Below are 49,076 nucleotides of genomic sequence, written 5' to 3' on the forward strand. Positions count from 1 at the left end.
CGGTGTTGGCGTAGAGCGTGAACTGACTGATCACCAGAATCGGTGCGGCAAGGTCCGACGCAGACTTCTCGCCATCGAGAATCCTTAACTGCCACAGCTTTTCGGCCATCCGGCGGGCCTTGGCCGCATCGTCGTCATGGGTGACCCCGACCAGCGCGAGCAACCCCTGGGTGTCGGGGTCGATGCGCCCGACCACCTCGCCGTCGACGGAGACACTTGCCGAGGACACCCGCTGCACCAGAACACGCATTGGCCCATTGTGCGGTGCCACCCGGCGAGCAGACACAGATGTCCCCGACACGCCGGGCGTGCGGGGACATCTGCGGCTGCTCGGGCTACGAGGTGCCTGACTTACACGTCGTAGTACAGGCTGAACTCGTACGGGTGAGGCCGGATCTGGATCGGCATGATCTCGTTCTCCCGCTTGTAGGAGATCCAGGTCTCGATCAGGTCCTCGGTGAACACGCCGCCCTCGGTGAGGTACTCGTGGTCCTCTTCGAGCTTGTCGATGACGGCGGCCAGCGAGGTCGGGGCCTGCGGGATGTTGGCGGCCTCGTCCGGCGGCAGCTCGTAGAGGTCCTTGTCGACCGGGGCCAGCGGCTCGATCTTCTTCTTGATGCCGTCGATGCCGGCCATCAGCATCGCCGCGAACGCCAGGTACGGGTTACCCGAGCTGTCCGGGCAACGGAACTCCAGGCGCTTGGCCTTCGGGTTGTTGCCGGTGATCGGGATACGCACACACGCCGAGCGGTTGCGCTGGCTGTAGACCAGGTTGATCGGCGCCTCGTAGCCGGGCACCAGACGCTTGTAGGAGTTCACCGTGGGGTTGGTGAACGCCAGCAGCGACGGGGCATGGTGCAGGATGCCGCCGATGTAGTGGCGCGCGATGTCGGACAGGCCGGCGTAACCGGACTCGTCGTGGAACAGCGGCTGGCCGTCCTTCCACAGCGACTGGTGGGCGTGCATACCCGACCCGTTGTCGCCGAACAGCGGCTTGGGCATGAAGGTGACGGTCTTGCCGTTCTGCCAGGCGGTGTTCTTGATGATGTACTTGAACAGCAGCACATCGTCGGCCGCGTGCAGCAGGGTGTTGAACTTGTAGTTGATCTCGGCCTGACCGGCGGTGCCCACCTCGTGGTGACCGCGCTCGAGGGTGAATCCCGCGTTGATCAGGTTGGTCGCCATCTCGTCGCGCAGGTCGACGTAGTGGTCATACGGCGCGACCGGGAAGTAGCCGCCCTTGGGGCGCACCTTGTAGCCACGGTTGGCGCTGCCGTCGGCCTCGAAGGGCTCTCCGGTGTTCCACCAGCCCGACTCCGAGTCGACCTCGTAGAAGGTGCCGTTGATCTTCGAGTCGAACTGCACCGAGTCGAAGATGTAGAACTCGGCCTCGGCCCCGAAGAAGCAGGTGTCCGCGATACCGGTGCTGGCCAGGTAGTTCTCCGCCTTGCGGGCCACGTTGCGCGGATCACGCGAGTAGGCCTCACGGGTGAACGGGTCGTGCACGAAGAAGTTGAGGTTCAGCGTCTTGGCGGCGCGGAACGGGTCGATGCGCGCGGTGTCGGGGTCCGGCAGCAGCATCATGTCGGATTCGTGGATCGACTGGAAGCCGCGGACCGAGGAGCCGTCGAACGCGAGGCCGTCCTCGAAAACGCTCTCGTCGAACGCCGTTGCCGGGATCGAGAAGTGCTGGACGACTCCGGGCAGATCGCAGAAGCGAATGTCGACGTATTCGACGTTTTCGTCCTTGATCAGCTTGAAGATGTCGTCGGACGTCTTTTCTGCCACTTCAGTGTTCTCCTTTACTGGTAACCCGCGGGTTGACGCTAAGGACACGATGTTGCGCAGTCGTCAACCATATGTTGCGCGCAAGTTACGCAATGACGTTCATGTGTGACATGAGCTACCGACGGGCACGTAACCGGTCACGCCTATTCTGACCCTATGGCCCGCACCATGGGAACTTGGCTATCCGGACCCGGTCCGTTCGACGCCGGCGACGGGAATGACGCACCAGACGGCCGCGGTAAATACCCCGGTGAGCGGCTCGGCCTGCCCGAGTCCGGGTCCGGGTCGCTGGCCCGGATGGGGCGGCGCGTCGGCGCGCTCTGCATCGACTGGCTGGTGGCCTACGGGCTGGCCGGGTTGGCCATGGCGATGGGGCTGGTATCGCTTCCCATGCTGTCCACGGCGGTGCTGGTGGTCTGGATGGTGATCGGCACGATCGCGGTGCGGCTGTTCTCGTTCACGCCGGGGCAGCTCGCCGTCGGGCTGGCGGTGGTGCCTGCTGACGGCCGCGACCGGATCGGCATCGTGCGGGCATTCCTGCGGGTGGTGTTGATCGCCCTGGTGATCCCGCCGCTGGTCTCCGACCGCGATCTGCGTGGCTTGCACGACCTGGCGAGCCACACCGCCGTGGTGCGCCGCTAGCGCGACCCGAACGTGAAGAAGATCGCGAGATTCTTCGGAATCCTCGCGATCTTCGTCACACTCGGCAGTGCGAACTGGCTAGCGCCGGCGCGCGGTGCGCTGAACACCGCGCATCTTCGCGCCCGCGGGCATCGGGCCCTTGGGCAACCCGGCGGGGCCGGTCTTGGTGCCGAGCGCCACCAACCGGGACTCTACGGAATCCATCTGCTTGACCGTGATGTTCGCCGGCAGCTTGTTCAGATGACGCTCCAGCTTGGACAGCGGGACCTCGCCCTCGCCGTTGCCGACCACGATGTCGTAGATCGGGATGTCGCCGATCAGCCGCGCGGTGCGCTTCTTCTCCTGGGCCAGCAGAGGTTTGACCCGGTTGGCCGAACCCTCGCCGACGAAGATCACGCCGGGCCGGCCGATCACCCGGTGCACGGCGTCGAAGTGCCCGGTCGCCGCGACGCCCGGCGTGACACGCCACTTGCCGCGCAGGTTGTCCAGCGCCCAGGCGGCCGCGCCGGTCTGGCCTTCGGCCTTGGCGTACACCGACTTCTGGGCCCGGCGGCCGAAGATGATGAACGCCACCAGCGCGCCCAACACCACACCGAGGGGGATCAGGGTGTACATGGTGAACCCACCGATGAGCACACCGGCGACCACCGCGGCAGCCACGATCAGCACGAAGGCGCCGACCATGTACGGCAACAGGCGCTTGTCCTCTTTGCGCTGCATCTGGAATGCCTGCCACAGTTGACTACGCCGCTGCTTGGAGGCCGCCTTACGGGCAGCCTTCGCCTCGGCCTTTGCCGCTTTCGTTTCTGCGGCAGTGCGGGTTTTCGCCATTACTTCAGGATACGGGGGGACGATCCGCGAACCGAACCCGTGCGGCCTGCGCATAGAGCCGGCCCGCACGGTACGACGAACGCACCAGCGGTCCGGCCAGGACGCCGGCGAACCCCAGGCCCTCGGCGTAGCTCGACAACTCCACGAACTCGTCGGGATGCACCCAGCGTTCGACCGGGTGATGCCGCGGGGACGGCCGCAGGTATTGGGTGATGGTGACGATGTCGCAGCCGGCCTCGTGGAGGTCCTGCAATGCCGTCTGCACCTCGTCGATGGTCTCGCCCATGCCGAGGATCAGGTTCGACTTGGTCACCAGGCCGAAGTTGCGGGCCGCGGTGATGACGTCCAGGCTGCGCTCGTAACGGAAGGCCGGACGAATGCGCTTGAATATGCGCGGCACCGTTTCGACGTTGTGCGCGAACACCTCCGGGCGCGACTCGAACACTTCCTCGAGCTGGTCGGGGTTGCCGTTGAAGTCCGGCGCCAGCAGCTCCACGCCGGTGTTCGGGTTGAGCCGCTTGATGTAACGCACCGTCTCGGCATACAGCCAGGCTCCGCCGTCGGGCAGGTCGTCGCGGGCCACCCCGGTGACGGTGGAGTAACGCAAGCCCATCGCCTGCACGCTCTCGGCCACCCGGCGCGGTTCGTCACGGTCCAACTCGGCCGGCTTGCCGGTGTCGATCTGGCAGAAGTCGCAGCGGCGGGTGCACTGCTCACCACCGATCAGGAACGTCGCCTCCCGGTCCTCCCAGCACTCGAAGATGTTGGGGCAGCCAGCCTCCTCGCACACCGTGTGCAGGCCTTCGCGCCGCACCAGACCCTTCAGCTCGGTGTACTCGGGCCCCATCTTGGCCCGCGTCTTGATCCACGGTGGCTTGCGTTCGATGGGCGTCTGCGCGTTCCGCACTTCCAGACGCAGCAGCTTTCGACCTTCTGGAACGACACTCACAGATTCATCCTACGTTCAGGGCAACTTCGAGACGGCCGTCGAGCGCGTCACACACCGCGGCGGCGACGCGATCGGTGACGTCCTCGACCGTGATGTGACGGCCCAACTCGGCCGTCAGCGACGTGACACCCGCATCGGCGATGCCGCACGGCACGATCGAGGAGTACGCGGACAGCTCGCAATCACAGTTCAGTGCGAAGCCGTGCAGCGTCGTGGCGCGGGATACCCGGATACCGATCGCGGCGACCTTGCGGGCCGGCTGCAGTTCATTGCCTGGCACCCAGACCCCGGACCGTCCCTCGACCCGGCCGGTTTTCAGACCGAGGTCTGCGCATACCCGGATGAGTGCTTCCTCAAGGCGCCGAACGAAATTCACCACATCCAGCGGCTCGGTCAGACCGATGATGGGGTAGCCCACCAGTTGGCCGGGACCGTGCCAGGTGATCTTGCCGCCGCGGTCGGTGTCGACGACGGGCGTGCCGTCCACCGGGCGTTCGTGCGGCTCGGTGCGCTTGCCGGCGGTGTACACCGCGGGGTGTTGCAGCAGCAACAGGGTGTCGGGCCCGCCGGCGACTCTGGCGTCGGCGATCTCACGCTGCAGCGCCCAGGCGTCCTGGTAATCGATCACGCCCATCCGCCGCACCTCGACCGGCCCGGCGCTTGAGCGGATGGACGTCACAGCCTCGACCGTACGCCCCTGCTGCGCGGCGACCCCGGTCATGCGTCTTTGGGTGCGGTGGCGTACGTCAGCGCCTCACCCACGGTGTTGTGGTGGAAAGTAAAACCGGCGCGCTCCAATGCGGCCGGGATCGCCCGCTGGCCCACCAGCAGGCCCTCATCGGCGATCTCGCCGACCAGGGCACGCAAGGCGAAACCCGGCACGATCGCCGGAGCGGGCCGGTTGACCGCCCGGCCCAGCGCCGCGGTGAACTCGGCGTTGGTGACCGGCGCGGGGCCGGTGAGATTGACCGGGCCCGAGAGACTTTCGTTCGAGATCGCAAACAGCACGGCACGGACCTCGTCCTCCAGACTGATCCACGGAACGTACTGCCGGCCGTTGCCCAACCGCGCGCCCAGGCCCAGCGAGAACAGCGGCTTGAGGCGGCTCACCATGCCGCCGGAGGGCGACATCACCAGACCGGTGCGCAGCAGCACCACCCGGGCGCCGGCGGCCACGGCCCCAGCGGTGGCCGCCTCCCAGTCCGCGCACAGCCGGGCCAGGAAACCTTGTCCTTCGGGTGCGGTCTCGTCGGTCACCCGGCCGCGGGTATCGCCGTAGTAGCCGACGGCGCTGGCATTGACCAGGACCGGTACCCCGGCGTCGGCGACGGCGCCGGCGAGCACCTCGGTGGGCCCGATGCGGCTGTCGCGCAGGCTCTGTTTGAACGCGCCCGACCACCGCTTGTCGCCGACCCCGATGCCGCAGAGGTTCACCACCGCGTGCACGCCGCGGATGGCGTCGGCATCGAACTCTCCGGTATCGGGGTTCCAGAACAACTCGTCGCCGTTCGATGGTGCCCGGCGAACGATTCGGAGAACCCGGTGATCGGCGGCGCGCAGTGCGGCAACCAGCGCTGAACCGATCAGACCGGACGATCCCGCTATCGCGATGACGGCGTCCGCCACAGTGGGGAGCCCCTCCTAACGGCCCTTACAGCCCGAGGTCGGCCTCGAATGCACCTTCTTCGAGCCGGCGCTTGATGGTGGTCACGAATCGGCCGGCGTCGGCGCCGTCGATCAGTCGGTGGTCATAGGTCAGCGGCAGGTAGCACACCGACCGCACACCGATCGACTCGTTGCCGTACTCATCGGAGATCACCCGCGGGCGTTTGACGATCGCGCCGGTGCCCAGCATCGCCGCCTGCGGCGGCACCAGGATGGGCGTGTCGAACAGCGCGCCCTGGCTGCCGATGTTGGTGATCGTGAACGTGCCACCGGCCAGCTCGTCGGGCTTGAGGTTGCCCGACCGGGCACGGGCCGCGATGTCGGAGATGGCGCGCGCCAGCCCGCCCAGCGACAGGTCACCGGCGTTGTGGATCACCGGGGAGAGCAGACCCTGTTCGGTGTCGACCGCGAAGCCGAGGTGCTCGGCGTCGTAGTAGGTGATCTCCTTGGTGTCCTCGTTGTAGCTGGCGTTGACGTTCGGGTGGGCCTTGAGCGCATCGATGACGGCGCGGGCGATGAACGGCAGATACGTGAGGTTGACCCCCTCGCGCTCGGCGAAGTCGGCCTTCGCCCGGGCCCGCAACGCCACGATCTTGGTCATGTCGACCTCGTGGGTCTGCGTCAGCTGCGCCGTCGCCTGCAGGGATTCGCGCGTCTTCTTGGCTGTGATCTGGCGAATTCGGTTGGCCTTCTGCGTGGTTCCGCGCAGATGCGCCAGCGCCGGGGCCGGCGTGGCCGAGGCCGCGGGTGCGGCGGCGGCAGGGGCCGCAGCGGCGGGCGCCGACGCGGCCGGGGGAGCCTTCTTCGCTTCCGCGGCGGCCAGCACATCCTGCTTGCGGATACGACCACCGACGCCGGTGCCCTTCACCTGGGCGAGGTCGACGCCGTTCTCCGAGGCCAACTTCCGCACCAGCGGCGTGACATACGGCGAGCCGTCACCGGCTGCGGCGGGCTCGGCCTTGGGTTCGGGCTTGGGCTCGGCCTTGGGCTCCGGCTTGGGCTCGGGCTTCGGCTCCGGCTTCGGCTTCGGTTCGGGCTTGGGTTCCGGCTTCGGCTCGGATTTCGGTTCGGGCTTGGGCTCGGGAGCCGGCTCCTGGGCCGCACCGGCCTCCCCGATCTTGGCGAGCTCGCCACCGACGGCGACGGTGTCGTCCTCTTCGGCGGTGATCTCCAGCAGGGTGCCGGCAACCGGGGACGGAATCTCGGTGTCGACCTTGTCGGTGGACACCTCCACCAGCGGCTCGTCCACGCCGACGGAGTCACCGACCTTCTTGAGCCACCGGGTGACGGTGCCCTCGGTGACCGACTCGCCCAACTCGGGCATGGTGACCGTGGTGGCCGATCCCGACGCGGCCGGCTTGGCCGGGGCGGCAGGCTCCGGCGCGGGGGACTCGGACGGAGCGGCCGACGGCTGGGTGGCCTGCGGTTCGGGCTCGGGCTCGGGCTTGGATTCCGGCTCTGCGGACGCCGACGCCCCCGACGATTCGCCGGCCTCGCCGATGACTGCGAGCTCCCCGCCGATCTCGACGGTGTCGTCCTCCTGGGCGACGATCTTGGTCAAGACGCCGGCGGCCGGGGACGGGATCTCGGTGTCGACCTTGTCCGTGGACACCTCCAGCAGCGGCTCGTCGAGTTCGACGGTGTCGCCCTCCTGTTTAAGCCAACGGGTGACGGTCCCTTCAGTGACGCTCTCACCTAGCGCGGGCATCTGGACGGAGATGGCCATGTGTATTGACTCCTCAGACGGTCATGTGACGACTCGAACTCTGGCTTACCACAGCTGGGTGCACTGGGTGCGGCACCTAACTGGATTGTCGGAACCATCCTGTCACTGCAGCACCATTCGCACGCACTCAGGGTTACCGCGAGCTCTGGCACTATCGGATGTAGGTGTGCAGGGCAGTTCGCCGAACTTCCGCAGAATTGAGGAGAGTGTTGCGTTGGGGCTGTTCGACGCGTTTCGCCGCGGTCGCCCGGCGCGCCGATCCGGCGGAGATCGGGCTGAGGATCTGCGATATCTGCAGCAGTGGGTGGCCGATCACGTCGGCGTCGAGGCATTCGTCGAGCCCCGGACCACCGTCACCGAGGTGACCGTCGTCCTCGTCGCCGCCGACGGGGAGTGGACCCGGCGCCGCGCCGGAGGTGAGGCCGGCGCGCGTCGCCTCAGTGACCGGCTGCAGATCCCGGTCTACGACGTGCAGAAGGTCGGTTATCCCCAACGCATGCGCGACTACGACGCGCGGCGACGCATCGAACGGCAACGCGCGCTGCGGCAGGAGCTCGACGACCGTTAGAGTCAAGACAGCCGATACCTGAGGTATTGGATACTGTTAGTCACAGTTACCTCGTGGAGGGGTGGACATGCAGCGCTTCGTCGTCAGCTCGGACGGGACCCGTATCGCGGTTTACGAACAAGGGGATCGGGAGCGCCCCACGTTGGTGATGGCCCACGGATGGCCCGACTCGCACGTGTTGTGGAACGGGGTGACGGGCGAACTGGGCGACCGCTACCGCATCGTCCGTTACGACAACCGCGGTGCCGGCGCCTCGGATGTACCCAAACGCGTCGCCGCCTATCGCATGGACCGCTTCGCCGATGACCTGTCCGCGGTCATCGACGCGGTCAGCCCCGACCGTCCGGTCCACCTGCTGGCGCACGACTGGGGATCGGTGGGGGCATGGGAGTACCTCAGCCGCCCGGGTGCTGCCGAGCGGGTGGCGTCCTTCACCTCGGTGTCGGGTCCCAGCACCGACCATTACGGGTCGTTCGTGCGCCGTCGGCTGGCCCGGCCGTACCGGCCCATCCAGTTCGCCAGGGCGCTGGATCTGGCCTCGCGGTTCAGCTACTGGATCCCGTTCTCGGTGCCGGTGATCGCGCCGGCTCTGATGCGCCGTGGGGCTGCGCGTCGACTGCAGGCCATCGACACCCCCGGCCCCAAGTACCAGTCCGAGACACTCGACACCGATGCGGCGAACTCGCTGAAGATCTACCCCGCCAACGCAATCCGATCGTTCACCACGCTGCGCAAAGATCACTACGTGACAGTGCCGGTGCAGTTGATCTGCAACGACCACGACCCGGTGGTGCGAGGCCACGGCTACGACGAGGAATCCACCTGGGTGCCGCTGCTGTGGCGCCGCGACCTCAAAGCCGGTCACTGGGCACCGTTCTCGCATTGGCGTGCCATCGCCAACGCGACGGCCGAGCTGATCGACCACATCGAGGGGGCCCCGGCGGCCCGCGCATTGCGCCGCGCACAGATCGGGCGGGCCCGCGAACCCTTCGGCGACACACTGGTTTCCGTGACCGGGGCGGGCAGCGGCATCGGCCGGGCCACCGCGCTGGCGTTCGCGGCCCAGGGTGCCGAACTGGTGGTCAGCGACATCGACAAAGATGCCGCAGCGGCCACAGTTGACGAGATCATCGCGGCCGGCGGCGTGGCACACGCCTACCAGCTCGACGTGGCCGACGCCGAGGCGGTCGAGGCCTTCGTCGAACAGGTCTGCATCACCCACGGCGTGCCCGACGTGGTGGTCAACAACGCCGGCATCGGCCATGGGGGAAAATTCCTCGACACCCCCGCCGATCAGTACGACCGCGTGCTGGAGGTGAACTTCGGCGGTGTGGTGAACTGCTGCCGGTCTTTCGCCCGGCGTCTCGTCGAGCGCGGCACCGGCGGCCACATCGTCAACGTGGCGTCGATGGCCGCCTATTCACCGTCGGCGTCGATGAACGCCTACGCCACCAGCAAGGCGGCGGTGTTCATGTTCTCGGACTGCCTGCGTGCCGAATTGGATTCGGCCGGAATCGGTTTGACCACGATCTGCCCGGGCGTCGTCGACACGAACATTATCGACACCACCCGCTTCGACGTCCCGGCCGAGCAGCAGGGCCAGATCGACCAGTTGCGGGCCAGGACCAAGAAGGCCTTCGCCGCGCGGCGCTACGGTCCGGAGAAGGTGGCCAAGGCCATCGTCGCCGCCGTCGTCAAGGATCAGGCGATCCGCCCCGTCACCCCCGAGGCCTATGCGGCCTATGGGCTGGCGCGGCTCGTGCCCTCGGCACTGCGCCGGGTGGCGCGGTCCGGGTCGCTCTAGCCGCTACTGCGGATGGGTGGCGAGGTATTCGCCTACCGGAATGGGTGATTCGGTCGCATACCCGATCGGCAGCAGGACGTCGCCGGCAGTGGTCACGTAGTAGACGTCCCAACGGTAGAACGCGCCGAACGCCGCCGGATCGGCTGCGAGCGCCGCGGCGTAGGCGTGGACCGCACGCACGTACGCGTCGGCGTTGTTGTACCGGAACAGGGCATGGTCCGGATCGTTGGCAAATCCGTTGGCGGCCAGGTAACGACCGGCCGCCAGGATGCTGTCGCGGGGCGCGTTGATGTCGCCGCCCGCGCCGTAGGCCGCGAACGTGGAGGGCATGAATTGCATCGGCCCCTGCGCCCCGGCGAGGCTGGTTCCTCGCACGCTGCCGAAATGCGTTTCGATCAGGTTGATCGCGGCCAGGTAGTTCCAGCCCACGCCGGAGGCTGCCTCGGTCTCGCGGTAACAATCAAGCAGCAGTTCGGCCGGCGGCGGCGGTTCGATGCGCCAGGCGGGCAACGTGTCTCGCGGTTCGGCCAGCGTGGCGAGCTGCCGCCGCGCGTCGACGTTGTGGTCGTAGAACGCGATCAGATCGGCGGGGATACGCGGCCGGATGATGCCGTCCCACTCAGGATGGCGGCCGATGGCCCGGTAGGCCACCTGCTGACGCCGGGCAGCTTGGGTGAGCGCAGGCTCCGGCGTCGACCGATTGCGCAGGGCCCGCTCGTCGGATACCAGATCGTCCGCCAGTTGCGCCGGGTCTGTCGCGAGCCGCGGCTGCGCGCCGCCGGGGGAGGGCTGCGTGGTGGTCGTCGGCGACGGTGCCCTCGAGGAAGCGGGGCTTGCGGTGTCCGACGATTCCGCGCACCCGACGAGACCTACGCCCAACGTGAACACGATGGCGAGATTGCCGAGATATCGCGCCATCGTGTTCACATTCGGCGGGGGCATGGGATCAGCCGTTCACGGCTCAAGCTCAATCAGCCGTTCGCGGCTATATCCTCCAACACGGCGAACATCGTCCGCGTCGGCACACCGGTGCCACCCTTGGGGGTGTAACCCCACGGGCCGCCGGTGTTGTAGGCCGGTGCGGCGATGTCGATGTGCGCCCACTGGACCCCGTCGGCGACGAACTCACGCAGGTAGGTGCCCGCCACCAGCATCCCGGCGAAGCGGGATCCGCTGACGTTGGCCAAATCGGCCACCGTGGACTTGAGCTCATCCTTGAGCTCCTCGGGAAGTGGCATGGCCCAACCGTTTTCGCCCACGGACTGCGACAGCGTCGCGACCCGGTCGCGGAACTCGTCGCTGCCCATCACCCCGGGCGTGCGGGCACCCAGCGCGACTGTCTGCGCGCCCGTCAGCGTCGAGGTCTCGATCAGGTAGTCCGGGTCGTCCTCGCAGGCCCGCACGATCGCGTCGGCCAGGATCAGCCGGCCCTCGGCGTCGGTGTTGAGCACCTCGACCGTGATCCCGCCGTACTGGGTCAGCACATCGCCGGGACGCTGCGCGGTCGACGACGGCATGTTCTCGGCCATCGGCACGGTCGCGATCACCTCGATCGGCAACTTCTGCTTGGCGGCCAGCACCACGGTCGCGATGACCGCCGCCGCGCCGCCCATGTCGGACGTCATGTGGTGCATGTTGGCGGCCGGCTTGATCGAGATGCCGCCGGTGTCGAACGTGATGCCCTTGCCGACGAGCGCGACCCTCTTGGTGCCCGCACCGCCACGATGGATCAACCGGACCAGGCGCGGCGGCCGGGAGGATCCCTTGCCCACCCCGACGATGCCGCCGTACCCGGCCTCGGCCAGGGCCTCGTCATCGAGCACCTCGACCTCGAGACCGGCCGCTTCACCCAAAGCCTTTGCCCGATCGGCGAATTCAGCCGGGAAGAGATGGCTGGGGGGAGTGTTCACGAAGTCCCGGGCCGTCGCGACCGCCGACGCCACATCGACTGCCCGCTGCACGGACTGCTCGGCATTCTCGTCGGCCGTCAGCGCGGTGATGGCGGTCTGGCCGGAATCCTTGGGCGCGGTCTTTTCGCTGCGGAAGTCGTCGAAGCGGTAGGCGCCCAGGATCAGGCCCTCGACGGCGGCCTCGGGATCGATCGCCGACAGCGACGTCACCACCGTGGCGACCTTGTCGAGGGCGCGCGCGGCGGTACCGGCGGCCCGGCGGATCACGTCGGCGGGCCACTCGTCGCGCGGCTTGCCCAGACCCACGGTGAGCACGCTGGCCACCGGAAGCGAGGCGACGACCAGCCGATGCGTCTGGCCTTCACCGCCGGTGGCGCCCAGCGCCTGCAGGCCGGATTCGACTGCCGCCACCGCCTCGTCGTCGAGGTAGGGCTGTGGCGACAGGATCTTCGGGCCCGCCTCGTCACTGACGACGCCGATGACGAGGACGGCCTCGGCCACCCCCTCGCGGGGCAGCGAGGAGCTGACGGTGACGGTGGGTGTCTGGTAACCGGGATCTGCAGGACTCACAGGCCTCAGCCTAGCCACGCCAACCGCGGCTCATGCGGTAGGCGGCGCCCGCTGTAGATCGTAGGCCAGGACCGGTGCATTGAAACCCTTGAGCGTCAACGGGTCCTGCTCGACGGCCGGCCAGTCGGGCAGCTCGTCGCGCAATCCGGCGTCAGCCAGGATCTGGCCCGGCCGGGCCGCGGCGACCAGCCGTGCGGACAGGTTGACCGGGCTGCCGAAGTAGTCCCCGTTGATTGCCAGCATCGCGCCGAACGCCAGGCCCGCGCGCACACCCATCCCGCTCTCGCGGGCACGGGGATGGTTGATCAGGTCGGCCGCGGCCTGGGCCAGCAATTGCGGGGTGGCGCTGACCCACATCACCGCGTCGCCGATGAACTTCACCACCCGGCCGCCGTCGGTCTGGACGACGTCGGTGACGGTGGCGCTGAACTCGCTGAGCAGCATCGACAACTCGGCGGGCGTCAGCAGCTGGGTCAGTGCGGTGAAACCGGACAGGTCGACGAATCCGACACCGCACACGACGGTGGCCGACGGGTCAGGCTGGACACCCTCGAAGTATGTTCGCGCGCCGGACAGATGGTGCCGGTGCACCGCGTCGATCATCGTGCCGATGCGGGGGATTAGCTGGGCGACCGCGTGGTAGGTCCGCGCCGTGGTGAGCTCGTCGTGGCTGTGGGTGATCCAGAGATCGGGCCGGCCGGTGCGAACTACCGCGGATTCGGCCTCGGCCAGTCGGGCCATGGCCGCACCGACCACCCGCAGCAGGCCGGCTGCCGCGTCGTCGCCCAGTCCGTCCCTCATCGCGGCGCACGTCGCCAGCGCCTCGACGTCCGCCTCGCTCAGCGTCCGCTGATCGGGATCGGCGGCCGTGAGCCCGAGCACTGACCAGAAGTGCGTGACGTCGTCCAGCGGCAGCCTTAGCGCGTCGGCAGCCGTCCGCAGGCTGTAGGCCGGCGGGCCGGACCGCTGCAGCGTGTCTCCGGCCAGCCCGAACAGCCGGCCGCGCTTCTCGGCCTCCACCATCTCCTCCGCGGTGAAACCGAGCCCGTCCAGATACTCGATCAGGCCGGCCCGCGCCCGGGCGCCGGCGATCCCGGCGGCCTCAAGGGCATCGAAATCGACCACCAGACAAGTGTGCAGTCCGACGGCCCGGTCCGGCCCGCGGTTTAGGGTGATCTCGTGAGTGACGACCTGCTGCACGGACCCCTGGAAGACCGCCACCGCGAACTGGGCGCCAGCTTCGCCGAATTCGGCGGCTGGTTGATGCCGGTGTCGTACGCCGGGACCGTCGCCGAGCACAACGCCACCCGCGATGCCGTCGGCCTGTTCGACGTGAGTCACCTCGGCAAGGCGCTGGTCAAAGGACCCGGTGCGGCGGCCTACGTGAACTCGGCCCTCACCAACGACCTGAACCGGATCGGCCCCGGCAAGGCGCAGTACACGCTGTGCTGCAAAGACAACGGAGGCGTGGCGGGGGTTATTGATGACCTGATCGCCTACTACGTCTCCGACGACGAGATCTTCCTGGTGCCCAACGCCGCCAACACCGCGGCCGTGGTCGCCGAACTGCGCAAGCACGCCCCGGACGGGTTGACCATCACCGACGAGCACCGGTCCTATGCGGTCCTGGCTGTGCAGGGGCCGAAATCCGCCGAGGTGCTCGCCGCGCTCGGGTTGCCCACCGAGATGGACTACATGGGGTATGCCGACGCCGAATACGACGGCGTCTTCGTTCGGGTCTGCCGTACGGGCTACACCGGCGAGCATGGCTATGAGCTGCTGCCGGCTTGGGACCGCGCCGGCGTGGTGTTCGACGCGCTGCTGGCGGCGGTGCGCGAGGCCGGGGGAGAACCCGCGGGCCTGGGCGCCCGTGACACGCTGCGCACCGAGATGGGCTATCCGCTGCACGGCCACGAGCTGTCGCTGGACATCTCGCCGCTGCAGGCCCGCACCGGTTGGGCGGTCGGGTGGAAGAAGGACGCCTTCTGGGGACGCGAGGCACTACTGGCCGAGAAGGAGGCCGGGCCGGCCCGGGTGTTGCGCGGGCTGAAGGCGGTCGGTCGCGGGGTGTTGCGTGCGGATCTCGCGGTGCTGGGTCCTGGGGTAACGGAGGACGTCCGGATCGGCACCACGACGTCGGGGACGTTCTCGCCCACCCTGAAAGTCGGTATCGCGCTGGCCCTCATCGACACCGACCACGACATCGCCGACGGGCAGCGGGTGAGCGTCGACGTGCGCGGCCGCGCCGTCGAATGCGAGGTGGTCAAGCCACCGTTCGTGACCCCGCACACCCGCTGAGGCCCCGCTCCCGCGGGTAAATCGGCTGGCGCTCGGGCGATACAATCGCTGCATGACTAGCGGCCAGCTCGAGTTCACGGTTTCTGCCAACGCGAATCCGGCGACCGATGCGGTACGCGAATCCATTCTGGCCAACCCCGGTTTCGGCAAGTACCACACCGACCACATGGTGGCCATCGACTACACCGACGGTCAGGGCTGGCACGACCCGCGGGTGATCCCGTATGGGCCGATCGAGCTCGATCCGTCGGCCATCGTGCTGCACTACGCGCAGGAAGTGTTCGAGGGGCTCAAGGCGTACCGCTGGGCCGACGGCTCGATCGTGTCGTTCCGGCCGGAATCCAACGCGGCGCGGTTGCGTGCCTCGTCGCGGCGGTTGGCCATCCCGGAACTGCCCGAGGACGTGTTCATCGATTCGCTGCGCCGGCTCATCGCGGTCGACGAGAAGTGGGTGCCCGCCGCCGGCGGCGAGGAGTCGCTGTATCTGCGACCGTTCGTGATCGCCACCGAGCCCGGGCTCGGCGTGCGTCCGGCCAACGAGTACCGCTACCTGGTCATCGGCTCCCCGGCCGGGGCCTACTTCAAGGGCGGCGTCAAGCCGGTCAGTGTGTGGCTGTCGCACGAGTACGTGCGGGCCTCACCCGGGGGCACCGGTGCGGCCAAGTTCGGCGGCAACTACGCGGCCTCGCTGCTGGCGCAGGCCCAAGCCGCCGAGAACGGCTGCGATCAGGTGGTGTGGTTGGACGCGCTCGAACGCCGCTACGTCGAAGAGATGGGCGGGATGAACCTGTTCTTCGTGTTCGGCAGCGGTGGCTCAGCCCGGCTCGTCACCCCTGAGCTGTCCGGCTCGCTGTTGCCGGGCATCACGCGAGATTCCTTGTTGCAGTTGGCCACCGATGCCGGCTTCGCCGTCGAGGAACGCAAGATCGACGTCGACGAATGGCAGAAGAAGGCCGCCGCGGGCGAGATCACCGAGGTGTTCGCGTGTGGCACCGCCGCGGTGATCACCCCGGTGTCGAAGGTGAAGTACGGCAATTCCGATTCGCCGGAGGAGTTCACCATCGCCGACGGGCAACCCGGCGAGATCACGATGGCGCTGCGCGACACCCTGACCGGGATCCAGCGGGGCACCTTCGCCGACACGCACGGTTGGATGGCCCGGCTGAACTAGCCGACCGCCAGCCCCAGCGCGGTCAACGTCGTCGTCACCTCGACTGCGGCGCCGAGGACATCGCCGGTGATGCCGCCGAACCGGCGCACGCAGTGGGCGACCAAGAGCACCGAAGCGCCCACCGCGACCAGGACCACCACCGGGCCCTGCCACATCCGCGGCCCCGCCCAGGCGGCGAGCGCCGTGACCACGACCAGCCAGGCAATCACCACCGCAACCGGCTGGGTGCCTGCCACCGCACCGCCGAGTGAGCTACCTGCCGCTGCCGGCACCGACCGTCGGCATGCGGCCACCGCCGCGACCCGTCCCGCGGCGACGGCGACTACGGTGGCAACGGCGCTGATCTGATGGAAAGGCATTGCCTGGCAACCGATCACGACGATCGTCGCAGCCACACCGAACGGCCCGGCGGACCCTTCGCGCATGACCGTAAGTGCCCGCTCCGGCAGGCCGTAACAACCCAGGCCGTCAACGGTGTCGCAAAACCCGTCGATGTGCAGTCCACGGGTGACCAGCAACAGGACGGCCACGGCCAGCAGACCGGGAAGTGCAGTGCCGGTGCCGAAGGCCCACTGGCCACCGGCCACCACCGCCGCCGCCAGCGCGCCGAGTACCAGGCCCACCACCGGCAGCGCGGTCAGCGCGCCCCGGCCGATGCCTGCCGAGGTGCGCACCGGCAGCACCGTGCCGAACGCGAAGGCCCCGCCGAGCGCGGTGATCATGGTGTTGATTCAGGCGGTCCGGCTACTGCGGCTTCGGCGAAGGTGGCCATCGAGGCCAGCGTGGCGATCGCGGCCCGCACGATGGGCAGCGCCACCGCCGCGCCGGTGCCTTCGCCCAGGCGCATGTCGAGGTCGACGATCGGCTCCAGCCCCAGGTGCGACAGCGCCAGACTGTGGGCTGGTTCGGTCGACCGGTGACCGGCCTGCCACCACGCCCGTGCGCCCGGTGCCAACTGTTCGGCCACCAGGGCCGCGGCCGTCACCACCAGCCCGTCGAGCAACACCGGGGTGCGTCGCAGCGCGGCCTGGGCCAGAAAACCCGCCATCGCGGCCAGATCGGCACCGCCGCATACCTGCAGCAGACCCAGCGGATCGCGCGTCACATCCCGTGCCCGGTACAGCGCGTCGCGCACCGCGGCGGCCTTGCGCATCCACCCGGGATCGTCGATCCCGGTGCCGCGGCCGACCGCCACCACCGGTTCGGCCCCGGTCAGCGCGGCCACCAGAGTCGTTGCCGCCGTGGTGTTTCCGATACCCATATCGCCTGCGATGAGGAGGTCGGCGCCACCGTCCACCTCGTCGTCGGCGATCCGGCGCCCCGCGGTGAGTGCAGCCAGCGCGTCTTCGCGGCTGAGCGCATCCTCGACGGCGATGTTGCCCGAGCTGCGCCGAACCTTGTGCGCGCCGATCGCAGCGGACAGTGGCTCGTCGCAGTCGACGGCGATGTCGACCACCCGTACGGACGCCCCGGCCACCTCGGCGATGACGTTGATCGCGGCACCGCCGGCGTCGAAGTTGGCCACCATCTGCCCGGTCACCGCCGAGGGGAACGCCGAGACGCCCGCCGCCGTGACCCCGTGGTCGGCGGCGAAGACCACCACCCGGGGCCGGGTGAGGGCGCGCGGTGGACACACGCCCTGGCAGGCGGCCGCCCAGACCGAGAGATCTTCGAGCCGGCCCAACGAGCCGGGCGGTTTGGTCAGCAGCGCCTGCCGGGCCCGTGCGCTGGCGGCCACCTCGGGATCCGGCTCGGCGATCGGGGCGAAGGACGCATCGAATTCGGTCATGACGGCTCCTTCACCGTGAGCGGCTGGCCGGCCACCACCAGTACCACCCGGTCACACACCGCGGCCAGGCGTTGGTTGACCGTGCCCAATTCGTCGGCGAACCGGCGGCCCGCCTCGGTGGCGGGCACCACGGTGAGCCCGACCTCGGGACTGACCAGGACCAGGGGAGCGGCGAATGCCTCGACCGCCTCCAGGAGTGCATCCACCTCGTCGTGCACCGGTGCTCCCGCCCAGGCGCCGAGGCGGTCCATGGCCGTTGTCAGCCAACCGCCGATGTCGTCGACAAGCGTCGCGGTGTCGGGATCACCGGCCAGGTCAGTCGCCAGGTCGGTGGTCTCCACGGTGCGCCAGTGCGCCGGCCGGCGGACCCGATGTGCGTGCACGCGCTGAGCCCAGGAGCCGTCGCTGTCTGCGGCCGGGCCGGTGGCCAGGTACCGCACGGGCACGTGGTCCCCGGCCGCGGCCGTCACGGCCGCCTCGGCCCACTGTGATTTTCCCGACCGGATACCGCCGAGCACCAGGGTCCGCACGCCTCAGGCCGCCCCAACGGCCATCAAGAGATCTTGTCGCCGCGGTTGACCATCGGTCGCGGCGCGCGCATGCGGCGCAGCTGCGACGCCCGGCTGGCCGCGTAAAGCCCGAGTTTGAAACCACTTTCGGTGTTGTCGGGGAACTTCTCGTCCACCATGCGGTTGACCTTGCGGCCCACGATCAGCCCGTCGATGAGCATGATGACCACCAGGATCAGCATGGCGTAGGACAGGATCTGCTGGAACTTCAGCGAGGGCAGCGCGAGCATGAAGAAGATCATCGCCAGCGCGGCCGGCATGAACAGGCCCAGCACGTTGCGACGGGCGTCGACGATGTTGCGGACATAGCGGCGCACCGGGCCCTTGTCCCGCGGCAGCAGATAGGCCTCGTCGCCGGCCATCATCTTCTCGCGGCGGTCGGCCATGTCGGCGCGACGGGTGATCCGCTCGATCTTGCGCTCTTCCTTCGACAGCTTGGGCCCACGCAGTTCCTTGCGACGCTGCCGCGCCTCGGCGGCGGTCAGGGGAGCGGGGGCAACCGGCCCGCGTCGCTTGGTGGCCTCGCTGCGTTTGGGTGTCGGCCTGCCCTTGGGCGCGGTGCCGCCTGCCGACGACGATGATGCGGAAGTCGATTCGGCGGACACGGTGCCCGTGACCTCGTCGGTCCCGGCAGGTTCGCCTTCGTTGTCCTTCTTACGGCCCAGCAGCTTCACGCCAGCCAGGTTACTGCCCGTGGAATGTGTGCTGGCCACATGCCCCGGCCTGTGGATAAGTCGGGAATAGCGGCGGAACAAGGTACCGTTGAGGTAGTAGACGCGCGGTTTCCTCCACGTGTTTGCGACGTACTTCAGCTGTACCGGCATCAGAGATGCCCAGGGATGCTTAGGGAGAGCTATGACTGTTCAGGACGCCACCTCCACCGAGACCCACGGTGTGACCCTGACGGACGCCGCGGCGTCGAAGGCGAAGGCGCTGCTGGACCAGGAAGGCCGCGACGACCTCGCGCTGCGTATCGCGGTGCAGCCGGGCGGCTGTGCCGGCCTGCGCTACAACCTGTTCTTCGACGACCGGACGCTCGACGGTGATCTGACCGCCGAGTTCGGCGGCGTCAATCTGACCGTCGACCGGATGAGCGCTCCGTACGTGCAGGGCGCCACCATCGACTTCGTCGACTCGATCGAGAAGCAGGGCTTCACGATCGACAACCCCAACGCCACCGGCTCCTGCGCCTGCGGCGACTCCTTCAACTGACGTGAGCTGACAACCGGCGGTCAGTACTGACCGCCGGTCCGCAGCACGTACGAGCACACCAGCACCTGCTCGTTCTTTCCGTCTCTCTGTACCAGCAGCTGCGCCACGCCCTGTTGTTCCTCGTCCATGGGGCGCTGCCCGCGTGCCGATCCGCTGGCCGGGGCCACCTTCATGGTGAACAGCACCTGCGCCTGCGTGGTGGACCACGGCACGTTTTTGTCGATGCCGGTCACCTCGACGTGGCTGAACTGCTTGCGGAAAGCGTCGCTGGCCAGGCCGGCCACCGCGAGATCTGCCTTGCGGTCCTTCACCCCGTCGTACAGCCCGCACAACGTGTGGCGCGCGATGGTTTCGTCATCCCCTTCGACCAGGGCGTCTAGATATTCCTGGATCGCCGCCTGAGCTTTGGCGTCCGAGACCGCCTCCGGCGCCGCAGAACCGCCGCCTCGTGAGGTCAACACCGCGATCAGCACGCCTGCCAGCGCGACCACCGCCAGCACTGCCGCCAGGATTTTGGGCCACCGACGCCTGGGGTATGGAACTGGCGGCGGCATCGTCCCCGGGTAGACCGGAGGAACGGACGGTATCTGCTCGGGATACTGCTGGGGCGGAATGTGCTCGGGGTACTGGTATGAACCAGTCATCTATGGGCGCTCCCGCGTGATCTGGAGGTGGGTCAGCCGTCTACGGTGACCGGGAATACGGTTATACGCAGGTTAGCGCAACCCGAAAAGTGCGACCGTGGCTCAGACTGGCCACCGGGCTGCGTGAGTAGGGTTTATGTAGCCGACTTAACAAAATGAAGGGTGACATTCGTGACCATCGCAGTGACCGGATCCATCGCGACCGACCATCTGATGCGGTTCCCGGGGAAGTTCTCCGAGCAGCTGCTGGCTGACCACCTGCAGAAGGTGTCGCTGAGCTTCCTGGTCGACGATCTGGTGATCCACCGTGGCGGTGTCGCGGGCAACATGGCGTTCGCGATCGGCGCGCTCGGCGGCGATGTCGCCCTCGTCGGTGCGGCCGGGCAGGATTTCGACGAATACCGGACCTGGCTTCAGAACGCGGGCGTGGACTGCGGCAGCGTGCTGATCTCCGAGACCGCCTACACCGCACGTTTCGTCTGCACCACCGATGAGGACATGGCCCAGATCGCCTCGTTCTACCCGGGTGCGATGTCTGAGGCGCGCAACATCTCCCTGGCCGCGCTGGTCGAGCGGATCGGCACGCCGGAGCTGGTGATCATCGGCGCCAACGACCCCGAGGCGATGTTCCTGCACACCGAGGAGTGCCGGAAGCTCGGGCTGGCCTTCGCCGCCGACCCGTCCCAGCAGCTGGCCCGGCTTTCGGGTGAGGAAATCCGCAAGCTCATCAACGGCGCGGCCTACCTGTTCACCAACGATTACGAGTGGGACCTGCTGCTGCAGAAGTCCGGGTGGAGTGAGGCGCAGGTGATGAGCCAGATCGGTATGCGCGTGACCACCCTGGGCGCCAAGGGCGTCGACCTGGTCAGCTCCGACGGCACGTTCGTGCACGTCGACGTGGTGCCGGAGAAGCATCAGGCCGACCCCACCGGCATCGGCGACGCGTTCCGTGCCGGCTTCCTGACCGGGCGCAGTGCCGGGTTGGGTCTGGAGCGCTCCGCCCAGCTGGCCTCCCTGGTGGCGGTACTGGTGCTGGAGGCGACGGGCCCGCAGGAATGGACCTGGGACGCCGCCGAGGCGGTGCAGCGGCTGTCCGACGCCTACGGTGCCGAGGCCGGTGCCGAGATCGGCAAGGCGCTGGCCGGCTGACCCGGCCCCGGTCAGAGCCGGGCCGGACCGTCGGCCCGGCTACAGCTGGACCGGATAGTGCGGTTCCTTGATCTGGGGGGTCACGCTGTGCTCGACGAAGATGGCGTGCCACAGCATGAAGATCAACACCGTCCACAGCCGGCGGCTGTGATCGCTGACGCCGCTGCGGTGCTCATCGAGCATGGTGCGCACCGCAGCCAAGTCGACATACTGGCCGGCTCCCGACGAGGCCGTCATCGCATAGGCCCAGTCCATCAGCTCACCGGCGCGCAACCAGTGCCGGATCGGCACCGGGAAGCCGAGTTTGGGCCGGTTCAACACATGCGCCGGGACGATCGGTTCCAGCGCGCGCCGCAATGCGTACTTGGTGGTCGATCGGGTGATCTTCTGATCGACCGGTAGCCGCGAGGCCACCGCGAACACCTCGGGATCCAGGAACGGCACCCGCAACTCCAGCGAGTTGGCCATGGTCATCTTGTCGGCCTTGACCAGGATGTCGCCCCGCAGCCAGGTGAACAGGTCGATGTGCTGCATGCGGGCCACCGGATCCCAGCCCTGCGACGCGCCGTACACGGGGGCGGTGACGTCGGTGTGCGTCCAGTCGGGCCGGAACCGCGGCAGCACCGCGCGCAACTGGTCGTCGGAGAAACTGCGGGCGTTGCCGTAGTAGCGCTCCTCCAGTGTCAGCGAGCCGCGGTGCAGCAGGCTCTTGCCGCGCATCCCTTCCGGCAGCGGCTTGGACGCCCTGCCCAGCGACTTGCGCACCGGCCGGGGGAGATAGTCGAAAGGCTTGAGCGACAACGGTTCCCGATAGATCGTGTAGCCGCCGAACAACTCGTCGGCGCCCTCACCGGACAGCACCACCTTCACGTGCTTACGCGCCTCACGGGCGATGAAGAACAGCGGCACCAACGCCGGGTCGGCCACCGGCTCGTCGAGGTACCACACGATCTCGGGCAGCGCCTCGACGAACTCCGCGGCGCTGACGACCTTGGTGACGTGCCGGGCGCCGATCGCTTCCGCCGACGCCACCGCCACGTCGACCTCGGAGAAGCCCTCGCGCTCGAATCCGGTGGTGAACGTGATCAGCCGGGGGTTGTGGCGCATCGCCAACGCGGCGATCGCCGTCGAGTCGATCCCGCCGGACAGGAACGCACCGACCGTCACGTCGGCCCGCATGTGCTTGGCGACGGAATCCTCCAGCGCGGCGGTGATCTCGTCGTAGCGGGACTGCTCGGCGCCCTTGACGAACGGCACGGCGTTGAACTTCGGGACGAAATAGCGCGTCACCTCGGGGCGCCCACCGGGTTTCAACCGCGCGTAACTACCGGACTCCAACCGGCGGATCCCGCGGTGCAGCGTCTCGGGTTCGGGCACGTACTGCAGCACGGTGTAGTGCTGCACGGCCCGCTCGTCGATGCCCAGGTCGAGCCCCAGCAGGCCGGCCAGGTCCAGCAGGCACTTCTTCTCGCTGCCAACCGCGGTCCCGCCCGGGCCGGTGGCCAGGTACAGCGGTTTGATGCCGAAGGGGTCCCGAGCGCAGAACAACTCGCGCTCTTTCGTGTCCCACAGCGCGAACGCGAACATGCCACGCAGCCGGTGCAGCGCGTCGGGACCCCAATGGTGGTACGCCGCGACGATGGCCTCGCCGTCACCGTCGGTGTGAAACACCGCACCGTATTCGGCGGTCAACGTTTCGCGGAGTTCGAGGTAGTTGTAGATCTCGCCGTTGAACACCAGCACGTACCGGTCCGGCGCATCGACCGGGCCCCAGCGCAACGGTTGATGGCTATGGGCGATGTCGATGATCGACAGCCGGTTGAAGCCGAGCACCACGGTGCCGTCGGCGGAGCCGTCCGCTCCGGCGCCGGCCGGGTCCGCCCAGGTGCCCGGCTCGTCGGGACCGCGGTGACGCATCAGGTGCGAAGCGTTCGCCACGGCGTCGACCAGCCGCGATTCGGCTTCCGATACGGGGCTGGGGGAGGCGTCAGCCTGGGTCGAGTGGGAGGGGGCAGTTACCAAGGCGAGCAGTCCGCACACCGCGCCAGTATGTCTGATCCGACGGGTTCGGTAGACCACCACCCGCGCTGTTGCGCCAGTCGCTTCGCTCCCGTGTACGGGCGTGGTCTACGCTGCGTAGTATTCGCAAAACAACGACCGGTCGCGGTCGCGAAATACCGATCTAGGAGGCGCCAACGTGACACCTCGCGGGCTTAAGGCGGTGGCCCGAGCGGCGTTGTTGTCAATCGTCCTGGGTGGCTCGGCATTCTTGCTGAGCGGCTGCAGCTGGCAGGACGCACTCGCGCTCGGCTGGCCGACGGGTATCACCCCGGAGGGCAAACTCAACCGAGAGCTGTGGATCGGCTCCGTGATTGCGTCCTTCGTCGTGGGCGCCATCGTGTGGGCTCTGATCTTCTGGTCGAGTGCGTTCCACCGGAAGAAGAAGGGTGACACCGAGCTTCCGCGCCAGTTCGGCTACAACATGCCGCTCGAGCTGGCCCTGACGGTCATCCCGTTCCTCATCATCTCGGTGCTGTTCTACTTCACCGTGGTGGTCCAGGAGCGCATGCTGCACAAGGATCCCAACCCCGAGGTCGTCATCGACGTGACCGCCTTCCAGTGGAACTGGAAGTTCGGTTACCAGAAGATCGACTTCGCCGACGGGTCGTTCGACTACGACGGTGCCGATCCGGAGCGCAAGGCCGCGATGACCTCCAAGCCGGAGGGCAAGGACGAGCACGGTCACGAGCGCGTCGGCGCCGTGCGTGGCCTCAACCCCGAGGACCGCACCTACCTGAACTTCGACAAGATCGAGACGCTGGGCACCTCCAACGAGATCCCGGTTCTGGTGCTCCCGGTCGGCAAGCGCGTCGAATTCCAGCTCAACTCCGCGGACGTGATCCACGGCTTCTGGGTGCCGGAGTTCCTGTTCAAGCGTGACGTGATGCCCGAGCCGGTGGCCAACCACTCGGATCACATCTTCCAGGTCAGCAAGATCGAGCAGACCGGCGCGTTCGTCGGGCGCTGCACCGAGATGTGCGGCACCTACCACTCGATGATGAACTTCGAGGTCCGGGTCGTCGAGCCCAACGACTTCAAGGCCTACATCGATCAGCGCAGCGCGGGCAAGACCAATGCCGAGGCGTTGGCGGCAATCAACCAGCCGCCGCTGGCCATCACCACTCACCCGTTCGACACCCGACGCGGTGAGCAGGCACCGCAGGCGAGCAAGTAGGGGCTACACGCAATGCATATTGAAGCTCGACTGTTCGAGATCCTGACGGCGTTCTTCGCGTTGTCGGCGGTCGTGTACGGCGTGTTGACGGCGATGTTCGCCAATGGTGGCGTCGAGTGGGCCGGTACCACCGCCCTGGCGCTCACCACCGGTCTGACCCTGATCACCGGAACGTTCTTCCGCTTCGTGGCCCGTCGCCTCGACACCCGCCCCGAGGACTATGAGGACGCCGAGATCAGCGACGGCGCAGGCGAACTGGGCTTTTACTCGCCGCACAGCTGGTGGCCGATCCTGATCGCGCTGGCCTTCTCGGTCGTCGCGGTGGGCACCGCCCTGTGGCTGCCTTGGTTGATGGTGGCCGGCATCTGCCTGGTGCTGATGGCAGTCGGTGGCCTGGTCTTCGAGTACTACTGGGGTCCTGAGAAGCACTGACCCGTCCGACGACGTGCCGATTGTGGCCTGATCAAGGTCACAATCGGGTCGTCACTTCATCCGCCACCGGCAGCGCCGGACTGACCGGCCTCTCCCCGTTGGGTAATGTTGCCGGGGCGCTGTCACCAGCGAACGGCTCCGTTCGATCCGCGTGGCAGCGAAGTTGTCGAGAAGGATAGGCGTAGATGAGCGGGCCGAATCCCCCGGAACCGGGTGCCTCCGGTTCTGACGTGCCGGATCAGCAAGCCGGAAAGCATTCGGCACCCGAGGACGCAACACAGGTGTCGGGTGCCGACGCGGATGCCGGTGAGACGGAGTTCTACTCACAGGCGTACTCCGCGCCGGAGTCCGAGCAGTTCACCAGCGGGCCGTACGTGCCCGCCGACGTGGCGCTCTACGACTACGACGACTACGACCCGGCGACCGAACTCGTCGACACCGCCCCGCCGCCGCGCTGGCCGTGGGTGGTCGGTATCACGGCCATCATCGCAGCGGTGGCGCTCGTAGCCTCGGTGGCTGCGCTGGTGACCCGCGACAGCGAAACCGACAACCTCGCGACGCCCAAGCCCAGTACGACGACGTCGAGGCCGCCGGTGCAAGACGAGATCACCACCACCACACCGCCTCCGCCGCCGCCCCCGCCGACATCGGAGGAGCTGCCGCCTCCGCCGCCGCCCGAGACGGTGACCGTGACCGAGCCGCCGCCGCCTCCGCCGGCCCCGACCAGTGAGGCCCCGCCGCCGCCGGCTCCGAGTACGACGACGCCGCCGCCCACCACGACCACGACGCATGCCGGACCGCGTCAGGTCACGTATTCGGTGACGGGCACCAAGGCGCCGGGTGACATCATCACGATCACCTATGTCGACGGCAACGGAAACCGGCGCACGCTGCGCAACGTCTATATCCCGTGGACCTTCACAATGACGCCGATCTCCAATTCGGACGTGGGTTCGGTCGAGGCCTCCAGCCTCTTTCTGGTCAGCAGGCTGAACTGCTCGATCACGGCCAGTGACGGGACCGTGCTTTCCTCCAATGCCAACAATTCGGCACAGACAGCCTGCTGATGACCAGTCCGATCAGCGAACTCGAGAACACCGACCGGGTCTTGCTGGGCGCGTGCGCCGCGGTCTGGCTCGCTGCCCTGGGAGCCGGGGTGGCCGCGGTGGTCGCCCTCGTCGACTTGGGCCGAAGCCACCCACAAGGCTCCGAAGGTGCTGACACCCCGTGGGTGCTCTACACCGTGATCGGGTTGTCCGTGGTGGTCATCGCTGCGGCGGTGCCGCTGTTGCTGCGGGCGCGAGCCCAGGCCGACAACCGTCAGCCAGGACGACGACCGCAGCCACCGGCCCGCTCACCGCGTCCCATCGGTGGCAGTTATCGCGCCGCACCGGTCTCGATGAGCCGTTACGCCGCAGACAACGGTGCGCCGACCGCCGCGGCCGCGGTGGTGTGGCTGCGGTTCACCTTGGCGGTCACCTGCGCCCTGGGCATCGGGACCGCGGCCGTCGGGCTGGCCACCTACCTGATGGCCACCGGCAGCAATGCGCTGGCCTGGTGCCTCTACGGCCTGGTCGGTGTGGTCACCGCGGGCGTCGTGGCGCTGCTGATCGTGGCGCTGCGCGAGCTCGACCGTCTCTCGGCGTAGTTCTTTCTCAATTCTTTCTGCCCACATCCGGCGTTGCCGATCGCGGTGCGGCGGATCCGCCCAGCTGAGATCCAGGATCGCGTGAATTGCTCTGGCTGTTACCTCCCGTGAGGGTCCGGCAGCACCGAGATTGCACGCAGGGACAAGATCGTCGCCAATCTTGTCCCTGTCTGCAATCTCGGTGGACCGTCAGCCTTAGATCAGCCCGAGATCAGCCCTAGACCAATACCGGCACACCCCCATAAGACAATCGCCGCAACTCTCCGAAGAGAGCTGCGGCGATTGTTCAGGGTAGGGGAGTGGTCAGTGGTGACCGTTGGGCTTCCCGTTACCGTCCTGCTCCTGGTACTCCCGCAGTGCGGTGAGCGCCTTGTGCTCGGAGGCGTGGGCCGCCTCGGTGAGCGCATCGTGCTCGACGGCCGGATCGGCGAACAGGAAGCTGCCGGTACCGGGTGCACCACCCGAGCCGAGCTTGTTCATCCGCTTCGGCAGGGCAGCACCCTGGTACTCCAGCGGGATCGGGTGGCCGTGATCATCGACCGGTCCCAGCGGCTGGTGCAACTCGACGTACGCCCCGTGCGGCAGGCGCTTGATGATGCCCGTCTCGATGCCGTGCTCGAGCACCTCACGGTCACTGCGCTGCAGCGAAATGGCCCAGCGGTAGGCGATGTAGTACACGATGCCCGGCAGCACCACCATGCCGATACGACCGATCCAGGTGGTCGCATTCAGCGAGATGTGGAACTTCAAGGCGATGATGTCGTTCATCGCGGCCAGGGTCAGCACCATGTAGAACGCGATCGCCATGGCACCGATCGCCGTACGCACCGGAACGTCGCGCGGACGCTGCAGCAGGTTGTGGTGCGCGTCGTCGCCGGTGACCTTCTTCTCGATGAAGGGGTAGGCGATCAGCAGCGCGAACACGCCGCCCATGATCAACGCGACCCAGACCACCGCGGGGATGGTGTGGCCGAACGGGTAGAACTCCCAGGCCGGCCAGATACGCGCCAGACCCTCGGTCCACATCATGTAGAAGTCGGGCTGGCTACCGGCCGAGATCTGAGACGGCTTGTAGGGACCCAGATTCCAGATCGGGTTGATCGTCAGCAAGCCGCCCATCAGGCCGAGCACGCCGGTGATGATCGCGAAGAACGCACCCGACTTCACCGCGAACACCGGCATGACGCGCACACCGACCACGTTGGTCTCGGTGCGGCCGGGGCCGGGGAACTGGGTGTGCTTCTGGAACCACACCAGCGCCATGTGGGCACCGATGAGGGCCAGGATGATGCCCGGGATCAACAGGATGTGCAGGGCGTACAGGCGCGGGATCAGGATCTCGCCGGGGAAGTCCCCGCCGAACAGCGCCCAGTGCAGCCAGGTGCCGATGATCGGCATGCCCAGGGTGATCGACGACAGCGCGGCACGCAGACCGATACCGGACAGCAGATCGTCGGGCAGCGAGTAGCCGAAGTAACCCTCGAACATCGCCAGGATCAGCAGCAGCGAGCCGATCACCCAGTTGGCCTCACGCGGACGGCGGAACGCACCGGTGAAGAAGATGCGCGCCATGTGCACCATGATCGACGCGGCGAACATCAGTGCGGCCCAGTGGTGGATCTGGCGGACGAACAGACCGCCGCGCACCTCGAAGCTGATGTCGAGTGCGGACTCGTAGGCCCGCGACATCTGCACACCCCGAAGGGGTTGGTACACACCGTCGTAGGTGACGTGTGCCATCGACGGATCGAAGAACAGCGTCAGCCAGACACCGGTGATCAGCAGCACGATGAAGCTGTACAGCGCGATCTCACCCAGCAGGAAGGACCAGTGGGTGGGGAACACCTTGTTCAGCTGCCGGCGCACCGCCGCCGACGGATGGTAACGGGAATCGATCGCATCGCCTTGTGCGGCAGCGATCTTGGCAAGGTCAGGGCTCATGATTTGCGCTCCCAGAATGCCGGTCCGACGGGTTCGACGAAGTCGCCGTTGGCGACGAGGTAGCCGTCTTTGTCGATGGTGATGGGCAGCTGCGCCAACGCGCGCGCAGCCGGACCGAATATGGGCTTTGCGAAGTGCAACGCGTCGAACTGAGACTGGTGGCACGGGCAAAGGATGCGGTAGGTCTGCTGCTCGTACAGCGACGACGGGCAGCCCAGGTGCGAGCAGACCTTGGTGTAGGCGAACAGCTCACCAAAGTTGAAGCTCTCCTGGCCCTTCCGCTTGACCACGCGGGGCATGTCGGCCGGCTTGATGCGGATGAGCATCACCGGGTTACGCACACCCATGGCGATCTCGGTCAAGTGGTGCTCGGACTCGACGGTGGTGCCGTCGCCGTCAGACTCACGCCAGGGGAAGACGGTCTCCATGCCACCGGCATCGAGATCCTCGGGCCGCATCTTGACGAACGGCGACGAGCCGGGACGTCCGGTCGCGCGCGCCAGGTAGATGGTCTCGCCGTGGAATCGGGGCGTCCACCCCGAGGTCCACAACACGGCCTTCTTGCCTTCGGCGGTGGGCACGACGGGCTTCCACGGGTTCTTGATCAACCCGCCGATGAAGGCCACCAGGGTGCCGGCGCCGAACGCGCCCAGGCCGATGCCCAGCGACAGACCGATCAGCTTGCGGCGCTTGACGGTCGAGCCCTCCAGGGCGTCGGTCAGGTTGGCCGCGATGGTCTTGCGGTGCAGCTCGGGGGAGCGCCCGTCGTGACGCTCCTGGACCGAGATCTCCTCGGGGATGAACTTCTTCTGGAACAGCACCGCCCCCACGCCGATCGACAGGATCGACAGACCGAAGGTCAGGCCGTACAGCGGGGTGGCCAGCGTGTAGAGGAACTCACCTTCGGAACCGAAAGGCTTGTACTCCCACGGCCAGAACAGGAAGACCAGCAGCAGCGCCAGGCCCGAAAGCCCGCCCAGCAGAAGCCAGTACGCGACCATCCGTTCGGTGCGCTTCTCGGCCTTGGTGCCGGGAACCGGCCAGCGCGGCTCCTTGAAGATGGTCTCGACGCCGTCCATCTTGCCGCCGAGGTCGACGAGTTCCTCACGCGACATGTTCGCCAGTTCGGCGTCGGTGGGCTGCCCGGGCACACCGGTCTGACCCGGGGTGTCGGTGCCCTTCATATCACCCTTGTTGTTCGGGTCGTCCTGACTCATGCGCGTGCCCCGATCCACATGGCCACACCGATGGCGGCCACCATTCCGATAATCCACATCGCCATGCCTTCGGGAGCCGGCCCGAAGCCGCCGAGCCCGTAGCCGCCGTAGCTGGGCGTCTCGGCCGATTCGCGGACATAGGCGACGATGTCGCGCTTCTCTTCCGGCGACAACTGCCGGTCGGAGAACTTGGGCATGTTCTGCGGCCCGGTCAGCATCGCGGTATAGATCTGTTGCGGGTTCGCGTCCCCGAGGTCGGGGGCGTACTTACCGGAGGACAGCGCGCCGCCCTTGCCGGTGAAGTTGTGGCATGAGGCGCAGTTCAACCGGAACAGGTCGCCACCGCGGGCCACGTCGGACCCCATCAGGGACTCCTGGGCCACCGCGCCGTTCTCGTCGCGGATCACGGTCGGGCCGCCGCCGTTGGCCTGCACGAAGGCACCGAGCGCATCGATCTGCGACTCGTCGAAGTGCTCCGGCTTGGACGGTGCCTGGGCCTCACCACGCATCGCGGGCATACGTCCCGTCGACACCTGGAAGTACACCGCCGCCTCGCCGGTGCCGATCAGGCTGGGCCCGCGATCGGGCACACCCTGCAGGTTGGCGCCGTGGCACGAGACGCACGACGTGTCGAACAGTTGCTCACCCGTGCGCAGCAGCGCCGACTGCGATTCGTCGGCGACCGCAACCTGCGGTGTAGGTGTCAGCGTGGCCGCAACACCACCTGCGACTGACAGGCCGATCAACAGCAGCAGACCTGCTGACAATCGCCGGCGCAGCCGTCGGCGCGACTTGCTGGTCATCGAACCCCTTCTCATCGAGTCGATCATCGGACGCTTTGGCGAGCCGATCATCGGACAAAGTAGATGGTGGCGAACAGCGCAATCCAGACGATGTCGACGAAGTGCCAGTAGTACGAGACGACGATCGCTGCGGTGGCCTGCGCGGGCGTGAACTTACTCATCTTGGTGCGGGCCAGCAGCAGGATGAAGGCAACCAGACCGCCGATCACGTGCAGTCCGTGGAAACCGGTGGCCAGGTAGAAGACCGATCCGTAGGCACTGCCCGGGATGGTGGTGCCGTGCTCCACCAGGTGGATGTACTCGTATCCCTGGCCCAGTACGAAGAACAGGCCCATCAGGAACGTGATCACATACCACCGGCGCAGCCCGAACACGTCGCCGCGCTCGGCGGCGAACACGCCCATCTGGCAGGTGAAGGATGACGCGATCAGCACCAGCGTCACCGGTACGGCAAGGGCCAAATTGAGTTCGGTTGGCTCGGGCGGCCAGTCTCCACCAGCTTGGGCGCGCGCCGTGAAATACATCGCAAACAGTCCAGCAAAGAACATGAGTTCACTGGAAAGCCACACGATGGTGCCGACACTGACCATGTTCGGCCGGTTCAGCGAATGAACGCGCGACGTGATTGCCGTTCCCGAGGTACCTACAGCGCTCGTCACATCCGCAAGTATGACGCTTTGTAGTTGTCGATCTCCACCCGGGTCGAGCAATTGGTCGTAAACGTGTCGCGTTCGGTTCCCCGCGACCCTGGATTCGGATGGTCGCAGCGATAGCATTCGGCGGTGTCTTCTGGATCTTCACCGCAGTCCCCGTCCCCGTCCGGCTCCGCGTCGCGCTCTCATCCTGAGCCGACGTGGCCGCTCATCCTCGGACGCCTGACCACCGAGCAGAGCCTGCCCAACGGTTACGCGGGATGGGCGATGGACCAGATCATGACCGGGGTGGCCACCCCGGCTCAGATCGCCGGCTTCGCGGTGGCGATGAAGATGAAACGGCCGACCTCGGGTGAGGTCGGCGAGTTGGCCGACATCATGCTGTCGCATGCCCGCCGGGTGCCCACCGATCAGATCGGGACCGCGACGGTGGACATCGTCGGCACCGGCGGTGACGGCGCCAACACGGTGAACCTGTCGACGATGGCGGCCATCGTGGTGGCCGCATGCGGTGTCCCGGTGATCAAGCACGGCAACCGGGCCGCGTCGTCGTTGTCGGGCGGTGCCGACACGTTGGAGGCGCTCGGGGTGCGGATCGACCTGGGGCCGGAAGAAGTGGCGCGCAGCGTCGCCGAGGTCGGGATCGGGTTCGCCTTCGCGCCGCAATTCCATCCGTCCTACCGGCACGCCTCGGTGGTGCGCCGGGAGATCGGCGTTCCGACGGTGTTCAATCTGCTCGGGCCGCTGACCAATCCGGCCTCACCGCACGCCGGGTTGATCGGTTGTGCGTTCGACGATCTGGCCGAGGTGATGGCCGGCGTGTATGCCGCCCGCGGTTCCAGTGTGTTGGTGGTGCACGGTGACGACGGCCTCGACGAGTTGACCACGACGACCACCAGCACCATCTGGCGCGTGCAGGCCGGCACCGTGGACCGGTTGAAGTTCGACCCGGCGGCCTTCGGTTTCAAGCGGGCCGACATCAGTGAACTCGTGGGCGGCGACGCCACCGCCAACGCGGCCGAGGCGCGGGCGGTCCTGGGCGGGGCCAAGGGACCGGTACGCGACGCCGTCGTGCTCAACGCGGCGGGGGCGATGGTCGCCCATGCGGGGCTAGCCAGCGACGCCCAGTGGGTTCCGGCGTGGGAGGCCGGTCTCGCGCGGGCCACCGAGGCGATCGACTCCGGTGCGGCCGAACAACTGCTCGCGCGTTGGGTGCGGTTCAGCCTGCAGTTCTGAGTTCTGCTGTTGGTCGGCGGCCAGCCGGGCCGAACGGGCGGTGGCCGCCCACGCCGCAAAGCGACCGGCCGAGCCGATCGGGGTGGCGTATCCGATGTCGGTGCGCACGATGCGGACGCCCGGGGTGGCCAGCCACCGCGCGATGAGTGCGGTCTCCTCCACCAGTGCGCCGCCCAAAGGCGTTGCGGTCGGCAGGATCACCTGGGCAGCCGCGCAGATCGCGTCGACCACCGGCATCGGCGGCACCCCGCGCGGTGCCGTACCCGCCCCGGCCAGTTGGCCGTGTCGGATCACCGCGAAATGCCAGCCGCCGCGGCCATCGCCGCGGGCGGCCACCAGTTCGGGCACCTCGGCCAGCGCGCGTAGCCGTTGCCCGCGCCACAGCGCCTCGATGGCAACCGCGGCATGATCGCGGAGCCGGGCGGCGGTCTCGTACCGTCTGGCGGCCGCCACCTCACCGATGTGGTCGAGCGCGGCCGTCATCGCGGCGTGGTCGGTGCCGTCGATCAGTGCGCAGGCACGCTCGACTGCGGCCGCGTACGCGTGGGCATCGATGTCCTGGGGCGCCGGGCACGGTGACAGCTCCACCTCGGGGCAGCAGTGCCGACCGGCCGCCCCGAAGCGGGCCGTGCAGGTGCGCAGGCCGGTGAAACGGGCCACCAGAGCCGCCGACTGCACGGCGTCGGATCGGGCCGAGAACGGTCCGAAAGCGCTGCGGGGGCCCGGGTTCCGCACCGCCGACAGTCGTGGGAAGGCTTCGTCGGTGACCGCCACCCACCACCATCGCTGCGGGGCTTTGGAGCGCCGGTTGTATGGCGGCGCGTGGGCGGCGAGCAGGCGGAGCTCGCGAACCCCGGCCTCCAGATCATGCGCGCACTCGACGTGATCGACCACGACAGCCAGCGAGGCCATCTCCTTCATCCGGGCCCGCGGGTCGGCACCGGTGAAGTACTGCCGGACGCGCCGGCGCAGATCCACCGCGGTACCCACATAGAGGACCTCGCCGGAGGGCCCGCGAAACAGATAGACGCCGGGGCGGTTGGGCAGCCCGTCGGCCAGAGAACGGTTACGACGCTGCGCCGGCGTGACATCGGGTAGGTACGACCGGAGATCGGCGTAGGTGTGGACGCCCTGGTTGCCGACGCGTTCGATCAGTGCGTGCAGGACGTCGACGGTGGCGCGGGCATCGTCGAGCGCGCGGTGGGTCGGCGTGGTGGACGCACCGAACAACCGGGCCAGCGCCGACAACTTCACACTGGGCGCCTCGTCGCGGGTCAACACACGGCGGGCGAGTTTCACCGTGCACAGCACAGGTGGCCGGGGCCAGCCGAGCTGCGCACGTTGGGCCGCCGCGCGTAGGAAGCCGATGTCGAACCCGGCGTTGTGGGCGACCAGCACTGCGCCCCGGGAGAATTCCAGAAACGACGGCAGCACCGCTTCGATGCGCGGCGCGTTGCGCACCATCGCCGTGGTGATCCCGGTGAGCTCGACGATCTGGGGCGGAATCGCCCGACCCGGGTCGACCAGGGTGGCCAGCTCACCGAGTACCTCGCCGCCGCGGACCTTGACCGCGCCGATCTCGGTGATGGCGTCGTAGCCCGCACCCGGGGCCTTGGCGGTGGCCCGGCCACCGGTGGTCTCCAGATCTACCACGACAAAGGTGGTGTCAGCGAGTGACACCGAATCGAAGGTGGGGTCGAAACTCAGCGCCAGCTGCTCGGCGTCGGCAGTTGTGCGCTGGCCCATGGCAGTGACCGTAGGTACTGGCACCGACAAGGTGCGGCTGCCACGCGCTACGCGTGGGGCTTGTCGGTACCCGGCGATACGGTGCGCCCAACACCGATCGAGAGGACGGTCAACATGAGCGGACTGCGGCGGGACAACTGGTCCTACGCCGACGAGCCCGACACCGGCGAGCCGCGCGCGGGAAGCGTGACCATCGACTGCGACGATTGCGCGGTACGTGGCCCGGGTTGTCAGGACTGTGTCGTCAGCGTGCTGCTCGGCGTTCCGGAAACTTTGCTCGATGACGAGCGTCGGGCCCTGGAAGTGCTGGCTGACGTGGGCCTTGCGCCGCGGCTGCGGCTCGTGCCGATTCACCGGGACGGCAGGTCCGGCGTCGCCTGACGACACGCATCCGCTGGCGCACAGGAAAATTCCCAGACCGGGCTGTTAAATTGGCAGCTTCTGTTGGACAAGGCCGATGCCGTTTCGTAACCTATCTGAGACCTTCGAGCAGTTCGAGGCGGCTCGCCATCGCCAGTTGTAAGGACAAACACTTGAGGCACGACCGCGCGCATCGGCCCACAAGTCGTGTCAAGCGACCTTTTGCAGGTGCAATTGCGGGCTTGACCCTGTTCGCCGGATTTCTCGCCGCCAGTTCGCACGCGGATCCCGCGGATGACGCGCTGGCAAAGCTCAATGAACTGTCGCGCCAGGCCGAGCAGACCACCGAGGCCATGCACTCGGCGCAGCTGGATCTGAACAATAAGCTTGCCGCACAAGAAGCTGCGGAAAAGAAGCATGCCGATGACGCCGCGGCGGTCGGCGCTGCCGAATCTCAGCTGGCAACCTTCCAAGGTTCGGTCAACAAGGTTGCTGCAGCCCAATACATGGGTGGCCGCACTTCGGGTGTGGATGCCATCCTGACGGCCGGTTCGCCACAGCAGCTGATCGATCAGCTCGCCGTGCAGCGGGTGATGGCGACCGAAATGTCCACGCAGATGAAGAACTTCCGCTCCGCCGGTGCGAAGGCCGTAGCGGCCGAGAAGGAGTCCGCGAAGTCGGCCGCCGAGGCCAAGACCGCCGCCGAGCAGGCCGCCGCAGTGCGCGCCGACCTGCAATCCAAGCAAAGTCAGCTGCAGGTGCAGATCGAGATCGTCAAGTCGCAGTACCAGGCGTTGACGCCGGCCCAGCGGGAAGCGCTGAACACTCTTCCGCCCACCCCGCCGGTTCCCGCCCCCGAGCCGTTGCCACCGGCGCAGGATCCCGCGGTATTGGCTGACCCGCCGAACGGTATTCCGCCCGGTGACGTCGCCCCGCCGGAGGGTGCGCTTCCCGATGGGGGCAGCGGACATTCGGGCACCGTCATCCAGGCGGCGCTGAGCCGCATCGGTTCGCCCTACTCCTGGGGTGCCGCCGGTCCCAGCTCTTTCGACTGTTCAGGCCTGGTGATGTGGGCGTTCCAGCACGCCGGGATCTCGCTGCCGCATTCGAGTCAGGCCATGGCCCGCGGTGGTCAACCGGTCTCGACGGATTCGATGCAGCCCGGTGACGTCGTGACCTATTACTCGGACGCCTCGCATGTGGGCATCTACATCGGCGACGGGATGATGGTGCATGCGTCGACCTACGGCACCCCGGTGCGGGTCGCCCCGGTCAACAATGCGCCGATCTACAACGTTCGTCGGTACTGAGTCGTCCGACGACCGCCCGCTTCTGCGTCGCCGCAGGCCTCTTTTGGCCGCGGTGTTGGTGATCGAACTCGCGCTGGCCACGGCGTTGGTCTTCGGCCCCACCGCGGCGCGGCCGACGATGCCACCCCCGGACGCCGCAGCGCCGGCGTCCACCGTCACCTCTGCCGTATCGCAGCCCGACCCGGTCACCTCCATGGTGTTACCCGACGGGCGTTCCGTACGGTTTCTGGCGCTCGGCGGACCGCGATCGCAGCCACTGGTGAAACGACTCGGCGCCGAAATGCCCGAGGCCGCCGCGGCGGTGACGGCGTTCTGGGGTTCAGGCTGGCGGCGTGACATCGAGATCGCGGTGGCCGGTTCCGATCAGCAGTTCCGCGTCCTGGCCGGGGGCGTGGCGGATATCGCCGCGACCACCACCGCGCAGCGGGTCATGTTCGCCCCCGGCGCCGCGGACATGAGCCCGGCTGCGCTTCGAATTGTGCTGCGCCACGAGCTGTTCCACTACGCCGCGCGGTCGCAGACCGCGGCCGACGCGCCGCGCTGGCTCACCGAGGGCGTGGCCGATTACGTCGGGCGACCGTCCACGGCGCCACCGGCGCACGCCGCGGCCCTGGCGCAGCTTCCCACCGACGCCGATCTCGACACTCCCGGCGAGACACGGAGCCTGGCCTATGACCGGGCGTGGTGGTTCGCCCGGTACGTTGCCGAGACCTACGGTGTCGACCAGCTGCGTGAGCTCTACCAGCGCGCCTGCGGCCCCGGGCATCCCGACGTCGCCACCGCCGTGCGCGAGACCCTGGGCGCCGGCTTGGACACCGTGGTTGCCGATTGGCGCCGACGGATGACCGGATAGCCTGTCGCCATGACGCGGGTTTTGTTGGTCACCAACGACTTTCCACCGCGCCGTGGCGGCATCCAGTCATATCTGGAGGCTTTCGTCGGGGAGCTGATGCGCGACGGCTCGCATGAGCTCACGGTGTACGCGCCGAAATGGAAGGGCGCCGGCGACTATGACGACCGAGCCGCCGCGGCCGGGTACCGGGTGGTGCGACATCCGACTTCACTGATGGTGCCAGAGCCCACCGTGGCGGCCCGCATGCAGAAACTGATCGCCGAGAATGACATCGAGACAGTGTGGTTCGGCGCGGCCGCTCCGCTGGCCCTGCTGGGCCCGCTGGCCCGCCGCGCCGGCGCCGGCCGTGTGGTGGCCAGTACCCACGGCCACGAGGTGGGCTGGTCGATGCTGCCGGTGGCACGTGGCGCGTTGCGCCGCATCGGTGACGACGCCGATGTGGTGACATTCATCAGCCGGTACACCCGGGGCAGGTTCGCCTCGGCCTTCGGTCCCCGCGCCGCGCTCGAACATCTGCCCCCCGGCGTCGACACCGACCGGTTCGTTCCCGATCCGGTGGCCCGGGCCGAGCTGCGGGCTCGGTACGGCCTCGGGCAACGTCCGGTGGTGGTGTGCCTGTCCCGGCTGGTACCGCGCAAAGGTCAGGACATGCTCATCCGGGCTTGGCCGGCCATCCGTCGTCGCGTCCCCGAGGCGGCCCTGGTGATCGTCGGCGGCGGACCCTACCTGCAGCGCCTACAACACCTGGCGCGTACGCACGACGTGGCCGACGACGTCATCTTCACCGGCGCGGTGCCCGGGGCCGAACTGCCGGCCCACCACACGATGGCCGACGTGTTCGCCATGCCGTGCCGCACCCGTGGTGCGGGTCTGGACGTCGAGGGCCTGGGCATCGTCTATCTGGAGGCCTCGGCCTGCGGGGTGCCGGTGATCGCCGGAACCTCCGGCGGGGCACCGGAAACCGTGCTCGACGGCCACACCGGCACCGTGGTCGACGGCAACGATGTTGGAGCCGTCGCGTCCGCCGTTTCCGATCTGTTGGCCGATCCAGCCAGGGCCGCCGCGATGGGCGCGGCCGGGCGGCACTGGGCGGTGGACAACTGGCAGTGGCGGTCTCAGGGCGCCCGGCTGACCGGGTTGCTGTCGGGCTGAACGGCGGTGCTGAATCCGGCTGCTCAGCCGTACAGCGCGGCGATGTCGGCGGCGAACTTCTCCGCCACCACCTTGCGCTTGACCTTCAACGTCGGCGTCAACTCGCCGGTGTCCTCGGTGAAGTCGACCGGCAGAATCCGGAACTTGCGGATCGACTCGGCATGCGACACCGCCTGATTGGCGTCCTTGACGGCGAGGTCGATCTCGGCCAGCAGGTCCGGGTCCTCGGCCAGATCACCGACCGACGCGCCGGTGTCTTTGCCGTTGCGCTGTTTCCACCCCGGAAACGCTTCCGGGTCGATGGTGATGAGTGCGGCGATGAACGGCTGCTGATCGCCGACGGCCATCGCCTGGCTGATCAACGGATGTGCTCGCAGCCGGTCTTCGAGTAGTGCCGGTGCGACGTTCTTGCCGCCGGCGGTGACGATGATCTCCTTCTTGCGCCCCACGATGGTCAGGAAGCCGTCGTCGTCGATCGCGCCGAGATCACCGGTGTGGAACCAACCCTCGGAGAACACCGCGTCGGTCTCCGCCTCGTTGTTCCAGTAGCCGTTGAACACCACGCCGCCCTTGACCAGCAGCTCACCGTCGTCGGCGATGCGCATGCTGTTGCCCGGCATCAGCTTGCCGACCGAGCCGACCTTGAGCTCGCCGACCCGGTTCACCGTGATCGCCGCGCTGGTCTCGGTCAACCCGTAGCCCTCGTAGATGCTCAGGCCCACACCGCGATAGAAGTGGCCCAGCCGCACGCCCAGCGGTGCACCGCCCGAGATCGCGGCCCGGCATTCGCCGCCGAGCGCGGCCCGCAGCTTGCCGTACACCAGCTTGTCGAACACCGCGTGTTTGAGCTTGAGCACCAGGCCCGGCCCTCCGGTGTCCTGCGCCTTACTCCATTCGATCGCCGTGTCGGCGGCGATGGCGAAGATCTTGCCCTTGCCGTCGTTGCGGGCGTTCTGCTCGGCGGTGTTGTAGACCTTCTCGAACACCCGGGGCACCGAGACCACGAGGGTCGGCTTGAACACCGCGAAGGTGGGCACCAGGTTCTTGATGTCGCTGGTGAATCCCAGCGTGACCTTGTTGGTGAAGGCGGCGATGGTGATGGCCCTGGCCAGCACGTGGGCCAGCGGCAGGAACACGAGCATCCGTTCACCCTTGGCCAACTGGGTCGGGAAGCAGGCCTTGGCCCCCCGGATCTCGTACAGCAGGTTCGAGTGGGTCAGCTGGCAACCCTTGGGCTGGCCGGTGGTCCCGGAGGTGTAGATCAAGGTGGCCGGGTCGGCCGAACGGATTGCGGCCAGGCGGGAGTCGACCTCGGCGGCCTCGACCGATGCCCCGGCCTCGGCCATCGCCTCCAGGGCGGGGGTGCCGGTGCCGTCGATCCGCAGTACCTTGCCCAGCTCGGGCAGCTGGCCACGGAGCTGTTCGACGGTGGTCGCATGCGCATCGGACTCGGCGAAAACCATCTTCGCGGCGGAGTTCTCCAGCACGAAGCGCACCTGTTCGGCCGAGGAGGTCTCGTAGATCGGCACGGTCACCGCACCGACCGACAGGATCGCGAAGTCGATGATCGGCCACTCGTAGCGAGTGGCCGACAGGATCGCCACCCGGTCACCGGGCTGGATGCCCTCGGCGATCAGGCCACGGGCCACCGACCGGATCGTCTCGGCGGCTTCGGCGCAGGTCACATCGGTCCACGAACCGTTGACCAGGCGTCGGAAGATCACGTGGTCGGGGCTTTCCGCCGCGTGGGCGGATACCGAGTTGACGATGTTGTCGTGCTCGCCGACGGTGAATGACGCGGGCACGCTGAACTCACGCACGATGTTGCCCTCCAGGCTTGTATACCGGCTTTGCGCGTCAGCCTAGTCGGCCGCGGTGGTCGGACGACCACGCATATGTGAAGCTTGTCCGCGATGAACAGCATTCAGATCGCCGACGAGACGTTCGTCTGCGCCGATCCGGTCGCCGTGGGCGCCGCGGTTGCCGATCCTGCCGCCTGGCGGCGGTGGTGGCCCGACCTGGTGCTCAAGGTCGTCGAGGACCGGGCGGAGAAGGGCCAGCGCTGGACTGTGACCGGTGCGTTGACCGGCACGATGGAGGTCTGGCTGGAGGAGGTGATGGACGGGGTGGTGCTGCACTACTTCCTGCACGCCGAACCGTCCGGCGTCACGGCCAAGCAGCTGGCCGACATGGACCTGGCCAAGTTGAACCACCGGCGCCGCGTCGCGGGCAAGGCGATGTCCTTCGAGATCAAACAGCGCCTGGAGGCGACTCGTCCGGTCGGGGTGTCCCGACTGTCCTGAGGCCCGGCGGATTTGACCGGGTCTGACCCGGTCCCTCCGGCGTTTGTCTGCGGGAGGGTAGATTTCTCTCCCAAGAGCCAGGCACCCCCGCGGGGCGGGGGGAGAAGGGGAGCCCCGCGACCGGGGAGAAGGGCTATGCGGTGGCCGACAAGACGACACAGACCATCTACATCGATGCTGACCCGGCCACGGTGATGGATGTCATCGCCGATATCGGCTCGTATCCGCAGTGGGTCAACGAGTACAAGGAAGCCGAGGTCCTCGAGGCCGACGGGCAGGGCTATCCCAAGACCGCCAGGCTGGTACTCGATGCCGCGGTACTCAAGGACACCATGGTGCTGGCCTATGTGTGGCCGGCTGATCGCACGTCGGTGACCTGGTCGCTGGTGTCCAGTTCGTTGTTGCGCTCACTGGAAGGCGCATATCGCTTGGCCCCCAAGGGGTCCGGCACCGAGGTGACCTACGAACTGTCGGTCGACCTGATGATCCCGATGATCGGTTTGCTCAAACGCAAGGCTGAGCGACGGCTCACCGACACCGCGCTCAAAGACCTCAAGAAACGAGCAGAGGCTGAGTGACTTCGCCGGACGGGAACGCGCCTTCCCCCGCGAGGATCAGCCTGTTTGTCGGCAAAGGCGGGGTGGGTAAATCGACGCTGGCGACGGCCACCGCGGTTCGTGATGCCACCTCGGGGCAGCGGGTCCTGATCGTGTCCACCGACCAGGCGCATTCCACCGGCGATGTGCTGGGGATCGCGCTCGCACCCACGGGGCAACGAAACCCCACCCGCGTGCTCAGCGACCTGGACCCCGGTGGGGGCTCTCTCGATGCCCTGGCGCTCGACACGCTCGACCTCTTGGGGGCGCGCTGGGTTCAGGCGGCGGGTCCGCTGGCCGCGCGATTCCCCGAGTCGGATCTGGGAGATGTTGCCCCCGAAGAACTTTCGGCCCTGCCAGGAATCCAGGAAGTACTCGGGCTGCACGAGGTGGGTGAACTCGCCGATTCCGGTCGCTGGGATCACGTGGTGGTGGACTGCGCCTCGACGGCCGATGCGTTGCGGATGTTGACGTTGCCCGAGACCTTCGGCCTGTATCTGGAGCGCGCCTGGCCGCGGCATCGGCGGCTGTCGGGTGCTTCTGCGCACGCGGGGAGCATCAAAGGCACCGATGCGGTGAGCGCGGCGATCGTCGCCCTGATCGAACGGGTGGATGCCGGGATCCGCCGACTCGGTACGTTGCTCACCGACGGCTCTCGGGTGAGCGCCCATCTGGTGCTCACTCCCGAACGGGTCGTGGCCGCCGAAGCGTCGCGGACACTCGGATCGTTGGCGCTGATGGGTGTCGAGGTCGCCGAGATCATCGTCAACCAGGTTCTGGTACAGGATGATTCGTTCGAGTATGAGAACCTTCCGGCGCATCCCGCATTCGACTGGTACACCGAGCGGATCTCTGAACAGCAGAGCGTGCTCGACACCCTCGACGCCACGATCGGCGACGTGCAGCTGGTGCTGGTGCCGCACGTGCCGGGCGAACCGATCGGCCCCAAGGCGTTGGGGGAGCTGATCGAGGGGGCCCGGCGGCGCGACGGGTCGCCGCCGCCGGGGCCGCTGCGGCCCGTCGTGGACCGCGAGTCGGGGTCTGGTCTCGAAGCCGTGTACCGATTGCGGCTAGAGTTGCCCCAGATCGATTCGGCCGGACTCACGTTGGGCCGTGTCGACGACGACTTGATCATCGGCGCCGCAGGTATGCGACGTCGGGTGCGGTTGGCGTCGGTGCTGCGTCGGTGCATCGTGACGGATGCGCAGCTACGCGGTGGCGAGCTGACGGTACGTTTTCGCCCGAACCCGGAGGTGTGGCCGGCATGACGGGGTCTCATCCCGAGCTGGGTTCGGAGCTGCGGCAATTGGCGCAGGAGATCCTCGACCGGCTGGATCCGGCGGTGCGACTGGCCGCGGCGAATTTCACCGCGTCGCCGGAGAACGGCCCCGGCAAGTGCCAGCAGGTGTGGTGCCCGGTGTGCGCCTTGGCCGCGGTGGTCAACGGTGAGCAGCATCCGCTGTTGAGCGTGATCGCCGAGCACAGCGTGGCGCTGCTGGCGGTGATCCGCGCCCTGCTCGACGACGGACGGACCGATGGTCGCGACGGGGATAGCGGCTCGGGTGGAGGTAGCCCGGGACCCGACGGGGGGCCCGATGCGCCGCCGCCCGACGATTTTCCGCCCCCACCGGCTCCCGGCCGCTACCAGCACATCCCTGTCACGGTAGAAGACTGAGAGGCCCGACGGGCACAGCGGGCATCCAGGGCTTGCTGTGGTAGCCACAACATGGCCTGGGTACAGTTGTCGCAGAGCATTGCGCGGTGCGCCAAAGGTGGAGGGTCCATGTGGTATTGGCTGTTCAAGTACATCCTGCTGGGCCCCTTGCTGGCCGTGCTCGGCCGGCCCAAAATCACTGGGCTGGAACATGTTCCGACCGATGGGCCGGCGATTCTCGCCAGTAATCACCTGGCGGTGATGGACAGCTTCTATCTGCCGCTGGTGGTCAGCCGCCGCATCACGTTCCTGGCCAAGCAGGAGTACTTCACCGGCACCGGGATCAAGGGCCGATTCTTGGCCTGGTTCTACACCGTCGTCGGCCAGGTGCCGATCGACCGCACCGACGCCGATTCGGCACAGGCCGCCCTGACCACCGCCACCCGCATCCTCGGCGAGGGCAAGCTGCTCGGCATGTACCCCGAGGGCACCCGCTCGCCGGACGGCCGTCTCTACAAGGGCAAGACCGGGTTGGCCAGGCTGGCGCTGCAGACCGGGGTGCCGGTGATTCCGGTCGCCATGGTCGGCACCGACGTGGTGAACCCGCCCGGGTCCAAGGGGCTGCGGTTCGGCCGGGTGGAGGTCCGGTTCGGTGAGCCGATGGACTTCAGCCGGTTCGACGGATTGGCCGGCAACCGTTTCATCGAGCGCGCCGTCATCGACGAGGTCATGTACGAGCTGATGGATCTGTCCGGCCAGGAATACGTCGACCTCTACGCGGCCGCGGTCAAGGAAAACGCCCAGCAGGTCGAGGCGAACAAGCCCGCCGCACGGCTGCCGCACGCGGCCGCGGGTTAGGCCGTTTCGCCGCCGCTGAGCTGAACCAGCGGCGCCGCTGCCACGGTGGCAGCCTGGCGCGCGTCGGACGCGGACACCACGCCGATGACCGCGATGACCGCCAGTGCCCACCACAGGTAGGAGTCGCCGGCCAGTTGGCGCAGCGCCGATGCCGACGTCTCCTCGTGCGGGGTAAGCAGCGAGATCGGCGTCCACACCATCAGGGCGAAACCGACCAGCGTCACCACGGCCAGACCGATCGAGGCGGGCAGAACGTGGCGCATCCGGTACGCGAGGACCCCGGTGACCAGCAGGGTGGGCAGCGACCACACCCAGTGATGCGACCACGACACCGGTGAGACCACCAGCCCGAACAGCGCCACGCAGATCAACGCGACCACGGGTGCCTCGTCGGCACCCGAACGCAGGGCGCGCCGCACCGCCCAGACCGTCAGCGCCAGCACTGCGAAACAGGCGACGACCCACAACGCGAACCGTGGTCCCTCGGCCAGACCGAGGCGGGCCAGGGTGCCCGCGATGTTCTGGTTCGTGTTGAGCGTGGCGGTACCGATCCGGTCGGTGTTACGTACCGTCTCGGTCCAGTACTCGATCGAATCCGTCCAGGCCAAAGCGAATCCGGCCAAGGTGGCCACCACCGTGGCCGCGGCCGTGCGCACCAGGGTGTGCAGATCTCGGCGCAGCAGGAAGTACAGCAGGAACACCGCCGGGGTGAGCTTGAGTGCGATCGCCAGACCCAGCAGCAGCCCGCGGGGCCACGGTGTGCGTCGCGGCACGCAATCGGCGATCACCAGCGTCATCAGCACCACGTTGATCTGGCCGAACTCGAAGTTCGACCGGATCGGTTCGAGCCAGATGACCGCGGGCGCCACCAGGGCGGCGGCCAGCCAGCACCGGCGCAGCCACGCCGGCTCGGCGGTGAGCGTGGTGTCCGGCCAGACATCGAGACGGGTCAGCACGATCACGATCGAGACGATCAGCAGCAGCAGGGTGGTCGCGGTGATCGCCACGCTGGCCGCCGGCAGCGACAGCCAGGCGAACGGTGCGAAGAGGATCGCGGCCAGCGGGGGATAGGTGAACGGCAGGTCGAGCCCGCCCTGGGTGTGGAAGATGGCGCCGTCGGCGTACAGCGGCTGGTCGTTCAGCCACGCCCGACCGCCCATCCGGTAGACGTCGATGTCGATGCGATACGGGACGTGCCCCAGGAGCCGCCAGCCGGCCCAGACCAGGCCGGCCACTGTGAGCAACTGAAAAAGCCGCCACCCGATCGTCGGTGCCCAACGTGCCAAACCAACCCAGCCGGGCGACTGCCGCTTACTCATGTCCTCAACAGACTATCGGGGGCCACTGCGAGTGAGCGCATCCCCGCTCGCGACGCGCGCGCGGCGGCGTAAGTTCTCTGTGCGTGCATGCGACCGGTCACCTCGATTTCCTCACCCACGATCGCCTGCCGCTGCTGTGTTGCCTGGTGGCGTTCATCCTGACGTTCTTCGTCACCCGCATCGTGGTGCGCTACATCCGCCGCAACGCCGACAATGAACGTCCGCCCAGGTGGTGGCAACCCCGCAACATGGGACACGGCTCGTTGCACATCCATCACATGGTGATCGGTGTGGTGCTGGTGATGGTCTCGGGCGTGACGATGGTGACGCTGGCGGTCAACGGGGGAATCACCGAGTTCACCGTCGCGGCGGTGTTCTTCGGCATCGGCGCGGCCCTGGTGCTCGACGAGTTCGCCCTGATCCTGCATCTGTCGGACGTGTACTGGGCCGAAGACGGCCGCACCTCGGTGGACGCGGTGTTCGCGGCGGTCGCGGTGACGGGGCTGTTGATCCTCGGGTTCAACCCGCTGTCATTCTTTGATATCGGTATCTGGCGTGCGGATCAGTCGCCGGCCATGCGCGCGCTGGTGGTCGTGGTCGCGGTGCTGACACTGCTGCTGGCGGTGGTCGTCCTGCTCAAAGGCAAGGTGTGGACTGGATTGGTGGGTATGTTCATCACCCCGTTGTTGTTCGTCGGCGCCGTCCGGCTGTCGCGGCCGCACGCCCCGTGGGCGCGCTGGCGCTACACCAGCCGTCCCCGCAAGATGCACCGCGCGCTGGAACGCGAGCGCTGGCAGCGCCGGCCCGTCGTACAGGCCAAATTGTGGTTGCAGGACGCGATCACCGGGATGCCGAAGTTTCCCGACGATGCCACCGTCGACGCTCAGCTCGATCGCGAGATTCACGCCGCGCCCGCACCGGCTGCCACGACCGGACGGGAGTTCTGATGCGGTATTTCTACGACACCGAGTTCATCGACGACGGCCGCACCATCGAGCTGATCTCGATCGGGGTGGCCGCAGAGGACGGCCGCGAGTACTACGCGATCTCGACCGAGTTCAACCCGGACCGGGCGGGCCGTTGGGTGCGCAAGCACGTGCTGCCCAAACTGCCGTCCCCGTCGTCGCAACTGTGGCGGTCGCGTCGGCAGATCCGGTCCGAGCTGGAGGATTTCTTCGACATCGACGGTGACGAGCCGATCGAGCTGTGGGCCTGGGTGGGCGCCTACGACCACGTGGTGTTGTGCCAGCTGTGGGGGCCCATGACCGATCTGCCCCCGGCGATGCCGCGGTTCACCCGTGAGTTGCGTCAGTTCTGGGAAGAGCGCGGCTCACCGCGGATGCCGGCGCGGCCCACCGATGCGCACGATGCGCTGGTCGACGCGCGGCACAATTTGCACCGGTTCCAGCTGATGACGGGCGCCCAGCTGTCCCAGGCTCGCCGGCCCGGTATAGCACAGCCCTGAAAACAGGCGTTCACCGGCGGTTACCATGTACGGGTGAACTGGACCGTCGACATCCCCATCGACCAGCTGCCGCCGCTGCCCCCGCTGACCGACGAGCAACGTCTCCGGCTCGATGCGGCGCTGTCCAAGCCGGCTGTTCAGCAGCCCAGCTGGGATGCCGAGGCGGCCAAGGCGATGCGCACCGTGTTGGAGAGCGTGCCCCCGGTCACGGTGCCCTCGGAGATCGAGAAGCTCAAGGGCCTGCTCTCCGACGTGGCGCAGGGCAAGGCGTTCCTGCTGCAGGGCGGTGACTGCGCCGAGACCTTCGTCGACAACACCGAGCCGCACATCCGCGCCAACATCCGCACGCTGCTGCAGATGGCGGTCGTGCTGACCTACGGCGCCAGCATGCCGGTGGTCAAGGTGGCCCGTATCGCCGGTCAGTACGCCAAGCCGCGGTCGGCGGACGTCGACGCACTGGGGCTGAAGTCCTACCGCGGTGACATGATCAACGGTTTCGCGCCGGACGCCGCGGTGCGTCAACACGACCCGTCACGACTGGTGCGGGCCTACGCCAATGCCAGCGCCGCGATGAACCTGGTGCGCGCGCTGACGTCGTCGGGGCTGGCATCGCTGGACCTGGTGCACAACTGGAACCGCGAGTTCGTCCGGACTTCGCCGGCCGGGGCCCGCTACGAGGCGTTGGCCGGGGAGATCGACCGGGGCCTGAAGTTCATGTCCGCCTGCGGCGTGGCCGACCGCAATCTGGAGACCGCCGAGATCTTCGCCAGCCACGAGGCGCTGGTGATCGACTACGAGCGCGCCATGCTGCGGCTGTCCGACCCGGCCGAGAACCCGGACGGGGAGCGCAAGCTGTACGACCAGTCGGCGCACTACCTGTGGATCGGTGAGCGCACGCGGCAGCTCGACGGCGCCCACGTGGCGCTGGCCGAGGTGATCGCCAACCCGATCGGGATCAAGCTGGGGCCGACGACGACTCCGGAATTGGCCGTCGAATACGTCGAGCGGCTCGACCCGAACAACGAGCCGGGCCGGTTGACCCTGGTGACCCGGATGGGCAACAACAAGGTGCGCGACCTGTTGCCGCCGATCATCGAGAAGGTACAGGCCACCGGTCATCAGGTGATCTGGCAGTGCGACCCGATGCACGGCAACACCCACGAGTCGTCGACCGGTTACAAGACCCGGCACTTCGACCGCATCGTCGACGAGGTGCAGGGCTTCTTCGAGGTGCACCACGCGTTGGGCACGCATCCGGGCGGCATCCACGTCGAGATCACCGGTGAGAACGTCACCGAATGCCTCGGTGGGGCGCAGGACATCTCGGATTCGGACCTGGCCGGCCGGTACGAAACCGCATGCGACCCCCGGCTCAACACCCAGCAGAGTCTGGAGTTGGCGTTCCTCGTCGCCGAGATGCTGCGCGACTAGTCCGGAATGATCGCGGGTACCCGGCCGTCATGGGTATCGCGAAGGTATCGGCGTCGCTGGGGGTCACCCTGGCGGTGCTGACAGCGGGCTGTGCCGAGCGCAGCGACGACTTCAAACCGAACAACCGCGGCGAGGACACCGAAACGGTGCCCACGTCGGTCGACAACGCCTACATCGTGCCGGAGCATGCTCCAGACGATTGCGCCATCCAGGTCGGCGACAACGCAGAGCTTCGGTTCACGGCCACCAATAGCAGGCCGACCGGATCTGAGCGGTTGCTCTCGATCGCCACTGAAGCCGCCGATGCGGTGCGCATGGGCTCTGACGGCGGGGTGGAGATCGCGCCCAAATCGTCGAAGGAGATCACTGCCGCGGTCGAAGGTCTGCGTGAGGGCGTCCGGCCTGCGACGTCGGTCGACGTCACGTTCACGTTCGACCAGTCCGGTGACATCTCGGTACGGGTACCGATCGAAGCCTGCCCTGCCCAGCAGGGTTAGACGAGCGTCGCGATGTTGCTGCCCACGGTCCAGGCCGCGGCGGCGACCAGCCCGGTGAGCGTGAGCACCGCGATCACCCAGAACGCCAGCATCCGTTTGCCGCGCTGGCGGGCCCAGTAGAACTCGCTCATCTCGATACCCGCGAATTGCCTTGCGCCATAGGCATATTCGTCGTCTCTGCCGTCGCCATAGCTGCCATCGTCGGGATCGGCCGGGATCGGTGCCCAATCGTGCCGGTCGCGGGTGATCTCCCGGGTGGGCTGGCGTGGGGCGGGCCGGGGCGGTGGTGTCATCGGGGGCGCAGCGGTCACCGTGGTCGGCGCCTCGAGGCGAGGGTGGTCGGAGTCTTCGAGTTCGTGCACCCGGGTGGCGGCCAGATGCTGGGCCGATTGCTGTGGGGCCGGCACCCGGAACGCCGGCAGGTCCAGATCGTCGACGATCTGGACCAGTGCGGCGCGCATCTCGTCGGCGTCGGCGAAGCGCTGCCCCGCTTCGCGGGCGGTGGCCCGGCGCACAAACTGGTCGAATTGCATTGGTACCCCGGCGATCACGGCGCTGGGCGGCGGCACGTCGTGGTCCATGCGCTGATAGGCCACCGTCAGCGCGGAATCTCCGGTGAACGGCGTGGCGCCGGTGAGAAGTTCATAGGTGAGGATGCCGACCGAGTACACGTCGCTGCGCGGGTCGGCGTCCCCGGTGCTGACCTGTTCGGGGGACATCAGCCGCCGTTTCTCGTGATGGAGCTGATCGAAGGCGGCACCCTCCGGGAATTGCTGACCGAACGCGGCCCCATGCCACCGCACGCCGTCGCCGCGGTGCTGGCCCCGGTGCTCGGCGGGCTGGCCGTGGCCCACCGGGCCGGGCTCGTACACCGCGACATCAAGCCCGAGAACGTGCTGATCTCCGACGACGGCGAGGTCAAAATCGCCGACTTCGGTCTGGTGCGCGCCGTCGCCGAGGCGAAGATCACCTCCACCAGCGTGATCCTGGGCACCGCGGCCTACCTGTCCCCCGAACAGGTCAGCACCGGGGACGCCGACCCGCGCAGCGACGTGTACTCGGTCGGCATCCTCACCTATGAA

Annotated in this window: 47 protein-coding genes and 3 pseudogenes (1 of these 50 only partly in view); 26 read left to right on the forward strand and 24 right to left on the reverse strand. The window is 67.8% G+C overall.

The window, feature by feature from the left end; translation table 11 throughout:
- Both dtd and glnA read right to left on the reverse strand, forming a co-directional pair.
- Window positions 1-250 carry the 5' portion of a D-aminoacyl-tRNA deacylase gene (gene dtd, locus A5699_RS22830; protein WP_067774263.1) on the reverse strand. Its footprint begins 182 nt before the window's first position, so 250 of the gene's 432 nt are visible here — the first part of the coding sequence; it begins with the start codon at window positions 248-250; its stop codon lies off the left edge, out of view.
- A gap of 101 nt (window positions 251-351) precedes the next feature.
- The gene (gene glnA, locus A5699_RS22835; protein WP_067774266.1) at window positions 352-1,788 is read right to left on the reverse strand and encodes a type I glutamate--ammonia ligase; all 1,437 of its coding nucleotides are present in this window, start codon (window positions 1,786-1,788) and stop codon (window positions 352-354) included.
- A 156-nt stretch (window positions 1,789-1,944) separates the two neighbouring features.
- Between glnA and A5699_RS22840 the strand changes: the two genes are divergently transcribed.
- Window positions 1,945-2,430 carry an RDD family protein gene (locus tag A5699_RS22840; RefSeq protein ID WP_197508369.1) on the forward strand — a complete coding sequence of 162 codons (486 nt, stop codon included), beginning with the start codon at window positions 1,945-1,947 and terminating at the stop codon, window positions 2,428-2,430.
- Between the two features lie 78 nt (window positions 2,431-2,508).
- Here A5699_RS22840 and A5699_RS22845 read toward each other — a convergent pair whose 3' ends face one another.
- Genes A5699_RS22845 through sucB form a run of 5 tightly spaced genes read right to left on the reverse strand, consistent with a single transcriptional unit; the run spans window position 2,509 to window position 7,601 of the window.
- A complete protein-coding gene (locus A5699_RS22845; protein WP_067774269.1) occupies window positions 2,509-3,261 on the reverse strand; it encodes a DUF4191 domain-containing protein in 753 nt (250 codons plus the stop codon).
- Between the two features lie 4 nt (window positions 3,262-3,265).
- The gene (gene lipA / locus A5699_RS22850; protein ID WP_067774272.1) at window positions 3,266-4,210 is read right to left on the reverse strand and encodes a lipoyl synthase; all 945 of its coding nucleotides are present in this window, start codon (window positions 4,208-4,210) and stop codon (window positions 3,266-3,268) included.
- Between the two features lie 4 nt (window positions 4,211-4,214).
- Entirely contained in the window at window positions 4,215-4,931 is a 717-nt protein-coding gene (lipB, locus tag A5699_RS22855) for a lipoyl(octanoyl) transferase LipB (protein ID WP_197508370.1), read from the reverse strand.
- Window positions 4,928-5,836 carry a TIGR01777 family oxidoreductase gene (locus A5699_RS22860; protein ID WP_067774274.1) on the reverse strand — a complete coding sequence of 303 codons (909 nt, stop codon included), beginning with the start codon at window positions 5,834-5,836 and terminating at the stop codon, window positions 4,928-4,930. The genes lipB and A5699_RS22860 overlap by 4 nt, the downstream gene beginning before the upstream one ends.
- 25 nt (window positions 5,837-5,861) lie before the next feature.
- Window positions 5,862-7,601, reverse strand: a complete 1,740-nt coding sequence (gene sucB / locus A5699_RS22865) for a 2-oxoglutarate dehydrogenase, E2 component, dihydrolipoamide succinyltransferase (protein ID WP_067774277.1) — start codon at window positions 7,599-7,601, stop codon at window positions 5,862-5,864.
- A 214-nt stretch (window positions 7,602-7,815) separates the two neighbouring features.
- Between sucB and A5699_RS22870 the strand changes: the two genes are divergently transcribed.
- A complete protein-coding gene (locus tag A5699_RS22870; protein WP_067774280.1) occupies window positions 7,816-8,169 on the forward strand; it encodes an oxidoreductase in 354 nt (117 codons plus the stop codon).
- A gap of 67 nt (window positions 8,170-8,236) precedes the next feature.
- The gene (locus tag A5699_RS22875; protein ID WP_067774432.1) at window positions 8,237-9,973 is read left to right on the forward strand and encodes an SDR family oxidoreductase; all 1,737 of its coding nucleotides are present in this window, start codon (window positions 8,237-8,239) and stop codon (window positions 9,971-9,973) included.
- A gap of 3 nt (window positions 9,974-9,976) precedes the next feature.
- Here the strand turns inward: A5699_RS22875 and A5699_RS22880 are convergent, their stop codons facing one another.
- The 3 genes from A5699_RS22880 to A5699_RS22890 are packed head-to-tail and all read right to left on the reverse strand — an operon-like array spanning window position 9,977 to window position 13,578.
- Window positions 9,977-10,891: a lytic transglycosylase domain-containing protein gene (locus A5699_RS22880; protein WP_067774434.1), complete on the reverse strand. Its 915-nt coding sequence runs from the start codon at window positions 10,889-10,891 to the stop codon at window positions 9,977-9,979.
- A gap of 53 nt (window positions 10,892-10,944) precedes the next feature.
- Complete coding sequence (locus A5699_RS22885; protein ID WP_067774283.1) at window positions 10,945-12,453, reverse strand: leucyl aminopeptidase; 1,509 nt, start codon at window positions 12,451-12,453, stop codon at window positions 10,945-10,947.
- A gap of 30 nt (window positions 12,454-12,483) precedes the next feature.
- On the reverse strand, window positions 12,484-13,578 hold the full coding sequence (locus tag A5699_RS22890; protein ID WP_142254192.1) for an adenylate/guanylate cyclase domain-containing protein: 1,095 nt from the start codon (window positions 13,576-13,578) through the stop codon (window positions 12,484-12,486).
- Window positions 13,579-13,632: 54 nt separating this feature from the next.
- Between A5699_RS22890 and gcvT the strand changes: the two genes are divergently transcribed.
- Window positions 13,633-14,751 carry a glycine cleavage system aminomethyltransferase GcvT gene (gene gcvT, locus A5699_RS22895; protein ID WP_067774286.1) on the forward strand — a complete coding sequence of 373 codons (1,119 nt, stop codon included), beginning with the start codon at window positions 13,633-13,635 and terminating at the stop codon, window positions 14,749-14,751.
- A gap of 52 nt (window positions 14,752-14,803) precedes the next feature.
- Window positions 14,804-15,922 carry a branched-chain amino acid aminotransferase gene (locus A5699_RS22900; protein WP_067774289.1) on the forward strand — a complete coding sequence of 373 codons (1,119 nt, stop codon included), beginning with the start codon at window positions 14,804-14,806 and terminating at the stop codon, window positions 15,920-15,922.
- On the opposite strand, the gene A5699_RS22905 is transcribed toward A5699_RS22900, so the two are convergent.
- From A5699_RS22905 to A5699_RS22920, 4 genes are read right to left on the reverse strand one after another with little or no spacing between them, the layout of a single operon-like run.
- Window positions 15,919-16,644 (reverse strand): adenosylcobinamide-GDP ribazoletransferase, encoded by a 726-nt coding sequence (locus A5699_RS22905; protein ID WP_067774292.1) that lies wholly within the window; start codon window positions 16,642-16,644, stop codon window positions 15,919-15,921. The two genes, A5699_RS22900 and A5699_RS22905, sit on opposite strands and share 4 nt — an antisense overlap.
- The gene (gene cobT, locus A5699_RS22910; protein WP_067774295.1) at window positions 16,641-17,711 is read right to left on the reverse strand and encodes a nicotinate-nucleotide--dimethylbenzimidazole phosphoribosyltransferase; all 1,071 of its coding nucleotides are present in this window, start codon (window positions 17,709-17,711) and stop codon (window positions 16,641-16,643) included. Before cobT ends, A5699_RS22905 begins: the two co-directional genes overlap by 4 nt.
- Window positions 17,708-18,241: a bifunctional adenosylcobinamide kinase/adenosylcobinamide-phosphate guanylyltransferase gene (locus A5699_RS22915; protein ID WP_067774298.1), complete on the reverse strand. Its 534-nt coding sequence runs from the start codon at window positions 18,239-18,241 to the stop codon at window positions 17,708-17,710. Before A5699_RS22915 ends, cobT begins: the two co-directional genes overlap by 4 nt.
- Window positions 18,242-18,264: 23 nt before the next feature.
- Window positions 18,265-18,954, reverse strand: a complete 690-nt coding sequence (locus A5699_RS22920) for a DUF3043 domain-containing protein (protein WP_067774300.1) — start codon at window positions 18,952-18,954, stop codon at window positions 18,265-18,267.
- Between the two features lie 181 nt (window positions 18,955-19,135).
- Between A5699_RS22920 and A5699_RS22925 the strand changes: the two genes are divergently transcribed.
- Window positions 19,136-19,492, forward strand: a complete 357-nt coding sequence (locus A5699_RS22925; protein WP_067774303.1) for an iron-sulfur cluster assembly accessory protein — start codon at window positions 19,136-19,138, stop codon at window positions 19,490-19,492.
- A gap of 20 nt (window positions 19,493-19,512) precedes the next feature.
- Here the strand turns inward: A5699_RS22925 and A5699_RS22930 are convergent, their stop codons facing one another.
- Window positions 19,513-20,136: a hypothetical protein gene (locus A5699_RS22930; protein WP_067774306.1), complete on the reverse strand. Its 624-nt coding sequence runs from the start codon at window positions 20,134-20,136 to the stop codon at window positions 19,513-19,515.
- A gap of 171 nt (window positions 20,137-20,307) precedes the next feature.
- On the opposite strand from A5699_RS22930, the gene A5699_RS22935 reads away from it, so the two are divergent.
- Window positions 20,308-21,285 carry a carbohydrate kinase family protein gene (locus tag A5699_RS22935; RefSeq protein ID WP_067774438.1) on the forward strand — a complete coding sequence of 326 codons (978 nt, stop codon included), beginning with the start codon at window positions 20,308-20,310 and terminating at the stop codon, window positions 21,283-21,285.
- A gap of 39 nt (window positions 21,286-21,324) precedes the next feature.
- On the opposite strand, the gene asnB is transcribed toward A5699_RS22935, so the two are convergent.
- Window positions 21,325-23,235: an asparagine synthase (glutamine-hydrolyzing) gene (gene asnB / locus A5699_RS22940; RefSeq protein WP_369806757.1), complete on the reverse strand. Its 1,911-nt coding sequence runs from the start codon at window positions 23,233-23,235 to the stop codon at window positions 21,325-21,327.
- A gap of 247 nt (window positions 23,236-23,482) precedes the next feature.
- On the opposite strand from asnB, the gene A5699_RS22945 reads away from it, so the two are divergent.
- The 4 genes from A5699_RS22945 to A5699_RS22960 all read left to right on the forward strand — a co-directional run bounded on the left by A5699_RS22945 (window position 23,483) and on the right by A5699_RS22960 (window position 26,600).
- Complete coding sequence (locus A5699_RS22945) at window positions 23,483-24,520, forward strand: cytochrome c oxidase subunit II (RefSeq protein WP_067774312.1); 1,038 nt, start codon at window positions 23,483-23,485, stop codon at window positions 24,518-24,520.
- 12 nt (window positions 24,521-24,532) lie between these two features.
- Window positions 24,533-24,952: a cytochrome c oxidase subunit 4 gene (locus A5699_RS22950; protein ID WP_067774315.1), complete on the forward strand. Its 420-nt coding sequence runs from the start codon at window positions 24,533-24,535 to the stop codon at window positions 24,950-24,952.
- A 185-nt stretch (window positions 24,953-25,137) separates the two neighbouring features.
- Window positions 25,138-26,019 (forward strand): MmpS family transport accessory protein, encoded by an 882-nt coding sequence (locus A5699_RS22955; protein WP_067774318.1) that lies wholly within the window; start codon window positions 25,138-25,140, stop codon window positions 26,017-26,019.
- Window positions 26,019-26,600, forward strand: coding sequence for a DUF2561 family protein (locus A5699_RS22960; RefSeq protein ID WP_067774321.1), 582 nt, complete (start codon window positions 26,019-26,021; stop codon window positions 26,598-26,600). Before A5699_RS22955 ends, A5699_RS22960 begins: the two co-directional genes overlap by 1 nt.
- 303 nt (window positions 26,601-26,903) lie before the next feature.
- Here A5699_RS22960 and A5699_RS22965 read toward each other — a convergent pair whose 3' ends face one another.
- From A5699_RS22965 to A5699_RS22980, 4 genes are read right to left on the reverse strand one after another with little or no spacing between them, the layout of a single operon-like run.
- A complete protein-coding gene (locus A5699_RS22965) occupies window positions 26,904-28,541 on the reverse strand; it encodes a cytochrome bc complex cytochrome b subunit (RefSeq protein ID WP_067774324.1) in 1,638 nt (545 codons plus the stop codon).
- Entirely contained in the window at window positions 28,538-29,725 is a 1,188-nt protein-coding gene (locus A5699_RS22970) for a ubiquinol-cytochrome c reductase iron-sulfur subunit (protein WP_197508372.1), read from the reverse strand. The genes A5699_RS22965 and A5699_RS22970 overlap by 4 nt, the downstream gene beginning before the upstream one ends.
- Window positions 29,726-29,754: 29 nt before the next feature.
- The gene (locus tag A5699_RS22975; protein WP_067774330.1) at window positions 29,755-30,588 is read right to left on the reverse strand and encodes a c-type cytochrome; all 834 of its coding nucleotides are present in this window, start codon (window positions 30,586-30,588) and stop codon (window positions 29,755-29,757) included.
- A 20-nt stretch (window positions 30,589-30,608) separates the two neighbouring features.
- Window positions 30,609-31,220 carry a heme-copper oxidase subunit III gene (locus A5699_RS22980; RefSeq protein ID WP_003885537.1) on the reverse strand — a complete coding sequence of 204 codons (612 nt, stop codon included), beginning with the start codon at window positions 31,218-31,220 and terminating at the stop codon, window positions 30,609-30,611.
- Between the two features lie 204 nt (window positions 31,221-31,424).
- On the opposite strand from A5699_RS22980, the gene trpD reads away from it, so the two are divergent.
- The gene (gene trpD, locus A5699_RS28785; RefSeq protein ID WP_231965810.1) at window positions 31,425-32,450 is read left to right on the forward strand and encodes an anthranilate phosphoribosyltransferase; all 1,026 of its coding nucleotides are present in this window, start codon (window positions 31,425-31,427) and stop codon (window positions 32,448-32,450) included.
- On the opposite strand, the pseudogene A5699_RS22995 reads toward trpD, so the two are convergent.
- A pseudogene (locus tag A5699_RS22995) lies at window positions 32,388-34,196 on the reverse strand (DEDD exonuclease domain-containing protein); the annotation flags it as partial. The gene trpD and the pseudogene A5699_RS22995 sit on opposite strands and share 63 nt — an antisense overlap.
- A 114-nt stretch (window positions 34,197-34,310) precedes the next feature.
- Here A5699_RS22995 and A5699_RS23000 point away from each other — a divergent pair.
- The 4 genes from A5699_RS23000 (at window position 34,311) to pimB (ending at window position 37,871) form a co-directional block, all read left to right on the forward strand.
- On the forward strand, window positions 34,311-34,577 hold the full coding sequence (locus tag A5699_RS23000) for a hypothetical protein (RefSeq protein ID WP_067774336.1): 267 nt from the start codon (window positions 34,311-34,313) through the stop codon (window positions 34,575-34,577).
- A gap of 152 nt (window positions 34,578-34,729) precedes the next feature.
- On the forward strand, window positions 34,730-35,866 hold the full coding sequence (ripC, locus tag A5699_RS23005) for a peptidoglycan hydrolase RipC (protein ID WP_067774339.1): 1,137 nt from the start codon (window positions 34,730-34,732) through the stop codon (window positions 35,864-35,866).
- On the forward strand, window positions 35,835-36,719 hold the full coding sequence (locus A5699_RS23010) for a peptidase (protein ID WP_067774341.1): 885 nt from the start codon (window positions 35,835-35,837) through the stop codon (window positions 36,717-36,719). Before ripC ends, A5699_RS23010 begins: the two co-directional genes overlap by 32 nt.
- A 9-nt stretch (window positions 36,720-36,728) precedes the next feature.
- A complete protein-coding gene (gene pimB / locus A5699_RS23015) occupies window positions 36,729-37,871 on the forward strand; it encodes a GDP-mannose-dependent alpha-(1-6)-phosphatidylinositol monomannoside mannosyltransferase (RefSeq protein WP_067774344.1) in 1,143 nt (380 codons plus the stop codon).
- Window positions 37,872-37,894: 23 nt separating this feature from the next.
- Here the strand turns inward: pimB and A5699_RS23020 are convergent, their stop codons facing one another.
- Window positions 37,895-39,691: a long-chain fatty acid--CoA ligase gene (locus tag A5699_RS23020; protein WP_067774349.1), complete on the reverse strand. Its 1,797-nt coding sequence runs from the start codon at window positions 39,689-39,691 to the stop codon at window positions 37,895-37,897.
- 93 nt (window positions 39,692-39,784) lie between these two features.
- Here A5699_RS23020 and A5699_RS23025 point away from each other — a divergent pair, with 93 nt between their 5' ends.
- From A5699_RS23025 to A5699_RS23045, 5 genes are all read left to right on the forward strand, one after another.
- Window positions 39,785-40,174: a polyketide cyclase / dehydrase and lipid transport gene (locus A5699_RS23025; protein WP_067774352.1), complete on the forward strand. Its 390-nt coding sequence runs from the start codon at window positions 39,785-39,787 to the stop codon at window positions 40,172-40,174.
- A gap of 140 nt (window positions 40,175-40,314) precedes the next feature.
- Window positions 40,315-40,752 carry an SRPBCC family protein gene (locus tag A5699_RS23030; protein ID WP_067774355.1) on the forward strand — a complete coding sequence of 146 codons (438 nt, stop codon included), beginning with the start codon at window positions 40,315-40,317 and terminating at the stop codon, window positions 40,750-40,752.
- Window positions 40,749-42,038: an ArsA family ATPase gene (locus A5699_RS23035; RefSeq protein ID WP_157561412.1), complete on the forward strand. Its 1,290-nt coding sequence runs from the start codon at window positions 40,749-40,751 to the stop codon at window positions 42,036-42,038. Before A5699_RS23030 ends, A5699_RS23035 begins: the two co-directional genes overlap by 4 nt.
- Complete coding sequence (locus tag A5699_RS23040) at window positions 42,035-42,445, forward strand: hypothetical protein (RefSeq protein WP_067774446.1); 411 nt, start codon at window positions 42,035-42,037, stop codon at window positions 42,443-42,445. The genes A5699_RS23035 and A5699_RS23040 overlap by 4 nt, the downstream gene beginning before the upstream one ends.
- 108 nt (window positions 42,446-42,553) lie before the next feature.
- Entirely contained in the window at window positions 42,554-43,282 is a 729-nt protein-coding gene (locus tag A5699_RS23045) for a 1-acyl-sn-glycerol-3-phosphate acyltransferase (RefSeq protein WP_067774366.1), read from the forward strand.
- On the opposite strand, the gene A5699_RS23050 is transcribed toward A5699_RS23045, so the two are convergent.
- Entirely contained in the window at window positions 43,279-44,601 is a 1,323-nt protein-coding gene (locus tag A5699_RS23050) for a glycosyltransferase 87 family protein (protein WP_067774370.1), read from the reverse strand. The genes A5699_RS23045 and A5699_RS23050 overlap by 4 nt on opposite strands.
- Window positions 44,602-44,684: 83 nt before the next feature.
- On the opposite strand from A5699_RS23050, the gene A5699_RS23055 reads away from it, so the two are divergent.
- The 4 genes from A5699_RS23055 to A5699_RS23070 are packed head-to-tail and all read left to right on the forward strand — an operon-like array spanning window position 44,685 to window position 47,994.
- Entirely contained in the window at window positions 44,685-45,548 is an 864-nt protein-coding gene (locus A5699_RS23055; protein ID WP_067774373.1) for a hypothetical protein, read from the forward strand.
- On the forward strand, window positions 45,548-46,066 hold the full coding sequence (locus A5699_RS23060; RefSeq protein ID WP_067774381.1) for a polyadenylate-specific 3'-exoribonuclease AS: 519 nt from the start codon (window positions 45,548-45,550) through the stop codon (window positions 46,064-46,066). Before A5699_RS23055 ends, A5699_RS23060 begins: the two co-directional genes overlap by 1 nt.
- Window positions 46,067-46,099: 33 nt before the next feature.
- On the forward strand, window positions 46,100-47,497 hold the full coding sequence (locus A5699_RS23065) for a class II 3-deoxy-7-phosphoheptulonate synthase (RefSeq protein WP_067774384.1): 1,398 nt from the start codon (window positions 46,100-46,102) through the stop codon (window positions 47,495-47,497).
- Window positions 47,498-47,526: 29 nt separating this feature from the next.
- Window positions 47,527-47,994 (forward strand): hypothetical protein, encoded by a 468-nt coding sequence (locus A5699_RS23070; RefSeq protein WP_067774386.1) that lies wholly within the window; start codon window positions 47,527-47,529, stop codon window positions 47,992-47,994.
- Here A5699_RS23070 and A5699_RS23075 read toward each other — a convergent pair.
- Window positions 47,991-48,713, reverse strand: a pseudogene (locus tag A5699_RS23075) (serine/threonine protein kinase); the annotation flags it as partial. The gene A5699_RS23070 and the pseudogene A5699_RS23075 sit on opposite strands and share 4 nt — an antisense overlap.
- Before the next feature lie 6 nt (window positions 48,714-48,719).
- On the opposite strand from A5699_RS23075, the pseudogene A5699_RS23080 reads away from it, so the two are divergent.
- Window positions 48,720-49,076: pseudogene (locus A5699_RS23080) on the forward strand (protein kinase); the annotation flags it as partial.

This window comes from Mycobacterium sp. E802 (assembly GCF_001666875.1).
Taxonomy (GTDB): Bacteria; Actinomycetota; Actinomycetes; order Mycobacteriales; family Mycobacteriaceae; genus Mycobacterium.

Excerpts from the sequence above, each read along its gene's own strand:
- A5699_RS22840 (WP_197508369.1), top strand. The coding sequence starts at position 1,945 with ATGGCCCGCACCATGGGAACTTGGCTATCCGGACCCGGTCCGTTCGAC.
- A5699_RS22845 (WP_067774269.1), bottom strand. The coding sequence starts at position 3,261 with ATGGCGAAAACCCGCACTGCCGCAGAAACGAAAGCGGCAAAGGCCGAG.
- lipB (WP_197508370.1), bottom strand. The coding sequence starts at position 4,931 with ATGACCGGGGTCGCCGCGCAGCAGGGGCGTACGGTCGAGGCTGTGACG.
- sucB (WP_067774277.1), bottom strand. The coding sequence starts at position 7,601 with ATGGCCATCTCCGTCCAGATGCCCGCGCTAGGTGAGAGCGTCACTGAA.
- A5699_RS22875 (WP_067774432.1), top strand. The coding sequence starts at position 8,237 with ATGCAGCGCTTCGTCGTCAGCTCGGACGGGACCCGTATCGCGGTTTAC.
- A5699_RS22880 (WP_067774434.1), bottom strand. The coding sequence starts at position 10,891 with ATGGCGCGATATCTCGGCAATCTCGCCATCGTGTTCACGTTGGGCGTA.
- A5699_RS22900 (WP_067774289.1), top strand. The coding sequence starts at position 14,804 with ATGACTAGCGGCCAGCTCGAGTTCACGGTTTCTGCCAACGCGAATCCG.
- A5699_RS22905 (WP_067774292.1), bottom strand. The coding sequence starts at position 16,644 with ATGATCACCGCGCTCGGCGGGGCCTTCGCGTTCGGCACGGTGCTGCCG.
- cobT (WP_067774295.1), bottom strand. The coding sequence starts at position 17,711 with ATGACCGAATTCGATGCGTCCTTCGCCCCGATCGCCGAGCCGGATCCC.
- A5699_RS22925 (WP_067774303.1), top strand. The coding sequence starts at position 19,136 with ATGACTGTTCAGGACGCCACCTCCACCGAGACCCACGGTGTGACCCTG.
- A5699_RS22930 (WP_067774306.1), bottom strand. The coding sequence starts at position 20,136 with ATGACTGGTTCATACCAGTACCCCGAGCACATTCCGCCCCAGCAGTAT.
- A5699_RS22950 (WP_067774315.1), top strand. The coding sequence starts at position 24,533 with ATGCATATTGAAGCTCGACTGTTCGAGATCCTGACGGCGTTCTTCGCG.
- A5699_RS22955 (WP_067774318.1), top strand. The coding sequence starts at position 25,138 with ATGAGCGGGCCGAATCCCCCGGAACCGGGTGCCTCCGGTTCTGACGTG.
- A5699_RS22960 (WP_067774321.1), top strand. The coding sequence starts at position 26,019 with ATGACCAGTCCGATCAGCGAACTCGAGAACACCGACCGGGTCTTGCTG.
- A5699_RS22965 (WP_067774324.1), bottom strand. The coding sequence starts at position 28,541 with ATGAGCCCTGACCTTGCCAAGATCGCTGCCGCACAAGGCGATGCGATC.
- A5699_RS22970 (WP_197508372.1), bottom strand. The coding sequence starts at position 29,725 with ATGAAGGGCACCGACACCCCGGGTCAGACCGGTGTGCCCGGGCAGCCC.
- A5699_RS22975 (WP_067774330.1), bottom strand. The coding sequence starts at position 30,588 with ATGATCGACTCGATGAGAAGGGGTTCGATGACCAGCAAGTCGCGCCGA.
- A5699_RS23000 (WP_067774336.1), top strand. The coding sequence starts at position 34,311 with ATGAGCGGACTGCGGCGGGACAACTGGTCCTACGCCGACGAGCCCGAC.
- A5699_RS23010 (WP_067774341.1), top strand. The coding sequence starts at position 35,835 with ATGCGCCGATCTACAACGTTCGTCGGTACTGAGTCGTCCGACGACCGC.
- pimB (WP_067774344.1), top strand. The coding sequence starts at position 36,729 with ATGACGCGGGTTTTGTTGGTCACCAACGACTTTCCACCGCGCCGTGGC.
- A5699_RS23025 (WP_067774352.1), top strand. The coding sequence starts at position 39,785 with ATGAACAGCATTCAGATCGCCGACGAGACGTTCGTCTGCGCCGATCCG.
- A5699_RS23040 (WP_067774446.1), top strand. The coding sequence starts at position 42,035 with ATGACGGGGTCTCATCCCGAGCTGGGTTCGGAGCTGCGGCAATTGGCG.
- A5699_RS23045 (WP_067774366.1), top strand. The coding sequence starts at position 42,554 with ATGTGGTATTGGCTGTTCAAGTACATCCTGCTGGGCCCCTTGCTGGCC.
- A5699_RS23050 (WP_067774370.1), bottom strand. The coding sequence starts at position 44,601 with ATGAGTAAGCGGCAGTCGCCCGGCTGGGTTGGTTTGGCACGTTGGGCA.
- A5699_RS23060 (WP_067774381.1), top strand. The coding sequence starts at position 45,548 with ATGCGGTATTTCTACGACACCGAGTTCATCGACGACGGCCGCACCATC.
- A5699_RS23070 (WP_067774386.1), top strand. The coding sequence starts at position 47,527 with ATGGGTATCGCGAAGGTATCGGCGTCGCTGGGGGTCACCCTGGCGGTG.